This window comes from Alphaproteobacteria bacterium (assembly GCA_041396705.1).
GTDB lineage: Bacteria > Pseudomonadota > Alphaproteobacteria > CALKHQ01 > CALKHQ01 > CALKHQ01.
The window spans coordinates 279140-336178 of record JAWKYB010000004.1 but is presented as its reverse complement, the minus strand read 5'-3'; the positions used below and the strand labels follow the sequence as shown (position 1 = coordinate 336178).

57 protein-coding genes and 2 pseudogenes (2 of these 59 only partly in view) are annotated in these 57039 nt (G+C 70.8%); 33 read left to right on the top strand and 26 right to left on the bottom strand.

Annotated features, from left to right (window positions below; all coding sequences use genetic code 11):
* The 18 genes from R3F55_07685 to R3F55_07600 form a co-directional block, all read left to right on the top strand.
* A protein-coding gene (locus tag R3F55_07685; protein MEZ5667300.1) for a CaiB/BaiF CoA-transferase family protein crosses the window boundary here: on the top strand, nt 1-748 show its 3' portion. The gene continues 506 nt to the left of window position 1, outside the view; only the last 748 of its 1254 coding nucleotides appear in the window; its start codon lies off the left edge, out of view; its stop codon occupies nt 746-748.
* Between the two features lie 144 nt (nt 749-892).
* On the top strand, nt 893-1432 hold the full coding sequence (locus R3F55_07680) for a hypothetical protein (GenBank protein MEZ5667299.1): 540 nt from the start codon (nt 893-895) through the stop codon (nt 1430-1432).
* A gap of 237 nt (nt 1433-1669) precedes the next feature.
* Nucleotides 1670-2149, top strand: a complete 480-nt coding sequence (locus tag R3F55_07675) for a polymer-forming cytoskeletal protein (protein MEZ5667298.1) — start codon at nt 1670-1672, stop codon at nt 2147-2149.
* A gap of 142 nt (nt 2150-2291) precedes the next feature.
* Nucleotides 2292-3206, top strand: coding sequence for a polymer-forming cytoskeletal protein (locus R3F55_07670; GenBank protein MEZ5667297.1), 915 nt, complete (start codon nt 2292-2294; stop codon nt 3204-3206).
* A 199-nt stretch (nt 3207-3405) separates the two neighbouring features.
* Nucleotides 3406-5571, top strand: coding sequence for a hypothetical protein (locus R3F55_07665; protein ID MEZ5667296.1), 2166 nt, complete (start codon nt 3406-3408; stop codon nt 5569-5571).
* A gap of 222 nt (nt 5572-5793) precedes the next feature.
* A complete protein-coding gene (locus tag R3F55_07660) occupies nt 5794-6162 on the top strand; it encodes a response regulator (protein MEZ5667295.1) in 369 nt (122 codons plus the stop codon).
* Between the two features lie 156 nt (nt 6163-6318).
* Nucleotides 6319-9282, top strand: coding sequence for an ATP-binding protein (locus R3F55_07655; GenBank protein ID MEZ5667294.1), 2964 nt, complete (start codon nt 6319-6321; stop codon nt 9280-9282).
* 80 nt (nt 9283-9362) lie between these two features.
* Complete coding sequence (locus tag R3F55_07650; protein MEZ5667293.1) at nt 9363-10340, top strand: LysR family transcriptional regulator; 978 nt, start codon at nt 9363-9365, stop codon at nt 10338-10340.
* A gap of 78 nt (nt 10341-10418) precedes the next feature.
* Complete coding sequence (locus tag R3F55_07645) at nt 10419-10895, top strand: DUF3830 family protein (protein MEZ5667292.1); 477 nt, start codon at nt 10419-10421, stop codon at nt 10893-10895.
* 62 nt (nt 10896-10957) lie between these two features.
* Nucleotides 10958-11989 carry an ABC transporter substrate-binding protein gene (locus tag R3F55_07640; protein MEZ5667291.1) on the top strand — a complete coding sequence of 344 codons (1032 nt, stop codon included), beginning with the start codon at nt 10958-10960 and terminating at the stop codon, nt 11987-11989.
* A gap of 70 nt (nt 11990-12059) precedes the next feature.
* Nucleotides 12060-12887 carry an ABC transporter permease gene (locus tag R3F55_07635; protein MEZ5667290.1) on the top strand — a complete coding sequence of 276 codons (828 nt, stop codon included), beginning with the start codon at nt 12060-12062 and terminating at the stop codon, nt 12885-12887.
* On the top strand, nt 12880-13680 hold the full coding sequence (locus tag R3F55_07630) for an ABC transporter permease (GenBank protein MEZ5667289.1): 801 nt from the start codon (nt 12880-12882) through the stop codon (nt 13678-13680). The genes R3F55_07635 and R3F55_07630 overlap by 8 nt, the downstream gene beginning before the upstream one ends.
* Before the next feature lie 3 nt (nt 13681-13683).
* Nucleotides 13684-14751 (top strand): ABC transporter ATP-binding protein, encoded by a 1068-nt coding sequence (locus tag R3F55_07625; GenBank protein MEZ5667288.1) that lies wholly within the window; start codon nt 13684-13686, stop codon nt 14749-14751.
* A gap of 138 nt (nt 14752-14889) precedes the next feature.
* The gene (locus R3F55_07620) at nt 14890-15549 is read left to right on the top strand and encodes a TetR/AcrR family transcriptional regulator (protein MEZ5667287.1); all 660 of its coding nucleotides are present in this window, start codon (nt 14890-14892) and stop codon (nt 15547-15549) included.
* Nucleotides 15546-16157 (top strand): dihydrofolate reductase family protein, encoded by a 612-nt coding sequence (locus tag R3F55_07615; protein MEZ5667286.1) that lies wholly within the window; start codon nt 15546-15548, stop codon nt 16155-16157. The genes R3F55_07620 and R3F55_07615 overlap by 4 nt, the downstream gene beginning before the upstream one ends.
* Complete coding sequence (locus tag R3F55_07610; GenBank protein ID MEZ5667285.1) at nt 16154-16618, top strand: SRPBCC family protein; 465 nt, start codon at nt 16154-16156, stop codon at nt 16616-16618. Before R3F55_07615 ends, R3F55_07610 begins: the two co-directional genes overlap by 4 nt.
* Before the next feature lie 18 nt (nt 16619-16636).
* Complete coding sequence (locus tag R3F55_07605; GenBank protein ID MEZ5667284.1) at nt 16637-17077, top strand: VOC family protein; 441 nt, start codon at nt 16637-16639, stop codon at nt 17075-17077.
* Nucleotides 17074-17550: a VOC family protein gene (locus R3F55_07600; GenBank protein ID MEZ5667283.1), complete on the top strand. Its 477-nt coding sequence runs from the start codon at nt 17074-17076 to the stop codon at nt 17548-17550. The genes R3F55_07605 and R3F55_07600 overlap by 4 nt, the downstream gene beginning before the upstream one ends.
* Before the next feature lie 15 nt (nt 17551-17565).
* Here the strand turns inward: R3F55_07600 and typA are convergent, their stop codons facing one another.
* The 3 genes from typA to phnF all read right to left on the bottom strand — a co-directional run bounded on the left by typA (nt 17566) and on the right by phnF (nt 21985).
* On the bottom strand, nt 17566-19386 hold the full coding sequence (gene typA / locus R3F55_07595) for a translational GTPase TypA (protein ID MEZ5667282.1): 1821 nt from the start codon (nt 19384-19386) through the stop codon (nt 17566-17568).
* A gap of 174 nt (nt 19387-19560) precedes the next feature.
* Nucleotides 19561-21225: a DUF427 domain-containing protein gene (locus R3F55_07590; GenBank protein ID MEZ5667281.1), complete on the bottom strand. Its 1665-nt coding sequence runs from the start codon at nt 21223-21225 to the stop codon at nt 19561-19563.
* 37 nt (nt 21226-21262) lie between these two features.
* Nucleotides 21263-21985, bottom strand: coding sequence for a phosphonate metabolism transcriptional regulator PhnF (phnF, locus tag R3F55_07585; protein ID MEZ5667280.1), 723 nt, complete (start codon nt 21983-21985; stop codon nt 21263-21265).
* Between the two features lie 209 nt (nt 21986-22194).
* Here phnF and R3F55_07580 point away from each other — a divergent pair, with 209 nt between their 5' ends.
* The 3 genes from R3F55_07580 (at nt 22195) to R3F55_07570 (ending at nt 24971) form a co-directional block, all read left to right on the top strand.
* Nucleotides 22195-23331 carry an alpha-D-ribose 1-methylphosphonate 5-triphosphate diphosphatase gene (locus tag R3F55_07580; protein MEZ5667279.1) on the top strand — a complete coding sequence of 379 codons (1137 nt, stop codon included), beginning with the start codon at nt 22195-22197 and terminating at the stop codon, nt 23329-23331.
* Nucleotides 23328-24053 (top strand): DUF1045 domain-containing protein, encoded by a 726-nt coding sequence (locus R3F55_07575; GenBank protein ID MEZ5667278.1) that lies wholly within the window; start codon nt 23328-23330, stop codon nt 24051-24053. Before R3F55_07580 ends, R3F55_07575 begins: the two co-directional genes overlap by 4 nt.
* 81 nt (nt 24054-24134) lie before the next feature.
* Nucleotides 24135-24971 (top strand): PHB depolymerase family esterase, encoded by an 837-nt coding sequence (locus tag R3F55_07570; protein MEZ5667277.1) that lies wholly within the window; start codon nt 24135-24137, stop codon nt 24969-24971.
* A gap of 40 nt (nt 24972-25011) precedes the next feature.
* Here the strand turns inward: R3F55_07570 and R3F55_07565 are convergent, their stop codons facing one another.
* On the bottom strand, nt 25012-25332 hold the full coding sequence (locus tag R3F55_07565; GenBank protein ID MEZ5667276.1) for a hypothetical protein: 321 nt from the start codon (nt 25330-25332) through the stop codon (nt 25012-25014).
* Between the two features lie 369 nt (nt 25333-25701).
* On the opposite strand from R3F55_07565, the gene R3F55_07560 reads away from it, so the two are divergent.
* From R3F55_07560 to R3F55_07525, 8 genes and pseudogenes are all read left to right on the top strand, one after another.
* A complete protein-coding gene (locus R3F55_07560) occupies nt 25702-26664 on the top strand; it encodes a glycosyltransferase (GenBank protein MEZ5667275.1) in 963 nt (320 codons plus the stop codon).
* A 22-nt stretch (nt 26665-26686) separates the two neighbouring features.
* Nucleotides 26687-27568: a hypothetical protein gene (locus tag R3F55_07555; GenBank protein MEZ5667274.1), complete on the top strand. Its 882-nt coding sequence runs from the start codon at nt 26687-26689 to the stop codon at nt 27566-27568.
* Nucleotides 27565-28410, top strand: coding sequence for an ABC transporter permease (locus tag R3F55_07550; GenBank protein MEZ5667273.1), 846 nt, complete (start codon nt 27565-27567; stop codon nt 28408-28410). The genes R3F55_07555 and R3F55_07550 overlap by 4 nt, the downstream gene beginning before the upstream one ends.
* Nucleotides 28411-28412: 2 nt before the next feature.
* Nucleotides 28413-29249: an ABC transporter ATP-binding protein gene (locus tag R3F55_07545; protein ID MEZ5667272.1), complete on the top strand. Its 837-nt coding sequence runs from the start codon at nt 28413-28415 to the stop codon at nt 29247-29249.
* A gap of 80 nt (nt 29250-29329) precedes the next feature.
* A complete protein-coding gene (locus R3F55_07540; GenBank protein MEZ5667271.1) occupies nt 29330-30247 on the top strand; it encodes a hypothetical protein in 918 nt (305 codons plus the stop codon).
* Nucleotides 30248-30436: 189 nt separating this feature from the next.
* Entirely contained in the window at nt 30437-32779 is a 2343-nt protein-coding gene (locus tag R3F55_07535) for a S8 family serine peptidase (GenBank protein ID MEZ5667270.1), read from the top strand.
* Nucleotides 32776-33774, top strand: a pseudogene (locus R3F55_07530) (Calx-beta domain-containing protein). Before R3F55_07535 ends, R3F55_07530 begins: the two are co-directional and overlap by 4 nt.
* Before the next feature lie 479 nt (nt 33775-34253).
* Nucleotides 34254-34832: pseudogene (locus tag R3F55_07525) on the top strand (Calx-beta domain-containing protein).
* Here the strand turns inward: R3F55_07525 and R3F55_07520 are convergent.
* Nucleotides 34718-35074 (bottom strand): hypothetical protein, encoded by a 357-nt coding sequence (locus tag R3F55_07520; protein ID MEZ5667269.1) that lies wholly within the window; start codon nt 35072-35074, stop codon nt 34718-34720. The pseudogene R3F55_07525 and the gene R3F55_07520 overlap by 115 nt on opposite strands.
* 14 nt (nt 35075-35088) lie before the next feature.
* Here R3F55_07520 and R3F55_07515 point away from each other — a divergent pair, with 14 nt between their 5' ends.
* On the top strand, nt 35089-36369 hold the full coding sequence (locus R3F55_07515) for a Calx-beta domain-containing protein (GenBank protein MEZ5667268.1): 1281 nt from the start codon (nt 35089-35091) through the stop codon (nt 36367-36369).
* A 104-nt stretch (nt 36370-36473) separates the two neighbouring features.
* Here the strand turns inward: R3F55_07515 and mscL are convergent, their stop codons facing one another.
* The 7 genes from mscL to R3F55_07480 all read right to left on the bottom strand — a co-directional run bounded on the left by mscL (nt 36474) and on the right by R3F55_07480 (nt 41393).
* Nucleotides 36474-36896 (bottom strand): large conductance mechanosensitive channel protein MscL, encoded by a 423-nt coding sequence (gene mscL, locus R3F55_07510; GenBank protein ID MEZ5667267.1) that lies wholly within the window; start codon nt 36894-36896, stop codon nt 36474-36476.
* 213 nt (nt 36897-37109) lie between these two features.
* The gene (locus tag R3F55_07505) at nt 37110-37649 is read right to left on the bottom strand and encodes a MerR family transcriptional regulator (GenBank protein MEZ5667266.1); all 540 of its coding nucleotides are present in this window, start codon (nt 37647-37649) and stop codon (nt 37110-37112) included.
* 9 nt (nt 37650-37658) lie between these two features.
* On the bottom strand, nt 37659-37976 hold the full coding sequence (locus R3F55_07500) for an integration host factor subunit alpha (protein MEZ5667265.1): 318 nt from the start codon (nt 37974-37976) through the stop codon (nt 37659-37661).
* Nucleotides 37977-38059: 83 nt separating this feature from the next.
* Nucleotides 38060-39028: a beta-ketoacyl-ACP synthase III gene (locus tag R3F55_07495; protein MEZ5667264.1), complete on the bottom strand. Its 969-nt coding sequence runs from the start codon at nt 39026-39028 to the stop codon at nt 38060-38062.
* A 14-nt stretch (nt 39029-39042) separates the two neighbouring features.
* Nucleotides 39043-40095, bottom strand: coding sequence for a phosphate acyltransferase PlsX (gene plsX, locus R3F55_07490; protein ID MEZ5667263.1), 1053 nt, complete (start codon nt 40093-40095; stop codon nt 39043-39045).
* 255 nt (nt 40096-40350) lie between these two features.
* Nucleotides 40351-40896 (bottom strand): DUF177 domain-containing protein, encoded by a 546-nt coding sequence (locus tag R3F55_07485; GenBank protein ID MEZ5667262.1) that lies wholly within the window; start codon nt 40894-40896, stop codon nt 40351-40353.
* Entirely contained in the window at nt 40893-41393 is a 501-nt protein-coding gene (locus R3F55_07480; GenBank protein MEZ5667261.1) for a ubiquinol-cytochrome C chaperone family protein, read from the bottom strand. The genes R3F55_07485 and R3F55_07480 overlap by 4 nt, the downstream gene beginning before the upstream one ends.
* Nucleotides 41394-41688: 295 nt before the next feature.
* On the opposite strand from R3F55_07480, the gene bamE reads away from it, so the two are divergent.
* Entirely contained in the window at nt 41689-42126 is a 438-nt protein-coding gene (bamE, locus tag R3F55_07475; protein MEZ5667260.1) for an outer membrane protein assembly factor BamE, read from the top strand.
* A gap of 122 nt (nt 42127-42248) precedes the next feature.
* Here bamE and R3F55_07470 read toward each other — a convergent pair whose 3' ends face one another.
* The gene (locus R3F55_07470) at nt 42249-43253 is read right to left on the bottom strand and encodes a peptidoglycan-binding domain-containing protein (GenBank protein MEZ5667259.1); all 1005 of its coding nucleotides are present in this window, start codon (nt 43251-43253) and stop codon (nt 42249-42251) included.
* A 295-nt stretch (nt 43254-43548) separates the two neighbouring features.
* Between R3F55_07470 and R3F55_07465 the strand changes: the two genes are divergently transcribed.
* Complete coding sequence (locus R3F55_07465; protein MEZ5667258.1) at nt 43549-44973, top strand: D-alanyl-D-alanine carboxypeptidase; 1425 nt, start codon at nt 43549-43551, stop codon at nt 44971-44973.
* Between the two features lie 12 nt (nt 44974-44985).
* Here R3F55_07465 and R3F55_07460 read toward each other — a convergent pair whose 3' ends face one another.
* The 9 genes from R3F55_07460 to R3F55_07420 all read right to left on the bottom strand — a co-directional run bounded on the left by R3F55_07460 (nt 44986) and on the right by R3F55_07420 (nt 53271).
* Entirely contained in the window at nt 44986-46386 is a 1401-nt protein-coding gene (locus tag R3F55_07460; GenBank protein ID MEZ5667257.1) for a phosphomannomutase/phosphoglucomutase, read from the bottom strand.
* A gap of 6 nt (nt 46387-46392) precedes the next feature.
* Nucleotides 46393-47289 carry a UTP--glucose-1-phosphate uridylyltransferase GalU gene (galU, locus tag R3F55_07455; protein ID MEZ5667256.1) on the bottom strand — a complete coding sequence of 299 codons (897 nt, stop codon included), beginning with the start codon at nt 47287-47289 and terminating at the stop codon, nt 46393-46395.
* Nucleotides 47290-47314: 25 nt separating this feature from the next.
* The gene (locus R3F55_07450; protein MEZ5667255.1) at nt 47315-48028 is read right to left on the bottom strand and encodes an RES family NAD+ phosphorylase; all 714 of its coding nucleotides are present in this window, start codon (nt 48026-48028) and stop codon (nt 47315-47317) included.
* Entirely contained in the window at nt 48025-48462 is a 438-nt protein-coding gene (locus R3F55_07445; protein MEZ5667254.1) for an MbcA/ParS/Xre antitoxin family protein, read from the bottom strand. Before R3F55_07445 ends, R3F55_07450 begins: the two co-directional genes overlap by 4 nt.
* A 71-nt stretch (nt 48463-48533) precedes the next feature.
* Nucleotides 48534-48959 carry a hypothetical protein gene (locus tag R3F55_07440; protein MEZ5667253.1) on the bottom strand — a complete coding sequence of 142 codons (426 nt, stop codon included), beginning with the start codon at nt 48957-48959 and terminating at the stop codon, nt 48534-48536.
* Between the two features lie 282 nt (nt 48960-49241).
* Nucleotides 49242-49955, bottom strand: coding sequence for a VWA domain-containing protein (locus R3F55_07435; protein MEZ5667252.1), 714 nt, complete (start codon nt 49953-49955; stop codon nt 49242-49244).
* An 87-nt stretch (nt 49956-50042) separates the two neighbouring features.
* Complete coding sequence (locus R3F55_07430; protein ID MEZ5667251.1) at nt 50043-52121, bottom strand: molybdopterin oxidoreductase family protein; 2079 nt, start codon at nt 52119-52121, stop codon at nt 50043-50045.
* A gap of 102 nt (nt 52122-52223) precedes the next feature.
* A complete protein-coding gene (locus R3F55_07425; protein MEZ5667250.1) occupies nt 52224-52847 on the bottom strand; it encodes a TetR family transcriptional regulator in 624 nt (207 codons plus the stop codon).
* Nucleotide 52848: 1 nt separating this feature from the next.
* The gene (locus R3F55_07420) at nt 52849-53271 is read right to left on the bottom strand and encodes an ester cyclase (protein MEZ5667249.1); all 423 of its coding nucleotides are present in this window, start codon (nt 53269-53271) and stop codon (nt 52849-52851) included.
* A 158-nt stretch (nt 53272-53429) separates the two neighbouring features.
* On the opposite strand from R3F55_07420, the gene R3F55_07415 reads away from it, so the two are divergent.
* Nucleotides 53430-54131, top strand: coding sequence for a DUF3592 domain-containing protein (locus tag R3F55_07415; GenBank protein MEZ5667248.1), 702 nt, complete (start codon nt 53430-53432; stop codon nt 54129-54131).
* An 18-nt stretch (nt 54132-54149) separates the two neighbouring features.
* Here R3F55_07415 and R3F55_07410 read toward each other — a convergent pair whose 3' ends face one another.
* The 4 genes in view from R3F55_07410 to R3F55_07395 are tightly spaced (at most 32 nt apart) and all read right to left on the bottom strand, a layout consistent with a single transcriptional unit that may run on beyond the window.
* A complete protein-coding gene (locus tag R3F55_07410; GenBank protein ID MEZ5667247.1) occupies nt 54150-55763 on the bottom strand; it encodes a glutamate synthase-related protein in 1614 nt (537 codons plus the stop codon).
* Nucleotides 55764-55795: 32 nt separating this feature from the next.
* Nucleotides 55796-56086, bottom strand: coding sequence for a hypothetical protein (locus tag R3F55_07405; GenBank protein MEZ5667246.1), 291 nt, complete (start codon nt 56084-56086; stop codon nt 55796-55798).
* A gap of 3 nt (nt 56087-56089) precedes the next feature.
* Nucleotides 56090-56851, bottom strand: coding sequence for a hypothetical protein (locus R3F55_07400; GenBank protein MEZ5667245.1), 762 nt, complete (start codon nt 56849-56851; stop codon nt 56090-56092).
* On the bottom strand, nt 56848-57039 hold the final stretch of the coding sequence (locus tag R3F55_07395; protein ID MEZ5667244.1) for a ferric reductase-like transmembrane domain-containing protein. It continues 873 nt past the right edge of the window; 192 of the gene's 1065 nt are visible here — the last part of the coding sequence; its start codon lies beyond the right edge, outside the window; the stop codon is at nt 56848-56850. Before R3F55_07395 ends, R3F55_07400 begins: the two co-directional genes overlap by 4 nt.

Below are 57039 nucleotides of genomic sequence, written 5' to 3'. Positions count from 1 at the left end.
GACCGGACAGCCCGACGGCCCGCCGACCAAGGTCGGCGTCGGCATCGCCGACGTGATGACCGGCATGTACGCGACGATCGCGATCCTGGCGGCGCTGCGCCACCGCGACCGGACCGGCCAGGGCCAGCACATCGACGTCGCCCTGCTGGACTGCCAGATCGCCTGGCTGATCAACGAGGGCACCAACTATCTGGTCTCCGGCATCAACCCGCAGCGCCGCGGCAACGAGCACCCGAACATCGTGCCCTACTCGGTGTTCGAGGCCGCCGACGGCCACGTCATCCTCGCCGTCGGCAACGACGCCCAGTTCCAGCGCTGGTGCGGCTTCGCCGGCGCCGCCGACCTGGCCGCGGACCCGCGCTTCGCCACCAACGCCGACCGGGTGCGCAACCGCACCGCGCTCTATGCGGCGATGCCGGCCTACATGGCGGCGAAGACCCGCGACCAATGGATCGACGGCCTTGCCGCCGCCGGCGTGCCCTGCTCGCCGGTCAACACCATCGCCGACGTGTTCGCCGACCCGAACACGGCGGCGCGCGGCATGCGCATCGCCATGCCCCACCCGCAGGCCGGCGGCGACGGCACGGCGCCGCTGATCGGCAACCCGCTGAAGCTGTCGGCCACGCCGGTCGCCTATCGCCGGCCGCCGCCAACGCTGGGCCAGCACAGCGACGAGGTGCTGGGCGACTGGCTCGACGCCGACGCCGATGCGATCGACCGATTGCGGCGGGATGGCGCGCTGGGCTGAGCCGTGGCACAGTGGCACCGTCGCCGATCGGCCCTGCCGCGGCGGCACTAGCGGGAGGACCGGGCGATGTGGAGCGGTTGGGGACGGCCGGCGGCGGCGCTCGTTGCGCTTGCCTGCGGGCTTGCGGCGGCCGGCGGCGTGGCAATGGCGAAGAGCGGTGGCAAGGGTGTCGCGGTGCCGGCGCCCTATGAGGCGGTGCACGGCGCCTGGATCGTCAGCTGCACCCCGTGCGTGTCCTACGAGGAGGCGGCCTGCCACCTGGTGCCGGTCACCGATGCCGCCACCGGGCTGGACGGGCGCTATCTGATGCTGTTCCCGGACGACGAGAGCGACCCGCAGACGGGCCTGGCGATGAGCTTCGTGCCGTCCGGCGGCCTTGCCTTCGGCACCGTCGGTACCCTCAGCGTCGCGGTCGACGGCGACAAGATCGCGGCACTGACCGAGCCCGACGCCGTCTACACCGAGATGTACGGCGAGTTGTTCGTCCAGCCCGAGGCGGTGGAGCGGCTGCTGCCGGCGCTGACCGGCGGCACGACCCTGGATCTCGGCTTCACCGACGATGCCGGCACCGGCGAGGAGCGCTATTCGCTGGACGGTTTCGCCGCCGCGGTCGACGATCTGCGCGCGCACCTGCCGGCCGAACGCGCACCCGACGAGGCCTGGGCCAACGGCACCTGCCAGTAGCCGGCGGGCGCGGCGTCCGGCACCGCCGGACCGCCGCCGAGGGCTGCCGCGGAGCCGCGCGCGAATCGATCCTGCCGCCCTTGACGGGGGGGTGCGCGAAATGCTTTTGGGTTGTCCCAGAAGGCTGCGCAAGGCCAAGCAATGGAGGGACGTGATATGTCGATCTTTGGCAAGAGCGATCGTGGTGAGCCTGACGTCGAGCGTCCGAATCCCGCCAATGCCGCGGGTCCCGCCCAGGTGAGCCGGCCGACACCGGTGCCGTCGCCGAGCGCACCCGCGCCGGCGCGGGCGGGCGGTTCGGCCGACATGTCGGTGGTCAGCCGCGGGTTGACCATCGAGGGCAACCTCAGCGGCGACGACGACATCCGCGTCGACGGCCGGGTCAACGGCGACATCACGTCGCGCAGCGTCATCGTCAGCCAGGGCGCCACGGTCAACGGCAGCGTGCATGCCGAGAGCATCGAGGTGCTGGGCAACGTTACCGGCGAGATCAGCGGCAAGACCGTGCGCATCAGCGGCACCGGCCGCCTCGACGGCGACGTCAGCTACGATTCGCTGTCGATCGAGTCCGGCGCGGTGGTCAACGGCAAGCTGCGCCACGGCGCAGCCAAGGCCCCCGCCTCGGCCCGGTCCGGCAACGGCGCCGCCAAGCCGTCGGGCGGCAAGTCCGACGACAAGGCCGAGACCAAGGACGGCGCCAAGGCGGCCGAGGCCTGAGCGGTCCGGATCGACGCCCGCTGAGCGCCGCTCGGGCGACGGGACCGCGCGAAGCCGGCGGCCGGTTCGCCGCACCGGCGCGCCGGCGCGGGCCCGATCGGGCCGGCGGAACCGGCAGCCGCAGGGAACACCGAGGACAGGGATGCCGCTGAGACTGATTGGCGGACGCGACCGGAGCGAGGCGGAGGCGGCCGGCGGGCCCGCGGCGGAGACACCGGCGCGGCGGCCCGCAGCGCCGGCGCCGGCGCCGGAAATCGCGGTCCCGCGGCCGGCGGCGACGTCGCCGGCGGCGCGGCAGTCGGCGATCACGCCCGAATGCACCGTCATCGGCCCGCACCTCACCCTGCGCGGCAACCTGCGCGGCAGCGACGACATCGTGATCCGGGGCGTGCTGATCGGCGACATCCGCGGCCGGCGGGTCGAGGTCCGCAGCGGCGCCCGGGTCGAGGGCGACATCGTCGCCGCCGAGGCGATCGTCGGCGGCGCGGTGCGCGGCAACGTCGAGGCCGGCACGATCGAGGTCAAGCGCGGCGGCGGCGTCGAGGGGCGGCTGGAGAACGACGGGTCCTGCCGCATTCACGGCGAGGTCGAGGGCGACATCAACTCCCGCGATATCGTCGTCGGCGTCGGCGCCCAGGTCAGCTCGGTGGTCACCGCCGACCGGGCCAGCATCGCCGGCGCGCTGGACGGCGTGATCGAGGCCGGCGACGTCCGCATCGAGGAGACGGCGCGGGTCAACGGCGAGATCGAGTGCACCGGCCCGGTGGACATCGCCGGCCAGGTCGAAGGCCAGATCCACGGCAAGCGCGTGATCATCCGCGAGGGCGCAACGGTCGGCGATTCGGTGTTCGCCGAGGAGATCACGGTGGCCGGCACCGCCACCGGCGAGCTGATGGCGGTGTCGGTCGCCATCGCCGCCACCGCCTATGTCGACGGCCAGATCGTGCACCACCACATCGAGATCGAGCAGGGCGCGGTGGTCAAGGGTTCGCGCCCATGGCGGCCGAAGCAGTACCTGCAGAACCGCGACAAGGGCGAGCCGCCGCCGGAGGCGTGAGCGGGCGCCCCGCCGGCGCGCCGCGCCGCCCGGCCGCATCGTCCGGCGGGATCGCCCGGCGATCCGAGCCGGCGTGACACGCGTATCCCGTGTCGTGACTCCGGCGGATGCGCGATCCGGTTGCCATGCGCAGGCTTGGCTAACAGATTCTTATGAAGTTGGTCGGTCATATCCGCCCTGTCGCAATAGAGAGGGTCGCGTGACGGATCTGGACAGACGCAGGCTGCTGCGGCGCGGCATCGGCCTGGGCGCGACGGCACTGGCGGCCGGCTGCGCCCCACAGGCGCTGCAGCAGGCCGGCATGGCCGATGCCGGCCCGACGGTGGCGCCGCGCGTCGGCACCATCGATGCGCTGCGCGCCTTGGCGACCGCGGCCGCGCCGGCGGTGGACGTCGACGGCTACTGGGAACCGGGCGACGGCGGCGGCGGCCGCTTCGACTGGGTCGCCGGCGGCGCGTCGCCGGAGGACTGCGGCGTGGTCATCGCGCCGCAGCCGGTGGCCGACGCCGGACGCTGGCACCGCCAGGCGCACGACCGCCTCGAGCTGGCCTGGTTCGGCGCGCGCGGCGACGGCGTCAGCGACGACGGCCCGGCGCTGGAGCGCGCCATGCACTGCGCGCTGCGCACCGGCCTGCCGCTGGCGGTCGGACCCGGCACCTACCTGCTGGCCAGCGACGTCCGCGCCACCATCGGCGAAGGCCGCAGCCTGGAGATCGTCGGCGATGGCGCCGTGTTCCGCCGCACCGGACGCAACGGCACGGTGTACCTGGACGCCGAGGAGATCGGCTTCCTGCCGGTCACCGGGGCGATCCTGCCCGGCGGCGACGGCCTGACCGTCGCCGATGCCGCCCAGGTCCGGGTCGGCGACCTGGTTGCGGTGCAGACCGGCCTGCGCCTCGCCGCCCCGCGCAACAGCAGCTGGACTGCGACCGAATATGCCCGCGTCGCCGCGGTCGGCGGCAACCGGCTGATCCTGGATGCGCCGACCCGGCACCGGGTCAACCCGAACCGCCGGCTGGCCTATCGCATGGATGGCATCGCCGACCGGCTGCACTATCGCCTGTTCTGGGCGGCCGATCCCGACGGGATCGAGGTGCGGCGCAACGGCGCCCTGCTCGCCGCCGGACGGGACTACACGCTGTCCGGCGGCAACTCGGAAGGCTACGACATCGTCTTCGCCGCCACGCCGCCCGCCGGCACCGAGATCGTGCTCAGCACCCGCGAGCCGATCTACGCCGGCATCTTCCGCGGCGGCCGGCTGAAGGTCAGCGGCCTGCGCTTCGAGACCGACTTCCGCGAAAGCGGCGGCGTCACCTTCCTCGACAGCACCCACCTGGCCCCCGCCCACGCCCACTTCTCCGGCCTCGAGCTGATCGAGCACAACCCGCCGGTCGGTGCCGACGGCTACAATGTCGGCCAGTCGGGCGACCTGTTCCGCGTCGGCCTGATCGACGGCCTGGTCGAGAACACCCGCGTCTATGGCGGCCGCTATGCGCTGATGGTGCTGCGCGGGCGCAACGCGACCTACCGCAACATCGTCGGCGAGGACTGCTGGCATGCCATCGCCTCGTTCGGCGCCCAGGCAACCCGGATCGCCGATGTCGCTGCGATCCACTGCGTCGCCGCGATCGACAGCCACTATGCGTTCGAGCAGCATGTCGACGGCGTCGAAGGCGTGCGCTGCTACAACGGGCTGGATCACCGGGCGACCGGCGGTTCGCTGCGCAACGCCACCATGGTCGACAACACCGCCGCCGAGGCATGGGGCTTCAACTTCGGGCTGGTCCACGGCGACCCGGCGGAAGACCCGCTGCTGGCCGACCCGCAGGATTCGCCGCGCGCCATGTTCACCAGCAGCGTCAGCGGCCTGGCCAACGACCTGGAGATCGCCGACTGCCACCTCGCCGCGCCGAAGGATCCCGAAGGCTATGCCATCGCCGGCGGTTATGTGCGCCGGCTGTCGTTCCGCAACGCGATCTTCGACGGGCCGCTCGACCTCGGCGGCGATGCCCCGCCGCCGGTGCGCGAGCTGGCGCTGGACCGGTTCCAGTGCCGCGCGCTGCGCCTGGCCGGCGTCACCGACGGGATCGCCGCACGGCGGGTCACCGCCGGCCAGATCGACCTGACCGGCACGCCCGCCGGCCTGGTCGCGTTCGAGGATTGCGTGTTCGACGGCGCGCTCGCCGGCGGCGACGCCCTCATTCTCGACGCGCCCGGCCGGGGCGAAATCCCGTGCCGCTTCACCAAATGCGTGTTCCGCAACGCCGCGCGCCTGTTCGGCGCCGACGATCCGGCTGCCCTCGCCCACGGCTTCGCGTTCGAGGACTGCATCTTCGAAATCGACGACGCCAACGGCTTCGGCTGAACCCGGCCGACCGCGCTAACTACCGGATATTCGCGTAAATATTGCGCTTTTTAGGCACGCGTTAACGCAGTGCGATTAGGCTTGTCAGGTAGCGCTCCTCCCGCCCCCGGACGGATGCGCGCCATTCCGCCCCGCGGCGTCAGTCCGCGAGGCCGAATGCCTTTCGGCGACCGAAGAGCATCCGCGGCCCCGTGCAGTGCCGCGACTGAGGAGTGAGCACGGATGACGTCTTGTCTCGTTGTGGACGATTCCCAGGTGGTCCGGACCGTGGCGCGCCGCATCCTGCGCGACCTCGACATCACGGTGTCGGAGGCCGAGAACGGCGCCGAGGCGCTGGAACGCTGCGAAGTCGCCATGCCGGACGTCATCCTGCTCGACTGGAACATGCCGGTGATGAACGGCATCAGCTTCCTGCGCGAGCTGCGCGGCAAGTACGGCAACGACCAGCCGATCGTGGTGTTCTGCACCACCGAGAACGGGCTGCCGAATGTCATGGAGGCGCTGGAGGCCGGCGCCAACGAATACATCATGAAGCCGTTCGACGAGACCATCATCCGCTCCAAGCTGCAGCAGGTCGGTCTGCTGCAGTAGACATGGTCCGACGCTGCCTTCCGACTTTCCCTTTACTTTGAGCCGCGGGAGGCGCCCGTCCGCCGACGTCTTGGCAGGTGGACGCACGTTTACACTCCGTTCACCATTCTCCGGCGAGTGTGAACCAACGACTCGTACCGATCGGCCGGAACCCTGATGCGACGCCTTTCCCTGCACACGCGCCTGGCGCTGGCCACCCTGTTGCTGGCCGGTCTCGGCACGATTGCCGCCGTCGCCGGCGCCGGGTGGTGGTCGCACGAGCGCGCGCTGACGGCGGGCGAGGAGGCCCTGCGCCAATCCGTGCTGCTGTTGGACCGGTCGGTGAACCGATCGCTGGTCGCGCTGCACAACCTTGGCGACGAATTCATCGACGGCGTCGAGCAGTCCGGCTCCGGGCTCGCCCATACCGGTATTCGCCTGCAGCAGCGCATCGCGGTCGTCCGCCACGTCCGCCTGGCCGAGATCGTCGATGCCGACGGCACCGTGATCGCGGCCAGCGACCAGGCCCGCGTCGGCGAGCGGCGCACCGACATGCCGGCCTTCGCCGCGCCGCTGGACCACGATGAGACCCAACTGGCGCTGACCCGGCCGCAGCGCAGCGGACGCGCCGACGACCCGCTGAACGTCGGCGCCGGCCTGGTCGCGGTCAACGTCCTCGGCCCGCTGCGCACCGCCACCCTCTATGTCGACCCCGCCTATTTCGCCGAGGCCATCACCGGCGTCACCACCTGGAAGAACCAGGCGGCCGACCTGTTGCACCCGGACGGCACCCCGCTGACCCATGGCGTGGCAGCCTGGCAGCAGCCGCTGCGCGGCGTCGCCGCCGATCCGGGCGCCGACAACGCCGTTTCGCCCCACACCTCGGCCAGCCTGCGCACCGACGACTGGCTGGTCGCCCATCGCTGGATGCCCGATCTCGGCGTGATCGCGGCGACCGCCGTGCCGAAGGCCGCCGTGCTGGTCGGCTGGCGCACCGACCTGATGGTGGCGATCGCGATCGGCGGGGTGATCCTGCTGGTCATCGGCATCCTGACCGTGGTCACCCTGCGCAGCGAACGGAAGAGCGCGGAGACCGAGGCCGCGCTGAAGTCGATGACCGAGCGGCTGAACCTCGCCTTCGCCGGCAGCAACGACGGCGTCTGGGACTGGAACACGCTGGAGGACCGGGCCTACTACTCGGCGCGCTGGTGCGCGCTGCTCGGCTACGACGAGGCCGACATCGCGCCGCGGCCGCAGAGCTGGATGGACCTGCTGCACCCCGACGATCGCCCGCCGGTGTGCGAGGCGATCCAGCAGCATCTCGACGGCAGGCTCGCGGTCTATTCCGCGACGCATCGCATGCGCCGCAAGAACGGCGACTGGCTGTGGGTGGAATCCCGCGGCAAGGCGCTGCGCGACGACAACGGCCGTGCCAGCCGCATGGTCGGGACGATGACCGACATCGAGGAGAAAAAGCGCCAGGAACTGGCGCTGCTCGCCGCGCGCGACGAGGCCGAGGCCGCCAACCGGGCGAAGTCCGAGTTCCTGGCAGTGATGAGCCACGAGATCCGCACGCCGATGAGCGGCGTGCTCGGCATGGCCACCGTGCTGCTCAACACCGCGTTGACCACCAAGCAGCGCCGGTTCGTCGAGCTGATCAAGAGCAGCGGCGAGAACCTGCTGGCAATCCTCAACGACATCCTGGATTTTTCCAAGCTGGAAGCCGGACACCTCGAGCTCGAGGCGATCGACTTCTACCTGGACGAGGAGATCGATGCGGTCGTGCGGCTGATGGAGCCGCAGGCGCGGGCCAAGGGCATCGCGCTGCACCTGGACGACCGCACCGGCGGCCGTGCCGCGCTGAGCGGCGACCCGACGCGCATCCGCCAGATCCTGATCAACCTGATCGGCAACGCGATCAAGTTCACCGGGCACGGCAGCGTCACCCTGCGCTGCGGCCTGCGCGCCCTCGCCGGCGAGCAGTACGACGTCAAGTTCGAGGTGATCGACACCGGCATCGGCATGGACGAGGGCCAGCGCCGCAACCTGTTCCAGAAGTTCAGCCAGGGCGACCCGTCGATCGCGCGCCGCTACGGCGGCACCGGGCTGGGGCTGGCGATCTGCCATCAGTTGGTCACGCTGATGGACGGCAGCATCGCCGTCACCAGCCAGCCGAACGTCGGCTCGCAGTTCAGTGTCACGGTCAGCCTGCGCAAGGCCACGGCGGTGCCGCGCCGGTCGTACGACTCCTTGCCGGCGCGCCAGCGCCCGGATGTCGCCGACCTGCGCGTGCTGGCGGCGGAGGACAATGCGGTCAACCAGCTGCTGCTGAACGAGCTGCTGTCGCCGCACGTCGCCGCGCTGCGGATCGTCGACGACGGCGAGAGCGCCATCGCTGCGGCGAAGTCGGAACTGTTCGACGTGGTGCTGATGGACGTGCGCCTGCCCGGCATCGACGGGGTGAGCGCCAGCAAGGCGATCCGTGCCCTGGGTCCGGAATGGCGCGACCAGCCGATCGTCGCGCTGACCGCCAACGCGATGACCGAGCAGCGCAATGCCTATCTCGACGCCGGCATGACCGCCTGCCTGTCGAAGCCGATCGATGTGGAACAGCTGTTCGCAACCCTGTCCGAGGTCGCGCTGCGGCGGACCGGCCGCGCGGCCCAGCGGCGCGGCGCAGCGGCACCGCGGCTCGCCGCGATCGGAACCGGCGACGCGCCCGGCGGCGAAGCACAGACGCGTGCGGAGGAGACCGCGGTGACCCAGGCCCAGGCCCATCCGTTGCTTTCCGAGAGCGGCCTCGACCAGTTGCGTGCCATCATCGGCGCGCAGTCGGTGGCCGAGCTGCTGAATCAGCTCGCCGGGCAGTTCCGCGACACCATGGAACGGGTCGACGAGGCGGCCGACCAGCCGCAGGCGCTGGCGGCGATCGCCCACACGCTGGCCGGCGCGGCCGGCAACTGCCAGGCCATCCTGGTGTCAAAGAGCGCGCGGGCGCTCGAGCACGCGATCGTCAACAGGGCCGACTGGCAGGCCGAGATCGCTGCGCTGCGCGAGGCGGTGGCGCAGACGCTGCCGGCGATCGAGACCATGTCGCGGCGGCTGGTCAGCGCACCGCCGACGCTGGCGGCCGCGAGCTGATCGCGCCGACGACCGTCGCAATGGCCATCCCGACCGCGAGGCGCTAGCCTTCCCGGCATCGCCACAGCGCTGCCGGGGCCATGAACACGCGGTTTCTCGAGACCTTCCTGTGGCTGGCCCGGCTGAAGAGCTTCCGCGCCACCGCGGACAGGCTGCACACCACCCAGCCCGGCATCTCCCAGCGCATCGCGGCGCTGGAGCGCGATCTGGGCGTGCGGCTGTTCGTGCGCGACCGCCATCGGGTGGAACTCACACCCGAGGGGCGCGAGGCTCTGCGCCATGCCGAGACCATCGTCGCCGCCGCGGCCGCCCTGCGCGAAAGGCTGGCCGACCCCGCCACCTACCAGGGTACCTTCCGCCTCGGCGCGATCGACAGCGTCATCCAGACCTTCCTGCCCGCCCTGCTCGACCGGGTCCGCCGTGCGGCACCGCGGGTGACGGTGGAGGTCATCGCCGACACCACGCTGCATCTCACCCGCGCGCTGGAGGCCGGCGACGTCGCACTGGCCTTCGTCATCGAGCCGCCCGGCGGCCGCCAGTTCGAGGCGGTGCCGCTGTGCCGTTTCGCCATGGCCTGGGTCGCCTCGCCCCGGCTCGCCGACCCGGGACGCCGCTATTCGGTGGACGCGCTCGGCCGCCTGCCGATCATCACCTTCCCGCCCAACACGCCGCCCTATCGGCTGATCGAGAGCTATTTCGACGACCGCAGCCTCCTCGGCGTGCAGTCGAACTCGTCGAACTCGCTGGCGACGATGATCCGGCTGGCCATCGACGGCCTCGGCATCGCCGCCGTGCCGCCGGCGGCGATCCGCCACGAGCTCGACGAGCGGCTGCTGCTCAGCCTCGCCACCGAGAAGCCGTTGCCGGCGACCGACGTGTTGGCGGTCTATCCGGCGGCGATGCCGTCGGCGATGGTCGATCTGGTCATGACGCACGCGCATGAGGCGGCCGACGGATTCGCCCGACAGCTGCCGCACGGGATGATGGAATGCCCGGTCGATAACAGATCGCGATCACTTCCAACGCTGTCTGATAACGGTAACTTATCACGGGCATAAGCAAACCGGATTGGACAGGCGCTGCGGCGCGCGCGCATCGTGGTCCGAACCGCAATGTCGCGAGGGGAGACCGCGCCGATGGCCGGCCGCACGCTCTATGCCCGTTTCGTCGAGGACGGCACCCAGGGGCTGATCGCCCTGCACGAGGACGCCGCGCCGGTCACCGTCGACACGATCTGGACCGCGCTGGCGCGGCCGATCCGCACGACCGCCATGCACGCCATGTTCGCCGGCCCGGAGATCATGATGGGCCTGCCGCCGGAGGCGCAGACCTTCGATCCGCGCGGACTGCCGCCGGAGAACCAGACCTGCTTTCCGGAACCGGGCGACCTGCTGTGGTTCTATCAGGCCCCGAACCTGATGAAGGGCCTGAACGACGAGCTGTGGGAGCTCGGCCTGTTCTACGGCAAGGGCGGGCGGATCTTCGGCCCGCTCGGCTGGACCCCCTGCACCATCTTCGGCTGCATGACCGAGGGGCTGGATGCCTTTGCCGCCGCCTGCGGCAAGACGCGGACCGAGGGTGTGAAGGTCGTGGAGATCGGCCGGCACGGCTGAGGCCGGCGCCCCCCTGGCGGACCCCGAACTGTGAACGAACGGACGAGCGGAGGAGACTTGCGATGAGGAAGCTGAACAGCCTGACGATCGGCGCCGCGCTCTGCGCCCTGGCCGGCGCCGCCGCGGCGCAGGACACCCTGGTCATCAACTCCTTCGGCGGCGCCTATGAGGAGGCGCACCGCCGGTTGGTGATCGAGCCGTTCGAGCAGATGTACAACGTCAAGATCGAGGTGGTGACCGCCTATTCGGCCGACGCGCTGGCCCAGCTGCGCGCCCAGGCCGACTCGCCGCAGTTCGACGTGATCCACTTCTCCGGCGGCCAGGAGATCACGGCGGCGAAGGAGGGCCTGCTGGTGCCGATCGCCCCCGACCAGCTGACCAATTATGGCGACATGTATCCGTTCGCGGTGGCCGGCATCGAACAGGGCCAGGGCCCGGTCTACTCGATCGCTGCGCTCGGCCTGCTCTACAACACCGAGGAGCTCGCCGCGGCGCCGACCAGCTGGGAGGCATTGTTCGACCCGGCGCTCGCCGGCGGCGTCGCCATCGCCGACATCTCCAACACCTACGGCCTGCTCACGCTGCTGATGCTGAACCAGGTGCGCGGCGGCGACCTGGCCGATATCCAGCCCGGCCTGGATGCCGTCACCCAGCTGCTCGACAACGACACGGTCATCGTCACCGCCTCGCCGGAGATGCAGCAGGCCTTCGCCACCGGCGGCACCGTGCTGGCCGCCTATGCCCAGGACTACGCCCACACGCTGAAGGAGGCCGGGCTGCCGGTCGAATTCGTACAGCCGTCCGAGGGCGTGCCGGCGATCTTCATCACCGCCAACGTCGTCGCCGGTCGGCCGCACACCGACCTGGCGATCAAGTTCGTCGACTTCTCGCTGCGTGCCGAGGCGCAGGCCGGCTGGGCGGAGGAGCTGCGCTATTCGCCGACCAACGCCACGGTCGAGCTCGCGCCGGAGATCGCCGGCTCGGTGCTCTACGGCGAGGAAGCGATCCAGGGCCTGATCCGGTTCGACGCCGAGACGGTGAACGACAGCCGGCCGGCCTGGACCGACGCGTGGAACCGCACCATCGCGCGGTGAACCCGGGCAGCCGCGCGACCTGTCGCATCCCCGCCCCCGCCGGCGCAGGCCGGCGACGGGAGGACGCGGCATGACCCGCGCGGCCGAGCCGGCGCTGCTGGTGACGCCGGGCATGGCGCTGCTGTTCGGCGCCTTCCTGTTTCCGGTCGGCCAGATGCTGGTGCTGGCGTTCGTGCCGGCCGAACCGGGCCTGTCGGTCTGGTCGAACTTCCAGCGCTTCTTCGTCGACGGCTACTACCTGTCGGTGACGTGGCGCACCCTGCGGCTGGCGGTGATCATCACCGCGGTGACGGCCGCGCTCGGCTTCCCGCTGGCCTATGTGATGGCCCATGTCGGCCGCCGGTTGCGCTTCTGGCTGCTGGTGCTGACGGTGCTGCCGCTGATGACCTCGGTGGTGATCCGCACCTTCGGCTGGATCATCCTGCTGTCGCGCGGCGGCACGGTCGCCGACATCGCCGACGCGCTCGGCCTCGCCGGCCGCAGCTTCGCGCTATTGCATACGGAAACCGGAATAATCCTGGCGATGGTGCAGGTATTGCTACCATTCATGACAATAACGGTGCTGGGCGTGATGAACGGCATCCCGGCCGCGCTGGAGGAAGCCGCGCGGACCATGGGCGCCGGCTTCTGGACCACGCTGCGGCTGGTGGTGCTGCCGCTGAGCCTGCCCGGCCTCGTGTCCGGTGCGCTGTTGGTGTTCGCCCTGTCGATCAGCTCGTTCATCACCCCCAACCTGGTCGGCGGGGTGCGGCTGCCGGTGCTGGCCGGCGCGATCTACCAGCAGGCCACCGCGACGCTCGACTGGAACTTCGCCGCCGCCCAGTCCGCGCTGCTGCTGGCCGCGGTACTGGCGATGATCCTGCCGACGCTGGCGCTGGCAAGGCCGCGCCGTGGTTAGGCGCACCCCGCCCGGCGCGCGGCTCGTCGCTTGGCTGCTGACCGGCGCCATCCTGCTGTTCATGCTGGCGCCGCTGGCGGTGGTCGCCGGCGCCTCGGTCTCCGAGAGCCAGTTCATCGCCTTCCCGCCGAACGGGCTGTCGCTGCGCTGGTACGGCGCGGTGCTGACCGACGACGCCTATCTGGGCGCCGCCGGCACCAGCCTGGTGCTGGCCCTGCTTGCCACCGTCACCGCGACCGCGGTCGGCACGCCCGCCGCCATCGCCATCGCCCGGCGGCGGCTGCCCGGGGCGGCCGCCATCTCCGGCCTGCTGCTGTCGCCGCTGATCCTGCCGACGATCGTCTTCGCCATCGGGCTGCTGATCGTGTTCTCGCGCCATGCCGGCGGGCCGTCCTTCGTCTCGCTGTGGCTGGGGCACAGCGTGGTCACCCTGCCCTATGTGGTGCGCACCGTGGTCGCCGTGCTGGCGGACAGCGACCCGGCGCTGGAGGAGGCGGCGCGCACCATGGGCGCGCGCACCTGGCAGCGCTACTGGTTCGTGCTGCTGCCGCAGGCGCTGGGCGGCATCGCGGCGGGCGCCTTCTTCGCCTTCAACATCTCGTTCGACGAGGCGGTGGTGGCGCTGTTCCTGCGCACGCCGGGACTGGAGACGCTGCCGCTGAAGATCTACGGCCAGCTCGAGTTCTCGCCCGACCCGTCGGTCGCGGCGGTGTCCACCGTGATGATGCTGCTGACCGTCGCGCTGCTGGTCGCCATCGACCGGCTGCTCGGCATCGGCAAGGTGGCGGGCTGAGCCATGGCCTATCTCGACATCGCCGGCGTGACCAAGCGGTTCGGCGACTTCACCGCGCTGGCCGACGTCGACCTCGCCGTCGACAAGGGCAGCTTCGTGTCGCTGCTCGGCCCGTCGGGATGCGGCAAGACCACGCTGTTGCGCATCGTCGCCGGGCTGGAGCGCCCGCAGGCCGGCCGCGTGGTGCTGGACGGCGTCGACCTGACCGCGCTGGCGCCGGAGCGGCGCGGCCTGGCGATGATGTTCCAGTCCTATGCGCTGCTGCCGCACATGAGCGTGCTGGAGAACGTCCGCTTCCCGCTGCGCATGCAGCGCAGCGGCACCGCCGCGGACCAGCGCGAGCGGGCGCGCGAGGCGCTGGCCATGGTCAAGCTGGCCGACCATGCGGCCAAGCTGCCGCGCCAGCTTTCGGGCGGCCAGCAGCAGCGGGTGGCACTGGCCCGCGCCATCGTCGCCGAGCCCAAGCTGCTGCTGCTCGACGAGCCGCTGTCCAACCTCGACGCCCGCCTGCGCGAGGACATGCAGATCGAGCTGAAGGAGCTGCAGCACCGGCTGGGCGTCACCACGCTGCTGGTCACCCACGACCAGGAGGAGGCGCTGAGCCTGTCCGACCGCGTGGTCCTGATGCGCCACGGCGCCGTCGAGCAGGCCGGTACGGCGCGCGAACTCTATGCCGCGCCGGCCACCGCCTTCGCCGCCGATTTCATCGGCGCCGCCAACCTGGTGCCGGTCGAGGTCGGGCGCGACGGCGACCGCTGGACCGGGCGGCTGGCCGACGGCGCCGCGGTTGCGGTGCCGCCGCCGCCCGGCGACAGGCCCGGCCGCTGGCTGCTCGCCGTGCGCCAGGAGGACATCGTCGTCGGCGCCGCCGCGCCGGCCGATCCGGCCTGGACCGGCGTGCCCGCCGCCCTGGTCGCGCCGATCTTCCTCGGCGGCGCGGCCCGCCTGGTGTTCCGGGTCGGCGACCTGCAGGTCAAGGTGCTTGCCGGCCGCGAGGCCGCGGAGGGCACGCCCGTCACGCCCTGGCTGACCTGGCCGGTCGACGCCGCCCGGCTGGTGCCGGACGCATAGCGCCGGCGCCCCTATCCCGTCGCCGCAGCTTCGCCATGGCGAACCCGGCCGTCTCGTCGAATCCCCGTCGCTTCCAAGCTTTCCCCGGCGACGCCGATTCCGCTTGCAAACATACCAACCAGTCGGTATTAAATGCCTATGCCCAGACGCACCAAGCATCAGCCGGAGAGAGGCGACGCCCGCACGCGCCTGCTGGACGCGGCGCGCGACGTCATCCGGGCGCGCGGTTTCGCCGCCACCAGCGTCGACGACCTGTGCAGGGCCGCAGGGGTGACCAAGGGGGCGTTCTTCCATCACTTCGAGAACAAGGAGGCGCTGGGCGTCGCCGCCGCCGGCTACTGGTCGGAGACCACAGCCGGCTTCTTCGCCGAGGCGCCCTATCACCGCTACGCCGATCCGCTGGACCGCGTGCTCGGCTACGTCGCGTTCCGCAAGGACATCATCGCGGGCGACCTCGCCGAATTCACCTGCCTCGTCGGCACCATGACGCAGGAGGTCTACGGGTCGCACCCGGCGATCCGCGACGCCTGCGCCGCCAGCATCCTCAGCCACGCCGCGACGCTGGAGCCGGATATCGCGGCGGCGATGCGCGACCGCGGGATCGTGGCCGACTGGACCCCCGCCAGCCTCGCCGCCCACACCCAGGCGGTGCTGCAGGGCGCGTTCGTCCTGGCCAAGGCCACCGGCGACCGCGCCATCGCACGCGACAGCGTCGACCACCTGCGACGCTACATCGAGCTGCTGTTCGGCGTCGGCGCCGCACACCCGAAACAGCCGCAGAAAGACGACGCAGAATGAGAAAGCTGAGGATCATCGAACACATCTCGCTCGACGGCGTGATCCAGGCGCCCGGCGGGCCAGACGAGGACCGGGACGGCGATTTCGCCTATGGCGGCTGGGCGGCGCCGCATCACGATCCGGCCGTCGGCGCGGCGATCGGCACGGCGCATGGCGCGCGCTTCGACCTGCTTCTCGGCCGGCACACCTACGACATCTTCGCCGGCTACTGGCCGCACCAGGTCGGCCCGATGGCCGACAGCCTGAACAGTGCGACGAAGCATGTCGTGACCCACAGGCCGGACAGCCTCGCGTGGGGGCCCGTCGCGGACCTCGGCCCGGACATCGTGAATGGCATTGGCGACGTCAAGGCCACCGACGGGCCGGACCTGATCGTCTGGGGCAGCTCTTCGCTGACGCCGGCGCTGATCGAGACGGGGTTGGCCGACGAGGTGCTGCTGCTGGTCTTCCCGGTCCTGCTGGGCCGAGGCAAGCCCCTGTTCTCGCACGCGGCCGGCGCGCGCGAGCTCGCGCTCGTCGGCACGAAGGCCGCGCCGTCCGGCGTCCTGATCAACACCTACCGGCCTGCCGGGCCGCTGCGTGCCTGGACCATCGGGGAGTCGACATGACCGACACGACCAACGACCTCGTTCTCAGCCGCGTGCTGGCCGCGCCGCGCGACAAGCTGTGGCGCTGCTGGGTGGAGCCGGACCTGCTGGTGCAATGGTTCTGCCCGAAGCCCTGGTACGTCTCCGAGGCGCGGCTCGACCTACGTCCGGGCGGATCGTGCTTCACCGTGATGAACGGCCCGGACGGCGAGCGGGTCGAGAACGTCGGTGTCTATCTCGCCGTGGTGCCGCGGCAACGGCTGGTGTTCACCGACGCGTTCGGGGCGGATTGGCGGCCTGCCGGGCGGCCGTTCATGGTCGCCGACGTCCGCTTCGCCGACGCCGGCGACGGACAGACGCGCTACGACGCCCGCGCGATGCACTGGACCGCGGAAGCGAAGGCCGAACACGAGGCAATGGGCTTCCACGCCGGCTGGGGCAAGGCCGCCGACCAGCTCGAAGCCCTCGCGCAGACACTCTGAACCGGGAGCACGAAAACGATGCAGCCGACGATCTATCTTTTCTTCAAAGGCAACTGCCGCGAGGCGATGACCCACTATGCCAAGACGCTGGGCGGTACGGTCGCCGGCGTGGTGCGCAACGCCGACGTCGCCGACCAGGGCTGCCGGATGCCAGGCGGCGACGACATGGTCATGCACATGGCGGTCCGGCTGGACGACGCGACGATCATGGCGTCGGACAGCCCGGCAGAAATGTACCGCAAGCCCGAGGGCTTCTCGGTGTCGCTGCAGATGGCGTCGCTGGCCGAGTTCGACCGCGTCCACGCGGCCCTGGCCGAGCGGGCCGAGGCGGTGATGATGCCGCCGGGCGAGACCTTCTTCGCTGAGCGCTTCGCCATGTTCACCGACCGCTTCGGCACGCCGTGGATGCTGAATTTCGCCGGCGCGAAGCAGGCCGCTCAGCAGGGATCCGCCGCATGACCGCGCCGAAGGTCCGCACCTGCCTGTGGTACGACGCCGACGCGCTGCAGGCGGCGGAGTTCTACTGCACGCTGCTGCCCGACAGCCGCATCGAACAGGTCGGGCACTACCCCGAGGGCAGCGAGATCGGCGCGCCGGGCTCGGTGCTGATGGTCGAGTTCACGCTGGCCGGCACGCCCTACCAGGCGCTCAACGGCGGGCCGGTGTTCCGGCTGAGCGAGGCGGTATCGATCTCGGTCGGCACCGAGGACCAGGCCGAGACCGACCGGCTGTGGGCCGCGCTGGTTGCCGACGGCGGCGCCGAGAGCCAGTGCGGCTGGCTGCGCGACCGCTTCGGCCTGTCATGGCAGATCGTGCCGAAGCGTGCGGTGGCGCTGCTGACCGGGCCGAAGGCGGCCGCGGTGTGGCCGGCATTGATGCAGATGCATCGAATCGACATCGCCGCGCTGGAGGCCGCCGCCGGCGCCGCGTGATGCGGCGCCGGGCGGCTACGAGGCCATCCGCTTCGATTCCCGCTTGCGGTCGGTGGCGTCGAGCAGGCGCTTGCGCAGCCGGATGGTGTTCGGCGTGACCTCGACCAGCTCGTCGTCGGCGATGTAGCTGAGCGCCCGTTCCAGCGTCAGCGGGATCGGCGGGGTCAGCGACACCGCCTCGTCCTTGCCGGCGGCGCGGATGTTGGTCAGCTGCTTGCCCTTCAGCGGGTTGACGTCGAGGTCGTTGCCGCGGCTGTGCTCGCCGATGATCATGCCGGCATAGACGTCGTCGCCCGGCGAGACGAACATCGGCCCGCGGTCCTCCAGGTTCCACAGCGCATAGGCGACCGCGCGGCCGGCGCCGTTGGAGATCAGCACGCCGTTGCGCCGGCCCTCGATCGGTCCGCGATAGGCCTCGTGGCCGTGGTAGAGCCGGTTGACGATGCCGGTGCCGCGGGTGTCGGACATGAACTCGCCGTGATAGCCGATCAGCGCCCGCGACGGGACGTGGAACTCCAGCCGGGTCTTGCCGGCGCCGGTCGGCCGCATCGCGGTCATGGTGCCGCGCCGGCCGGTCAGCTTCTCGACCACCACGCCGGCATATTCGTCGTCGACGTCGATGACGACCTCCTCGATCGGCTCCAGCCGCTGGCCGGTCTCCGGGTCGGTGCGGTAGAGCACGCGCGGCCGGCTGATCGACAGCTCGTAGCCCTCGCGGCGCATGGTCTCGATCAGCACCGCCAGCTGCAGCTCGCCGCGGCCGGCGACCTCCAGCGCATCGCGGTCGGCGGTCTCGCGCACCTCCAGCGCCACGTTGCCCTCGGCCTCGCGCATCAGCCGGTCGCGGATCAGCCGCGAGGTGACCTTGTCGCCGTCGCGCGCGGCCAGCGGCGAATCGTTGACCGAGAAGGTCATCGCCAGCGTCGGCGGGTCGATCGGCTGGGCCGGCAGCGGGGTCGAGACGTCCTGGGCGCACAACGTGTCGGCCACCGTCGCCTTGGTCAGGCCGGCGATGGCGACGATGTCGCCGGCGACCGCCTCCTCGATCGGCACGCGGTCCAGCCCGCGGAACGACAGCAGCTTCGAGGCGCGCGCCTGCTCCAGCAGCTGCCCCTTGCGCGACAGCGCCTTGATCGGCGCGTTGATCGCCAGCCGGCCGCTTTCCACCCGTCCGGTCAGGATGCGGCCGAGATAGGGGTCGCTGTTCAGCGTGGTCACCAGCATGCGGAACGGGCCGTTCGGGTCGGCATTCGGCGCCGGCACGTGCGACACGATCAGTGCGAACAGCGCGGCCATGTCGCCGGGCCGCTGGTCGGCCGCGGCCGCCGCCCAGCCCTGCTTGGCCGAGGCGTAGACCATCGGGAAATCGAGCTGCTCCTCGCTGGCGTCGAGCGCGGCGAACAGGTCGAACACCTCGTTGTGCACCGCGCTTGCGCGCTGGTCCGGCCGGTCGACCTTGTTGATCACCACGATCGGGCGCAGGCCGAGCCGCAGCGCCTTGCCGAGCACGAACTTGGTCTGCGGCATCGGCCCTTCCGAGGCGTCGACCAGCAGCAGCACGCCGTCGACCATCGATAGGATGCGCTCGACCTCGCCGCCGAAATCGGCGTGGCCGGGAGTGTCGACGATGTTGATGCGGGTGCCGCGCCATTCCACCGAGGTGCACTTGGCCAGGATGGTGATGCCGCGCTCGCGCTCCAGGTCGTTGGAGTCCATCGCGCGATCCTGCACCTGCTGGTTGGCGCGGAACAGGCCGGACTGGCGCAGCAGGCAATCGACCAGCGTGGTCTTGCCGTGGTCGACGTGGGCGATGATCGCAATGTTGCGCAACTGCATGGATGACATCCGAATGTGACGCGCCCGTGCGCGAAGCCGCGGCCTGCCGCCATCGCTGGCGCGGCCGGCGCATTGTCTAGGGGTGAATGGTTGAGCTTTCGCTGATCGGCGCGTTGTTCCGGCGCATCAGATAGCGATTTCGCAGGTGCGAAACAAGGGCCGCGCGCGAACGGCCTATGTCGTTGCCGCGCTGATCGTCGCCGATTCGGCCGCGAACACCGCCTGCGGGGCGTTGATCCCCTTCAGCGTGTAGGCGCCGAGCGCACGGGCCGGGATGGCGGCAGCCTCGACGAAGGCCTGGCTCATCAGCAGCGGCTCGCCCAGAATCGCGGTCAGCCCCTCGATCCGCGTGACCAGGTTGACCGCTGGGCCGATCACGGTGAAGTCGAGCCGGTCGGGCGCGCCAATGTTGCCGTAGAGCACGTCGCCGATGTGCAGGCTGACGCCGAAATCGATCGGCGGCGCCCGTTCGATATGGCGGGCCTGGTTGAAGGCGTCGACCGCGGTGCGCGCGTCCAGCGCGGCGCGATAGGCGGCGCGGCAGATCGCGCCGACGTCGCCGTTGAAACCGATCGGAAAGATCGCCAGCACCGCGTCGCCGATGAACTTCAGCACCTCGCCGCCGTTGCGCCGCACCGCCTCGGTGATCATCGAGAAATAGTCGTTGAGCAGGCGGATCAGGTCGGCACGCGGCAGCCGCTCGGAATGCTGGGTGAACTGGCGCAGGTCGCAGAACCAGATCGCGGCGCGGATGTCCTCGCCGTCGCCGCGCTTGACCTGGCCGTAGAACACCCGTTCCGACGCCTGGCGCCCGATATAGGTGTCCAGCAGCGTATGCGCGGTGCGGTCGAGCCCGTGCAGGGCGTAAAGCCGGCCGAGGAGCGGCGCGGCCGTGCGCAGCCCCTCGACCAGCGCCGGATCGAAGCCGCTGGGCCGCATGGTCGCCAGCGCCACCGCGTCGACCCGGTTGCCGTGCGGCATCGGCAGCGCGAGATATTCGGTGGCGCCGAGGCCGCGCAGCCGCTGCAGCAGCGGATAGGAGGCGATCGCCGCGTCGTCGTCGATGCGGATGCGGATCTCCGGCCTGCCGTGCTCCATCAGCGGCCGCAGCGGGCTCTTCACCCAGTCCTCGGACGGCGCGGTGGTGTGCGGCGCATCGAACTCCTGCACCGCATCGCTGCCGGTCTCCCAGCTGAAACCCATCGCGCGGACCATCGGGTGGACCACATAGATGCCGACGAAGAAGCGAACCAGGTCGGGATCCTCGGCCCGCAGCAGGCGGACGAAGGAGTCCGACAGGTCGCGCGCGGTCGGCAGGCGCCAGGCGTCGCGCAGCAGCCATTGGAACACCGGGCCGCCGGCGCCGCCCGCGGTCGGCACCATCGCGTCGGCGATGGTGCGGGCGCCGTCGACCTCGACGATCGAATCGACCCGGTCGGCATAGAAAGCGACGTAGTCCTTCAGCCGCTCGAGCCCGGGAAACGGGTCCGGATAGTACCAGGCCGCGTTCTCGGTCACCCGGTCGCCGGCCGCCAGCGTCCAATAGCGGGCCTCGCCCTTGTAGGGGCAATAGCTGCGGTGCGCGCTCTCGCGCACCACGGTCGGGTCGACGTCGGCGCGCGGGATGTACCAGGTCGGCACATAGCCGGATTCGTGCAGCCGGATCGGGGCCCGCGTCTCCGCGATCAGCCGGCCGGCCCAGCGCACCTGCAGTCGCGCGCCGCTCGGCCGCAGCTCGACCCGATAGCCGTCCCGCTCCAGCACGCCCAGGCTGGCCTCGCCTTGCATGCCGTCCATCGCCATCTCCGGCACCCCGTCCACCGCTTCGATGTTGCGCATACGTTCTTGGCACCTTAGCCGATTTCGGCGCGTCCCACTAGGATTCGACGACAATCTGCACCCGGTCGGCCGGAAAACAAGCGAGGCCGAGCTCGATCGGCGTGCCGTCGGGCAGCGTGTTGACCGCCTCGCTGACCAGCACCGGGCGGGTCCGCGCGATTCGCAGGATGCCGGTCTCGCGGTTGGTCGGCCGGCGCGCGCCCAGGCGGGTCAGCTTGCGCACATAGTCCGCGACGCCCGCCTTGCGCAGCGCCGCGGTGACCGAGCCGGTGGCGCGCAGCGCCGGTTCCAGGTCGCCGACGCGGGCGATGACGAAGTGATGGGCGGTCAGGCACAGCGGCTGTCCGTCCGCCGTGTGCAGCACCTCCAGCACGCTCAGCGCCTCGCCCGGCGCGACGTCCAGGTCGCGCGCCATCGCCGCCTGGGCCTCAATCGTCTGCGCGCGCAGCAGCGTGCCGCCGGGCAGCCGCTGCTGCAGCCGGACGATCTCGGTGAAGCGGGTGCGGCGGCCGACCGGATAGAGCACCGGGTCGCGCGCGACGAAGGTGCCGCGCCCCTGTTCGACATGGACCTCGCCGCTGTCCTGCAGGAAGGCCAGCGCCTGGCGGACGGTATGGCGGTTGACCTCGAACCGGGCGGCCAGCTCCGTTTCGGTCGGCAGCCGCTCGCCCGGCCGCATGCCCTGGTCCCGGATCTGGCCCCGAATCGCCTCCGCGATCTGGCGCCAGATCGCCAGCCCGTTTTCCCGCCGGAACGCCAACGGCCCTCGCCTCCACGCTGCGCCTGGCCAGGACTGTGTTGCGCTCCGGCAGACGACCCCAGTAATACTGTAACATAGTCGATGGTAGCTATGCCGTCACCGGCGGCCGGAAGCCCCCGGTCGCGGCCGTCTGCGCGGCGGCACGGCCGGCCGGGCCGGCGCCCGGATGCCATCGCGGAAACGATCCCGGACACGATCGACGAGTGACCATGGAAGTCGTCTGGAACAACGCGCGCGTCGTCGCAGCGCAGGAGGTCTTCGCCGGCAGCGTCAGCGCGGTCGACGGGCGGATCGCAAGCCTGGATGGCGGCGCGACGGCGGCGCCCGCCGTCGACTGCGAGGGCGACTATCTGATTCCCGGGCTGATCGACCTGCACACCGACCATCTGGAGCGGCACTTCACCCCGCGGATCGGCGTCGACTGGAACGGCTTCGCCGCCGCGCTGGCGCACGACGCGCAGATCGCCTGCGCCGGCATTACCACCGTCTACGATTCGCTGGCGCTGATCGGCGGCCGCAAGGCCAACAACCGGCACGAGACGCTGACGCCGATGGTCGAGGGCGTGACCAAGGCGCATTTCGCCGGCGTGCTGCGCGCCGACCACCGCCTGCACCTGCGCTGCGAGGTGGTCGAGGAGACCATCGTCGAGATGTTCTCCGACTATCTCGACAACCCGCTGCTCGCCTTCATGTCGCTGATGGACCATTCGCCCGGCCAGCGCCAGTTCCCGACCCTGGAGTCCTATCGCGCCGCCCACACGCTGCTGCAGCACCTGGGCATCGACGAGGCCGACAAGGTGATCGCCGAGCGGATGGAGGCGGCGCGCAAATACGGGCCCGGCAACCGGCGCACGCTGGCCGCGATCGGCCGCGCGCGCGACCTGCCGATGGCCAGCCACGACGACCAGACCGTCGAGCATGTCGACGAGGCGGCCGAGCTGGGCATGCACGTCGCCGAGTTCCCGACCACGCTGGAGGCGGCCCGGGCCTCGCGCGACCACGGCATGCAGATCGTCATGGGCGCGCCCAACCTGGTCCGCGGCGGCTCGCACTCGGGCAACATCGCCGCCGGCACCCTGGCCGAGCACGACCTGCTCGACATCCTGTCGTCGGACTATGTGCCGATCAGCATGATCCAGGCCGCGTTCCGGCTGACCGCCGAGCCTTACGGCTTCGCGCTGCCGAAGGCGATCGCCACGGTCCGCGCCAACCCGGCCGCGGCCGGGCGCCGCGACGCCCGCGGCACGATCGCGCTGGGGCTGCGCGCCGACATGGTCCAGGTCCGTGTCGTCGAGGACATCCCCGTGGTCCGCGCGGTCTGGCGCGAAGGCCGGCAGGTGGCGTGAGCCCGGCCGACGCCGCACCGCGCCTTGCGGTGTATTTCGCCCCGCGGCCGGCCGGCGCCCTGCATCGCTTCGGCAGCGGCTGGCTGGGCCGCGACGCCGTTACCGGCGCGGCCCTGCCGCAGCCGCCGGTCGCCGGCATCGCGCCGGAGCGGCTGGCGGCGATCACCGCGTCGGCCCGCCTGTACGGCTTCCATGCCACGCTGAAGGCGCCGTTCCGGCTGGCCGCCGGCTGCGACGAGCAGGGCCTGATCGCGGCCGCGACCGCGCTGGCCGCGGACATCGCGCCGTTCGACGCCCCGCCGCTGATGCTCGCCACCATCGACGGCTGGAAGGCGCTGGTGCTGGCGGAGCCCTGCCCGGCGATGCAGGCGCTGTGCGACGCGATGGTCACCGGCCTCGACCCGTTGCGCGCGCCCTTGAGCGAGGCGGAGATGGCCCGCCGGCTCGCCGGCGGCGGCCTCGGCCCGCGCGAGCGCGCCCTGCTCGACCGCTGGGGCTATCCCTACGTCCTCGACGCCTTCCGCTTCCACATGACGCTGGCCGGCCGCACCGGCGACGACGAACGGGCGCTGCTCGACGCGGCGCTGGCGCCGCTGGTCGCCCCGTTCGCGCAAAGCGCGCTGCGCGTCGACGCGGTGACGGTGTTCCGCCAGCCGCAGGCCGGCGCGCCGTTCGGCGCGGTTGCGCGCATCCCGCTCGGCGCCGCCATCGCGGATTCGTGATCGCGTCGTGAGAATGCATTGCAGCCGCGGTGGCGTAGCGTCGGCGGCGCGATCGATGCATCGGCACGGAGGCTCGCGACCATGCGCTGGCTGCTCGGACTGACCGCGTTGCTGCTCTGCACGGCCCCCGCGCTTGCCGCGCCCTGCGACGAGGCGGCGCCATGCAGCGTCGGCGATGGCGAGTACTATCTGGCCTTGCCGCCGGGCTGGGACGGCGAGAGCCCGCTGCCGGCAATCGTCTTCTTCCACGGCCACCGCTCGTCCGGGCTCAGCGTCATCAACAGCGGCAGCATCAAGGCGTCGTTCGGCGACCACGGCTATCTCCTCATCGCGCCGAACGGCGCGCTGCGGCCGGACAGCGACGTGCGCGCCTGGCCGGCGCGGCCGCCCGAGGACGGCATGCGCGACGACGTCGCCTTCACACTCGACGTGGTGGAGGACGTGGCCGCCCGCGTGCCGCTCGACCGCAGCCGCATCCTGGTCGCCGGATTCTCGGCCGGCGGTTCGATGGCGTGGCTGGTCGCCTGCACCGAGGGCGACATGTTCGCCGGCTATGTCTCGGTCTCCGGCGCGCTCAGGCGGCCGGCGCCGACCGACACCTGCCCCGGCGGACCGGCGCGGATGCTGCACATCCATGGTTTCGCCGACACCCAGGTGCCGCTGGAAGGGCGCGGCATCCGCGACTGGCACCAGGGCGACGTCGGCGAATCGCTGTCGCTGCTGCGCCGCACCGACCAGTGCCGCAGCAACCCCGACGACATCGCCATGGGCGACTTCTACTGGTGCCGCGTCTGGAACGAATCCTGCGCCACCGGCCACGATATCGAGTTCTGCCTGCACGACGGCGGCCACATGATGCCGCGCGGCTGGGCGGAACTGGCGCGGGCCTGGTTCGAGAACGGCCCCGGCGGCAGCTGACGCCGCCGCCCGGGGCCGCGACCGGAACCGCAGGCCGGGGTCAGACGCCGCAGGTGTTGCCGGCGGTGGCGCTGGCCGATACCGGGAATGCGCCCGACCCTTCGAGGTCGGTGATGGTCACGCCGCCGGTCGGCAGGAAATCGAACTGGCTGCAGTTCGAATAGCCGCCGCCGGTCAGGCAGATCGCCTGGCCGTCGGCCGACCAGGTGCCGCTGCGCTGCAGGCTGCCGGAGATGGCGGTGGCGAAGCTGCCGTCGGTCCCATAGTAGGTGCAGAACGGCTCGCCGCTGACCGCGGTGCCGCTGAAGCTCTGGCCCGCCACCATCGCCGCCAGCGCGTCGCCCGCCGGTGCGCCGGGCACGGGCGTTGAGAGTGTGGCTACGGTCGAAGTGCCGGTTGCGGACGATGTCTGCGCCGGCCCCGAACCGACACAGGCGGACAGCGCCAGCGCGGCCAATGCGATTGCGCCAACTGCAGAATTGGACTTGCTCGAACTCACCGTCGAATCTCCCCCAAAAGCGTTGCGAGCTGCACAACCGTGCGGGCCGCACGATCCTGCACCGCCGGAACGATATGACAGCCTCGCGGCGGCGGCCAGCGGAGCGCGCCGCAGCGCGCGCGTTTCCGGTCCTCCGCGCCGCGACGCCCCAGCGCCGGCGGTACCGCTGTCGCCGCCTTCGTGCATAATGGCCGCAATCGCGCCACCGGCCAGGAGTCGTCCCACCGCCCCATGATCAGCGTTGTCATCCCGGTCCATAACCACGGCGCGTTCGTCGAGGGCGCCGTCGACGCCTTCCTGCGGCAGACGCGGCCGCCGCGCGAGATCGTGCTCGTCGACGACGCCTCGACCGACGATACCGCAGCGCGCATCGCCGGGCTTGCGGCGCGGCATCCGGCCGTGCGCGCGGTCAGGCTGGCGCGCAACGGCGGGCCCAACGTCGCGATCCAGTGCGGCCTGAAGGTGGCAACGGGCGCTTTCGTCACCGCCGCAGCGGCCGACGACCGTGTGACGCCGATATTCCTGGCGCGTTCGGTCGCCGCGCTCGAAGCCCATCCGGCCGCAGCACTGTGTTTCTCCGATCCGGGCGAGCTGATCGCCGAGACCGGCGCGCGGCGCGACCACCTGCTCGGCATCGCCGACGGCCCGGCCTATTTCGCGCCGGCGGCGCTGGCGCGGCTGATGCGGCGCAACCTGTTCACCATCTCGTCGAACACGGTGGTCTACCGCCGCGAGGCGCTCGATGCGGTCGGCGGCTTCCGGCCCGAGCTGGCCTGGCATGCCGACTGGTTCGCCAACCTGGTGCTCGGCTTCCGCCACGGCGCCTGCTACGTGCCCGCGGTACTGGCCTATTTCCGGGTCACCGCCGGCAGCTATTCCTGGACCGGCGCGCGCGACCGGGCCGGCCAGCGCCGGCTGCTGCTGGACGTGATCGACGTCCTGCGCACCGAGTTCCCCGACGTCTATCCGCAGATCCGCCGCAGCGCGCTGGTGCCGGAGATGCGGCTGCGCGACATGGGCTGGCTGCTCGGCTCCCCCGGTCACCGCCGCCACCTGACCGCACGGCTGGCCGGCCGCCTGCTCGCCCGCGAGGCATGGACGCATCTGCGCCCGATGACTCCACTGTCGCTGCGCCGCGGCATGCGGCGCCTGGCCGGCCGCGCCACCTCGCCGGCCCGGGGCACCGGCGCATGACGGCGCAGGGGAGCGGCGCGGCGTGAGCGATGTGGTGAAACGGGCGGTGCCGGGGCTGTTCCGCCGCCTGGCCCGGCGCGGACTGTTGCCGCCCGGCGCGCTGCGCCTGCGCATCAACGCGCTGGAGACCGAGCTCAACCGCGAGCGCCATCGCGCCGACCAGCTGCAACAGCGCTTCGACGCGGTGCGGGTCCACCCGATCCTGTTCACCAGCATGCCGAAGTCGGGCACCTATTTCGTCACCTCCATGCTGGGCAAGGGGCTTGCGATCCAGCCGCGCATCGTCGCCAACCAGTATTTCCCCTATGACAGCATCCGCTTCTTCGAGATCCAGGCGCTGGCCCGCGACGGCGGCATCTCGCAGGACCATTTCGACGCCAGCCCGCTGAACCTGACCCACATCGGCCGGTTCTTCGACCGGGTCACCGTCATGGTCCGCGACCCGCGCCAGGCGATGCTGTCGTGGATCCACTTCATCGACGGGTTCCGCGACAACCCGGAGACCTACCTGTTCATCTACCCGCCCCTGCCCGAGGCCTATTTCGACCGCCCGCTGGCCGACCGGGTCGACTGGGCGATCGAGCATTGGCTGCCGCTGCTGGTCGAATGGACCGAGGGCTGGCTGCGGGTGGCCGACCGGGGGGGGCCGCTCAAGGTCCACATCGGCCGCTACGAGGACATGGTCGCCGACCAGGATGCCTTCTTCGCCGCGATGCTGGACTTCCACGCCGTTCCGCGCGGCCGCTTCGTCAAGCCCCACATTCCGCTCGGCGACGCGGTGCATTTCCGGCGCGGCGAAACGGACGAATGGCGCCGGGTGATGAGCCCGGCGCAGCAGGCGGCGGCCGAGGCGCGGATTCCGGAATCCGTCGCCGCGCGGCTGGGCTGGGCGCGTTCGCCGTGAGCGCGCCGGCGCAGCCGGAACCGGCAGCCGAGACACCGGTCGTCTGGAGCCCGACCGGCCACCGCCGCGCCGCGCTGCGCGACCTGGCGGAGAGCCTGCGCCAATGGCGGACCTGGCAGCTGCTGGCCTGGCTGGAGATCAAGCAGCGCTATCGCCGCTCCACGCTCGGTCCGCTGTGGCTGGCCCTGACGCTGGCCATCCAGCTTGTGACCATGGGGGTGATCGTCAGCGCGATCTTCAACCACGCGGGCGAACGCTTCTTTCCCTATCTGGCGGCCGGCCTGATCCTGTGGAACCTGATCAGCGCGCTGGCCAACGACGGCGCGATGAGCCTGATCGCGGCGAACGAGCAGATCCTCAACAGCACCAGTCCTCTGCTGACCCATTTCCTGAAGGCGATGAGCAAGTGCACCATCGTCGTGCTGCACCAGCTGATCGTGCTTGTCGGCGTCTACGCGGTGTTCGCGGTGTTCCCGCTGCCGGCGGCGTTGCTGGCGCTGGTCACCCTGCCGCTCGCCATCGTGGCCGTGGCGTGGGCGCCGCTGATCCTGGCGGTGCTGTCGACGCGCTTCCGCGACATCCCGCTGATCGTCCAGGTCAGCATCGGCGTGCTGTTCTGGCTGACGCCGGTGATGTACTACCCCGAGCAGCTGGCGCAATGGCGGCTGATCGCCGACCTCAATCCGCTGACCTATGTGATCGCGGTGGTGCGCAAGCCGCTGCTGGGCGAGTGGCCGTCGGGCCTGGACTGGGGCGTCACGGCCGGTCTGGCCGCCTTCGGCTGGACGGCCGCGGCCGGCACCTTCGTGGCCTTGCGCCACCGCATCGCCTATTGGCTGTAGCGATGTTCGCGATCCGCTGCCGCAACCTGCGCATCGAGTTCCCGCTGTACGACGGCCAACAGCGCTCGCTGCGCCACGTGCTGGCCCTGCACCCGGTCTCGCGCAGCCTCGGCGCGCGACGCGAGGGAGAGGAGGCGATCGGCGGCGGGTTCGTGCGCTATCGCCGGGCGCGGGTGGCCGTGCGCGCGATCGACGACGTCAGCTTCGAGGTCCGCCCCGGCGAGCGCGTCGCGCTGCTGGGCCACAACGGGGCCGGCAAGTCGACGCTGCTGCGCGCGCTCGCCGGCATCCTGACGCCGATCGCGGGCGAGATCGCGGTGCGCGGCAGCATCGGCGTGCTGCTGAACCTCAACGAAGGCCTGACCCCGGACGCGACCGGCTATGAGGGCATCGCGCAGCGGGCGATCATCATGGGCGTGCCGCGCGAGCGCTTCGGCGCCCTGACCGAGGATATCGCGGCGTTCTCCGGCCTCGGCGACTACCTACACCTGCCGATCCGCACCTATTCCACCGGCATGAAGGTGCGGCTGCGCTTCGCGCTGACCACGGCGGTGCAGCGCGACATCGTGCTGATGGACGAGGTGGTGGGCGCCGGCGACGAGGACTTCCGCGAGCGGGCGCGCGAGCGGCTGCGGCATTTCATGGGCCGGGCGTCGGCGGTGGTCATCGCCAGCCACAGCGAGCGCACGGTGAAGACCTGGTGCGATCGCGGGATGCTGCTCGACAAGGGCCGCGTCGTCGAATACGGCGACATCGACACCGTCTGGCGGCAGCACATCGCGGCAGGCGCCCGGCAGCCGGGCAACCCGGCGCGACCCGCCTCCGCGACGGCTTCCTAGGCCGGCGCGCCGCACCCGTGGACGCCAACCGGCACCTTGACCAGGCAGGGAAAGCGGCGGCCGGTCTGGACGCATCCGCTGTGGACGGGATCGCGGCCGAGCGGTTGGCTTTCCCGCGCGGGATCGACCGCAACCGGCCGCTGCACGGGCTGATGTTCCTGTCGCACGGGCGGACGGCCTGCCATTGGCTGGTCGCCGCCCTGAACACGCATCCGGCGTTCAACTGCAGCCTGTCGCTGCTCGGCCTGCCGGTGTTCGGCGAGGCGCGCTGGCAGACTCCGACCCGCCGGGCGCGGATACTCGCCGCCTACATGCGCCGGCGCGAACCGATGGGTCCGGACGCCTATTTCGCGGCGTTGCGCTGGCTGCGGCCGGCGCGCTTTCAGGCCAATGTGCACAAGTTCAGCGTCTCCAGCCTGCTCGGCTACCAGGCCCGCGGCAAGGCGCGGCGGCGCTATGCCGTGGTCAACCTGGTGCGCCATCCATTCGCCCGGATCGAATCGCTGGCGGCGAAGAGCGCCAAGGATTTCGTGCGCCAGGGCCACCCGGACACGCCGCGCCAGCTGTCGAACTACCACGCGACGGTCGGCGGCGCGCCGTTCCAGGCGCGGTTCGGCGACCTGCTCGCCGGGCTGGACGTCTCGCTCGACGACCCGCACACCATGGGCTTTCTCGCCGCCCTGCACATGGTGACCGTCGAGGTCGGCGAGCTGGCGCAGCCGTTCCTGCACGTGCCGATGGAGCGGCTGACCGCGGACCGCGCCTACTTCCGCGCGCTGCTGCTGGCCATGACCGACGGCGCGGTGGCGGTCGACGACGGCTTTCTCGACCACGTCTTCGCGCAGGACGCGATCGACAGGATGACGACGGCGCCGGCCCAGGGCCCGGACGCCATCGCCGCCGGCTGGCCGGCATGGAAACGCAGGCTATGGCAGCGGCTGGACACGACGCTCGACGCCTCGACCGCCTATGCCTCAGTCGGTTATCGCCTGGCCTGAAACGAGGCCCGCGAGCGGTGCGGTTGCACCTGTCCGGGATATGCCTAAAAGTTGCCTTGTTTGCTTAACCATCCGTTATTCCTCACCGGGCAATGGCTAACGAAAGGCGTGGCAATTGGCGTCCGGGTGTGTGGCGAATTCACCGAAAGGCGATAGGTCCGCCCGTGCCGGGGGCGCAGTGGGGGCGCAGTGTCGTTCGCTAGACTGACAGACACCGCTTGGTCGATTCCGGACTTCGCAGCACACCGCGGACGGACGGGGTCCGGGCTGGATTCGCCATTCGCCGATGCGGACCGCGGCTTCGCCCCGACGCTACCGGGCCTGCCGTCGCACGCCGACAGCGCACATGGGCACGGCCTCGCCACCTGGGACTTCCTCGGCGAACCGGCGACGGACAGCGCGCCGCTGCCCTGGGTCGAGGCCTTGTCGGCGGATTCGCCGTGGCCGAGCGCGACCGGTACGCCGTTCGCCACCTCGTGGAGCCTGCCGGCCGAGGGTCATGTCCCCGACGGCGACGCATTCACCGGCTTCGCACCCTGGCCGTCGATCGAGTCCGGCGCGGCCGAAAGCATCGCAGCCCCGCTGACCATCGAGCAGACGGTCGCCGGTATCAACCTGACCACCACCGGCTCGGCGATCGAGATCTTCACCGTCGGCGAGGTGACGCCGGTGGATGCCGGCGTGCAGCCGGCCACCAACTTGTCCAGCGGCGTGATCAACCTGGACGATTTCCGGGCCGACACCCGATTCGTCGGCATCGACGGAAGCGGCTTCGCCAGCGTCATCCTCGACACCGGCATCGACCTCAAACACGCGTTCTTCGGACCCGACAGCGACGGCAACGGCATCGCCGACCGGATCGTCTACCAGTACGACTTCGGCAACGGCGACAGCAACGCGTCGGATGTCAACGGTCACGGCTCGAACGTGGCCAGCATCGTCGGGTCGCAGGACGGCACCTACACCGGCGTGGCGCCCGGCGTCGACATCATCGCGCTCAAGGTGTTCCAGGATTCCGGCGCGGGCTATTTCTCCTACATCGAGAACGCGCTGCGCTGGGTGGTGAACAACGCCGTCGCCTACAACATCGTCAGCGTGAACATGTCGCTGGGCGACAGCGGCAACTACCAGACGCCCGTCCAGCTGTACGGCATCGCCGACGAGATGGCCGCCCTGGCCAACCTCGGCGTCGTCGTGGTCTCGGCGTCCGGCAACAACTTCTACGGCTTCAACAGCGTCCAGGGCGTCTCCTACCCGGCCGCGGACCCGAACTCGCTGTCGATCGGCGCGGTCTACGACGGCAACACCGGCGGCTGGAGCTACGGCAGCGGCGCCGTCGCCTATTCCAGCGGCAGCGGCTACATCACGCCGTTCAGCCAGCGCGACGACACGCTGACCACCGTGTTCGCCCCAGGCGCACCGATCACCGGGGCCGGGCCGACCGGCGGTTTGGTGACGATGCACGGGACCAGCCAGGCGGCGCCGCACGTGACCGGCGTCGTGGCGCTGGCCCAGGATCTGGCGATGCAGGAGCTGGGCCGCAAGCTGACGGTCACCGAGTTCGAGAGCCTGATCAAGTCGACCGGCACCACCATCGTCGACGGCGACAACGAGAACGACAACGTCGTCAACACCGGTCTGTCGTTTCCGCTGGTCGACGTGAAGGCGCTGGGCGAGGCCATCGTCGCGATGGCGCCGCCGAAGGTGCCGACGCTGTCGATCGCGGCGCTGGACGCCGAGAAGGCCGAGGGCGACAGCGGCGCGACCGCGTTCACCTTCACCGTGACGCGCGGCGGCGACACGGCATCGGCCGTCACGGTCGACTACGCGGTTGCCGGCAGCGTCGCCGGCGTCGTCTCCGGCACCTCGGCGCACGAATCCGCCGATGCCGCCGGCTATCACCAGCACTACTTCTACGGCGCGACCGACACGATGAGCGTCGGCACCGGCGACACGCTGTTCGTCTACGTCAAGATCGACCCGAGCAGTCCGCCGACCGAGATCATGGTCCATTGGAACGACGGCAGCTGGGGCCACCGCGCCTATTGGGGCGCGAACGACCTCGCCATCGGCACCGACGGCACCGCGAGCCGGCAATACATGGGCCCGCTGCCGACCGCCGGCGAGTGGGTGCGGCTGGAGGTGCCGGCCAGCGCCGTCGCGCTGGAAGGCCGCAGCGTCAACGGCATGGGCTTCATCCTCAACGACGGCAGCGCGCAGTGGGACAGGGCCGGCGTCAGCCACAACGGCACCGACCAGGTCTGGTTCGACGATGCGGTGCCCGCCGGCGCGACCCAGGCCGCGGTCAACGACAGCTGGAGTTGGATCGAGGGCGGCACCGCCGCGGCGTCCGATTTCGTCGGCGGCGCCATGCCCTCCGGCACGGTCAGCTTCGCCGCCGGCGAGACGGCGAAGACCGTCACCGTGCTGGTCGCCGGCGACACCAACCACGAGAGCGACGAGGGCTTCAAGGTCACACTGTCGAACCCTCGGCCAGCGGCAAGATCACCACCGCGTCGGCCAGCGCCGTGATCGAGAACGACGACTCCGCCAGCGCCGCCAGCGTCCCGGCGCAGCTGTCCATCGCCGCACTGAGCGCCGACAAGGCCGAGGGCAACAGCGGCTCGACCGCCTTCACCTTCACCGTCACCCGCGCCACCAACACCAGCGGCGCCACCACGGTCGACTATGCCGTCGCCGGCTCCGGCAGCAGCGCGGCCGGCGCCGCGGACTTCGCCGGCGGGGTGTTGCCGAGCGGCACCGTCAGCTTCGCCGCCGGCGAGACGTCGAAGACCGTTACCGTGCAGGTCGCCGGCGACACGACGGTGGAGAGCGACGAGACCTTCGCCGTCACGCTGTCCAATGCGTCCGGCGGCGCCACCATCGCCACCGCAAGCGCCGCCGGCACCATCCGCAACGACGATGCGCTGCCGGCGCAGCTGTCCATCGCCGCACTGAGCGCCGACAAGGCCGAGGGCAACAGCGGCTCGACCGCCTTCACCTTCACCGTCACCCGCGCCACCAACACCAGCGGCGCCACCACGGTCGACTATGCCGTCGCCGGCTCCGGCAGCAGCGCGGCCGGCGCCGCGGACTTCGCCGGCGGGGTGTTGCCGAGCGGCACCGTCAGCTTCGCCGCCGGCGAGACGTCGAAGACCGTTACCGTGCAGGTCGCCGGCGACACCACGGTGGAGAGCGACGAGACCTTCGCGGTCACGCTGTCGAACGCCTCCGGCGGCGCCACCATCGCCACCGCAAGCGCCACCGGCACCATCCGCAACGACGACAGCCTGCCGGCGCAGCTTTCCATCGCCGCGCTCAGCGCGGACAAGGCCGAGGGCAACAGCGGCTCGACCGCCTTCACCTTCACCGTCACCCGCGCCGACAACACCAGCGGTGCCACCACGGTCGACTATGCCGTCGCCGGCTCCGGCAGCAGCGCGGCCGGCGCCGCGGACTTCGCCGGCGGCACCCTGCCCTCCGGCACGGTCAGCTTCGCCGCCGGCGAGACGGCGAAGACCGTCACCGTGCAGGTCGCCGGCGACACCACGGTGGAGAGCGACGAGACCTTCGCCGTCACGCTGTCCAATGCGTCCGGCGGCGCGACCATCGCCACCGCAAGCGCCACCGGCACCATCCGCAACGACGATTCCGGGTCCGGACCGGCGCAGATCTCGATCGCGGCACTCGATGCGGTGAAGTCGGAGTCGGGCGCCGGCACGGCCGACTTCACCTTCACGGTCAGCCGGTCGGGCGACAGCAGCGGCACCACGACCGTGGACTACGACGTGAGCGGCCGCGGCACCATCGCAGCCTGGTCGGGCACGGATGCGCACCAGTCGGCGGCCGTGGCGGGCTACCATCAGCATTATTTCTACGGTGCGACGCAGACGATGAGCGTCGGCACCGGCGACACGCTGTTCGTCTACGTCCGGATCGATCCGAGCAATCCGCCGACCGAGATCATGCTGCACTGGAACGACGGCAGCTGGGGCCATCGCGCCTATTGGGGAGCGAACGAACTCGCCATGAGGGCAACAGCGGCTCGACCGCCTTCACCTTCACCGTCACCCGCGCCACCAACACCAGCGGTGCCACCACGGTCGACTATGCCGTCGCCGGCTCCGGCAGCAGCGCGGCAGGCGCGGCCGACTTCGCCGGCGGGGTGCTGCCGAGCGGCACCGTCAGCTTCGCCGCCGGCGAGACGGCGAAGACCGTCACCGTGCAGGTCGCCGGCGACACCACGGTGGAGAGCGACGAGACCTTCGCCGTCACGCTGTCCAATGCGTCCGGCGGCGCCACCATCGCCACGGCATCGGCCACCGGCACCATCCGCAACGACGACGCCTTGCCAGCCCAGCTGTCGATTGCCGCGCTGAGCGCCGACAAGGCCGAGGGCAACAGCGGCTCGACCGCCTTCACCTTCACCGTCACGCGCGCCGACAACACCTCCGGTGCCACCACGGTCGACTATGCCGTTGCCGGCTCCGGCAGCAGCGCGGCAGGCGCGGCCGACTTCGCCGGCGGGGTGCTGCCGAGCGGCACCGTCAGCTTCGCCGCCGGCGAGACGTCGAAGACGATCACCGTGCAGGTCGCGGGCGACACCACGGTGGAGAGCGACGAGACCTTCGCCGTCACGCTGTCGAACGCCTCCGGCGGCGCCACCGTCGCCACCGCAAGCGCCACCGGCACCATCCGCAACGACGACGCGCTGCCGGCGCAGTTGTCCATCGCCGCGCTGAGCGCGGACAAGGCCGAGGGCAACAGCGGCTCGACCGCGTTCACCTTCACCGTCACCCGCGCCACCAACACCAGCGGTGCCACCACGGTCGACTATGCCGTTGCCGGCTCGGCAGCAGCGCGGCAGGCGCGGCCGACTTCGCCGGCGGCACCTGCCGTCGGGCACCGTCAGCTTCGCCGCCGGCGAGACGTCGAAGACGGTCACCGTGCAGGTCGCCGGCGACACCACGGTGGAGAGCGACGAGACCTTCGCCGTCACGCTGTCCAACGCCTCCGGCGGCGCCACCATCGCTACCGCAAGCGCCGCCGGCATCATCCGCAACGACGACGTCGCCGCCACGCCCTCGACTTTCGCCATCGCGGCCGCCGACGGCGGCCATGCCGAGGGCGATTCCGGCAGCAGCGCCTACACCTTCACCGTCACCCGCAGCACCGGCATCGCGAGCGCGGCGACGGTCGACTATGCCGTCGGCGGGAGCCAGGCCAATGTGTTCTCCGGCACGGTGGCGCACCAGTCGGCCAACGTGTCCGGCTATCACCAGCATTATTTCTATGCGGCAAGCGACACGATGAGCGTCGCCAAGGGCGACACGCTGTTCGTCTACGTCCGCCTCGATCCGGACAACCCGCCGACCGAGATCATGCTGCACTGGAACGACGGCAGCTGGGGGCACCGCGTCTATTGGGGCGCGAACGAACTCGCCATCGGCGTCGACGGCACCGAAGCGCGCAGATACATGGGGCCGCTGCCGACGGCGGGCGAATGGGCACGGCTGGAAGTACCGGCCGGCGCGATCGGGCTGGAAGGCCGCACCGTCAACGGCATGGGCTTCATCCTCAACAACGGCAGCGCCACCTGGGACAAGGCCGGCGTCGCGCACAACGGCAGCGACCAGGTGTGGTTCGACGACGCCGTGCCCGCCGGCGCGATCCAGAAGACGGCGAACGACAGCTGGAACTGGCAGGCCGGCGATGCGGCCGACGCGGCCGATTTCGTCGGCGGCGTGCTGCCGTCCGGCACCGTCAGCTTCGCCGCCGGCGAAAGCAGCAAGACCATCACCGTGCAAGTCGCCGGCGACGCCGCGACCGAGAACGACGAGGGTTTCACGGTCACCCTGTCGAACCCGTCCGGCGGCGGCTCCATCACCGCCGCGCGGGCGGTCGGTACGATCGAGGACGACGACGGCGCCGGCAGCAGCGGCGCCGGAACGGAGAGCGCGGACATTCTCGATGCGAGCGGCGGCGGAGCGGAGATCGACCTGCTGGCCGACACCGGTGCCGGCACCCCGGCGTTCGAGCCGGCGCAGAGCCCACCGATGCCGACGGACCTGCTGGCCGAGCCGTGGCCGGTGGTCGACGACGTGGCCGCCTTCGCGGCATGAACGCGGCGCGGCCCCGCCGCGGAGCCGCCGCACAGACTGCCAGACCGCAGATAGTGCCCCCGGAGCGCGGCGCCGCCCCGGGGGATTGCAGTGGGCGGTCGGCGCTACTTCGTCTTCAGCAGGTCGCGGATTTCCGTCAGCAGCACGATGTCTTCCGCGGGCTTTGCCGGCTCGGCAGGCTTCTCTTCTTCCTTCTTCTTCATGAAGCGATTCATCTGCTTGATCACGATGAAGATCGAAAAGGCGATGATCAGGAAGTTGATCACCGTGTTGATGAAGATGCCGATGTTCAGCGTCGGGATGCCGGCAGCGGCGGCAGCCTCGACCGACGGCATGTGCTCCTCGCCGCCGAGCTGGATGAAGATGTTGCTGAAGTCGACGCCGCCGAGCAGCACGCCGATGGGCGGCATGATGATGTCGTTCACCAGCGACGTGACGATCGCACCAAATGCGGCACCGATGATGATGCCGACCGCCATGTCGATGACATTGCCACGCATGGCAAATTCTTTGAATTCCTTCAGCATCTTCCCCTCCGTTGCTCCGGCCTTGGTGTATTGCCCAGCCTTCACTTGTAAATAAGCCCGAGTCCCGAAAGCATAGGCGGCGGCGATTCTGCCGCAGATTAAATGACTGTCACCCGAAATCTGTGCGGGTCGGCCGGCGGGTCCGTATCCGGACGGCCCCGGCGCGGCGGGTCTGCGCTCCCAGGACGGCGGAAACGGTCGCCGGCCGGTTGCTCAGCCCGAGCGCTTGCCGCGCAGCTGATCACGCAACATGCCGAGTTCTCTCCGCAGGCTGCGCAATTCGGCCTCGACGTCGTCGGGCAACGCGGCGGCCGCGCGCGCCGCAGGCGCGGCCGCGGCCGGCATCGCTTCGTCCGCCGCCGGTGCGCTGGCGCGACCTTCCGGACCCGCCGCCGCCCCGCTGTCGGCCTCGTCCTCCGCCAGCTCCGCCTGGTCGCCAGCGGCCCCGCCGCCCTCAAGCGCGCGCACACCGCCGCTGCGCAGCAGCTTCTGCACGCCCTTGATGGTGTAGCCTTCCTCGTAGAGCAGGCTGCGGATCCGGCCGAGCAGGGCCACGTCCTCGGGGCGGTAGTAACGGCGCCCGCCCGCCCGCTTCAGCGGCTTGACCTGGTTGAACTTGGTCTCCCAGAAGCGCAGGACGTGCTGCGGCACGTCGATCTCGCCGGCGACCTCGGAAATGGTGCGGAACGCGCTGGGCGACTTGATGGTCCGTCCGCTGCGCTCGGCGCCGGCGTAGCTGTCCTCGCGTGCCATCGAACCGGCCTAGCGTCCGCCGTCCGCGACGGCCGGACCGGCGTTCACCCGATCCTTCAAGACGTGGGAAGCTCGGAAAACCAATACCTTACGAGGCAATATTGGCACTTCTTCTCCGGTCTTCGGGTTCCGCCCGATGCGCTGTCCCTTGTGCCGAACCAGGAAGCTGCCGAATGAGGAAATCTTGACAACCTCTTCTCTTGCAAGCGCTTCCGTGATTTCGTTGAGGACCGCCTCGACCAGATCGGCGGACTCGTTGCGCGAGAGCCCGACCTCGCGATAGATCGACTCGCACAAGTCCGCCCGGGTAATCGTTCGCCCAGCCATGCCCATCCCTCCTGCAAAGCAAATTGTTAGCGGGAGAGGATAAGGCCGTCAATTCGTTAGATTTTTCTGATCCGGATGCCGGATCACCAGCGCAGCAGCGCCGCTCCCCACGTAAAGCCGCCGCCCATGGCCTCGAGCATGACGACGTCGCCGGGCTTGATCCGGCCGTCGCGCACCGCCACGTCGAGCGCCAGCGGAATCGAAGCGGCCGACGTGTTCGCGTGCTGGTCGATCGTCACGATCACCTGGTCGGCCGCAAGATCGAGCTTCCTGCGTACGGCGTCGATGATTCGCTGGTTGGCCTGATGCGGGACCAGCCAGTCGACGTCGGAAGGCACCATCCCGTTGGCGGTCAGCGCTTCGTCGACCGCTTCCGACAGGCGGTTGACCGCATGCTTGAACACCTCCTTGCCGACCATCCGTACGTGGCCGACCGAGCGTGTACGCGAAGGGCCGCCGTCCACGTACAAAAGGTCGCGATGGCGACCGTCCGAGTGCAGGTGAGTAGACAGCACGCCGCGCGGTCGCGCCGCACCATTGGCCGGCACCGCCTTCAGCACCAGCGCCCCGGCACCGTCGCCGAACAGCACCGCGGTGGCCCTGTCGTTCCAATCGAGCAGCCTCGAGAAGGTTTCCGACCCGATCACCAAAACGTTTCGAGCCTGCCCGCTGCGGATGAAGGCATTGGCCACCGACAACGCGTAGATGAAGCCGGAGCACACCGCCTGCACGTCGAAGGCGGCGCCGTGGTCGATGCCGAGAGCGGCCTGCACCTTGGTCGCGGTCGACGGAAAGGTGTCGTCGGGCGTGGTAGTGGCGACGATGATCAGGTCGATCTCGCGCGCCTCCATGCCGGCATGGGCGAGCGCCCGCCGGCTGGCGGCGATGGCCAGGTCGGAGGTGCATTCGTCGTCGGCGGCGATATAGCGCTGGCGGATGCCGGTGCGCTCACGGATCCATTCGTCGCTGGTCTCCAGCGTCCCGGCCAGGTCGGCGTTGGTGACGCAGCGCGCAGGCAGGGCGCTGCCGCAGCCGGCCACCACCGCCGTCATCGGCACGGCTTCGCTCACGACACCGCCGCCAGCAGGTGACCGCCTTCGCCGTCGGCATAGAGCTGTGCGAACTCCGCGCGGATCTTGTCGATGAACCCGTGCGTTGCCATCTCGATGCCGACCCCCATTGCCGTGGCGAAACCGAGCGGGTCGGAGCCGCCATGGCTCTTCACCACGATGCCGTTCAGGCCCAGCAGCACCGCGCCGTTGTAGCTGCGCGGATCGACCCGGCGACGCATCTTCTTCAGCGCATGGCGCGCGAACAGATAGCCGATGGCCGCGAAGAACGAGCTCTTGAACGCCTCGCGGATGAAGGCGCTGACCAGCCGCGCCGTTCCCTCGGCCGTCTTCAGCGCGATATTGCCGGTGAAGCCGTCGGTGACAATCACGTCGACGGTGCCCTCGGCGATGTCGTTGCCCTCGATGAAGCCGTGGAACGCGATGGGCAGCTTGGTCTCGCGCAGGAACTGGGCGGCCTGGCGCAGGGATTCGTGCCCCTTCAGTTCCTCCGCGCCGATATTGAGCAGACCGACGGTCGGATCGACCCGGCCGAGCACCGTGCGGGCGAACAGCTCGCCCATCACGGCGAACTGGACCAGGTTGTCGGCGTCGCACTCCACGTTGGCGCCGAGATCCAGCATCACGCTCTCGCCGCGCAGGGTCGGAAAGAACGAGGCCATCGCCGGACGGTTGATCTGCGGCATGGTGCGCAGGATGAACTTCGCCAGCGCCATCAGCGCGCCGGTATTGCCGGCCGAGACCGCAGCATCCGCCTCGCCCGCACGCACCGACGCGATCGCCTGCCACATGCTCGAATCGCGGCCGCTGCGCAGCGCGGTCGACGGCTTGGTGTCGTTGCCGACCGTGCCGAGCGCGTGGCGCACGGTGGCGCACTTGTCGAGGATCTTGGCGCGCTCCAGCAGTGGCGCGATCTGTTCCTTGTCGCCGAACAGGATGAAATTGACGTCGGGATAGCGCTTGCGGGCGATGCTGCAGCCGCGAATGACCATCCGTGCGCCCCGATCGCCGCCCATCGCATCGACGGCAATGGTGATCTGCTTGCTCAACCGGGGCTCCGTCCGCCAAATCCTGTCCGTCGGCTCGACTTGGGCCAGCCGAAATGCCGCGCCGCGTCTACCTGGAATAGTCTAAGAGACCGAGGTTAGGCGAGCAATCGCGACGAAAGCGCGACCGCCGCGGTGCATCCGCGACCACGCCGCGACACCAGGGCGGCCTCGCCAACGAGAACCGCAGCGGTTTAGACGAAAACGCAGGCTGTCTCAAGTCCGGCGGCCGCGACAAGGCAAGCGGCGGTGCGGGCGTCAGTCCGGTTCGCGGCGGCGCAGTTGCGCCAGCTTGGCGAACGGACCGTCTGCCGCCGCCCCCCCCTCGCCGGCCGCCTCCGCGTCGAGCGCCGCCCCCGGCGCGCGCGGATAGGGGTTCATCGCAAGCGACAGCTGCTGGGCCAGCCATTCGCCCAGCTCGATCTGGCCATCGACGATCGGCTCGGGCGTGTCGCTGTCGTCGTCGGGATCGACCAGCACCTCGGACTCCGCCGGCTCGAGCGGCTGGCCGGTGAAGCGGCCCTCGACGGCGCAATCCACCGTCTCCGCGACCGGTTCCAGCGTGACGACGCACAGCTGCACCACGCGGGCGGCCAGCGTGGCGAAGACCTCGATGTCGCCGTCCCGCCGCCGGCTCAGCCGCACATGGGCGTGCAGTGCGTCGACCGACGGAATGTCGAACCGTGTGGCCAGCGCGGCGCGCACGGCGGGCTCGGCCTCGACCTCCAGCTCGAGCGGTCGTTCGGCGACACGGTCGGCGGCGATCCGCAGCGGCCATTCGCTCTGCGGCGACGGCGCGGTCACGCCGGCCGCTCCCCGGCGGCGGCGCGATAGGCGTCGTCGGCCTCGTGCATGCGGGCCCTGCCTGCCGCGAGATCGACGTCGGTGGCGGCACCGAGCGCATCCATCTGCCGGCCGGCATAGGCGGCCAGGCGCCCGGCCGCGGCGTCGGCCGCCGGCTGGTCCGCGAACATCGTGCGGGCCAGCACCGCGCGCAGCGCTGCGGGCCCCTCGTCCGCCGCGGTCAGGTAGCTGTGCAGCTGGCCGTTCAGCGCATGGACCATGTACTTCACCCGTTTGGCGACGCCGATGTCGCCGGCCCCCATCTCGCGCAGGTTGTTGTCCATGTCGCGCACGAAGCAGTCCAGCAGAGCCTGCACCAGCCCGGCGCCGGCGGCGCCGGCGACGCGCGCCCGTCGGATCATGAAGAACAGGTGCAGCACCAGCATGTCGAAGCGCCCGTCGACATCGTCGGCAACCCGGTCCGGCCCGTAGTGCGCCGGCGCGCGCGCGACCGCCACGCAATGATCGTAGGCCCGCTTGGCGCGCCGGTCCTGCCTTGACCAAAGGGCCAGTATGTTGCGAACAATGGCCATCTCTGCCACGCGAAGCTGCCGAGTCCCGCCGAGCGGACACGACGTTCTGGCCGGTCGACGCTCGGTCCGCGCGGCACCATGCGGCGCGGCGCGGCCAGCGCTACATAGGTTGACATCCCGGGGCGCGCAACCGACATTCTGGCGCGCCGCGGCCCGGGTGGTCGGCTGTGCGGTCGGATGGGCCGCGACGCCGACGGGCCGGCAAGCGACAGGGGGCACCATGCAGTTCGGCAAAACGGCGATGGTCTTGACCGCGCTGGGCGCGTGCGCGCTCGCTTCGGCATGCGAAGGGGTCGTCGACCGGCGCGGCTATCGGGCCGAGCAGCGCGACGTGCAGCAGATCCAGATCGGCACCAGCACCGAGCAGGACGTGCTGACCATCATGGGCACGCCGACGGTGCGCAGCACGTTCGACGAGAACACCTGGTACTATATCGGGTCCGAGACCGAGACCTGGGCCTTCATGCGGCCCGAACTGGTCGACCGCAACATCATCGAGGTCCAGTTCGACCCGGCCGGCTATGTCGCGGCGATCGAGACTTACGGCGCGGAAATCGCACAGGACATCGATCCGGTCGACCGGGAAACGCCGACCCGCGGCAACCGCGTGACCTTCATCCAGCAGTTCCTCGGCAACCTCGGCCGCTTCAACAAATAGCGTCCGCCCGCGGCGGCGCATCGGCGCCCTGCCCCGCCGTCTGCAGTTCCGCCAACGCCACAAACGAAAGGCGCGCCCGAAGGCGCGCCTGACCGTGCCGATCCGCCCGAGCGGCGCGCGGCTCAGTTGATCTGGAACTTGCCGTCGGCACCGACGCGGATGTCGAAGGCCTGCAGCGGGCCGTCGCCGCTGCGCGCAGCCGCGCGCTGGGCCTCGGTCAACTGCGACAGCGGATTGAACATCACGTTGGTGAAATCGAGCTGGCCCAGCATGCCTGGGAATGTGATGCGGTCCCACCGGTCCGACGGATAGGTCCAGGCGTTGACCGTGAACGTGCCGCGGCGGCAGGCGCTGACCACCCAGAAATGGCCGTCCGACGGCAACACGGTGCCGGACGGCAGCGGCGACGAGGTGAAGCCGCTGGACATCAGCGTCTCGATCAGCGAGTTGCGCTCGAACGGCGCCAGCCCGTTGATCGACCGCTTGCCGCTGATGCGGCCCATCAGCCGTGCCGGATCGCCGGCGATCCGGGTCGGGCCGCGCACGATGATGTTGAGCACCGCCGAGCCGTCGCTTGTGTCGGTCAACTCGTAGAGGCGCACGTGCTCGGTGTACTCGGCGTTGTAGACGAAGCGGTATTCGTCCGGCGACGAAGCCGTGCAGTGGGCCCGGATGTCTTCACCGGACAGGAAGGCCGTCCACGTGCCGGAGCCGGTGGTCGACGCCGCGACGCTGGACGGCGCGCCGGCCGACGCCGGGCGAACCGAAGCGGCCGGCGCGGGCGCCGCCGCGGTCGTGCTGTTGGCTGCCTGCGCCGCATCGTCGCGCGCCGACTTCTCGAACTGAAGCGCGCCCTGGGTGTCCACCGTCAGCGTGCCGCTGACCGGGACGCCCTGCTGAGTCTGGAACTGCTCCAGCGCGGAACGCGTGCGCGGCCCCATCAGGCCGTCGGCCGGGCCCGGATCGAAGCCGAGCGTGGCCAGCATCGACTGGGCCTCGCGCAGGGGCTCGCGGCCCTCCACGAGCGCATCGCCGACCGGTCCGCCGATCAGGGTGTAGCGCTCCGGCGCAGGCGCTTCGATAACCGGCGCCGGCGCCTCGGACTCCGTTCGGCTGCCCCCGCCCACGCAAGCAGACAGCGCGATGGCCGCAATAAGCGGCAGTGATTTTTTCACCATGGTCCGCAATATACCCAACCGGGTCCACCATGCAATCCGCATCGACATTACATCATTGTGGCGCGATTGTGGCGGCACCCCGATGCGATTCGCGACTGCTCCGGCGCGCGAAAAATTATTGAATCTTAATCAATTGCGGTGCTAACTCGGAGTCATGTCTGAGGCACATCCGATCAGGGTCGGCGCAGGATCGACGCCGGTTCGGCCGCGGCAATCCGCCGGTTCGGCCCGGCACCGGCGCACGATGCGCCCGGGGCGGCCAATCGCCGCGCTGGCGGCACTGCTGCTGCCGCTCGCATTGACCCTGCCGGCCGCCGCCGCACCGCGCTATGCCGACCTGGTTCTGGACGCGCAGACCGGCAACATCCTGCACGCGACCAACAGCGATTCGATCGTGCACCCGGCCTCGCTGACCAAGATCATGACGCTGTACATGGTGTTCGACGCCATCGAGTCGGGTCGGCTGTCGATGGACCAGAGCATCCCGGTGTCGGCGCATGCCGCCTCGATGCCGCCGTCGAAGCTCGGGCTGGCCGCCGGCTCGACGATCCAGGTGCGCGACGCCGTGCTGGCCCTGATCACCAAGTCGGCGAACGATATCGCGGTCGCGCTGGCGGAAGCCGTCGCCGGCAGCGAATCGGAATTCGGCCGCCGTGCCACCGCGCTGGCCCAGCAGTCGCTCGACATGCCGAGCTCGGTGTTCGTCAACGCGTCCGGCCTGCCGGATTCGCGCCAGGTCACCACGGCGCGCGACATGGTCAACCTGGCGATCCGCATCCGCGCACATTTTCCGCAGTATTATGGCCTGTTCGCAACCCGGTCGTTCACCTACCAGGGCGTCACCCACCAGAACCACAACAAGCTGCTGAACGACTATCCCGGACTCGACGGACTGAAGACCGGCTACATCAACGCCTCCGGCTTCAATCTGGTGGCGAGCGCGGAGCGCAACGGCAACCGCGTCTACGGCGTCATCTTCGGCGGCACCAGCGGCGACGCGCGCAACGCCCGCATGGTCGAACTGCTGGACTTCGGATTCGCCCACCTGCAGCCGGAGCCGGCCCGGCCGCCCTTCCCGCCCTCGGCCCGCTCCGGCGCAGGCGACATCGGCGGCCTGATCGCCCAGATCGACACGGCCTTTCCCGAACCCGCCGCCGGCCCGGCGGACGACGCCCTGATCCCGGTCGTCCCGTCGCCCGAGGGCGAGCCGATCGTGCGCTACGCCCAGTTGCTGACCTATGCCGGCCTCGACACGCCGCAGCCCAATCCGCGCCGCGGCGACGGGGCGCAATCGCGCGCCGACGTGCCGGCCACCAGCGTGCCGCTGCCGATCATCCTGGCCGCTCTGGATCCGGCGAAGACCGACACGGACAGCGCCGGCTCGAGCTGCGGCGCCGGCTGGGCGATCCAGGTCGGGGCCTATGCGGTTGCCGACATGGCGCGCAGCGCGGCCGACAGCGCACGCCAGCGCGGACCGCAGGCGCTGCGCGGAACCACGGTTGCGGTGATCGATTCGCCCTCCGGCAACGGCGTGCTGTTCCGCGCCCTGCTGGTCGGCCTCAACGACGGCACCGCGGCGGAGGATGCCTGCATCGCGCTCGCGGTGCAGGGCATCGACTGCCTGGCGCTGGCGCCCAACCCGGACCGCCCGCCGGCCACCTGCTCCTGACCGCGCCCGCGCTCAGGCGAAGGGCGACGCGATCCCGCTGCTGCCCAGCTGCCGGCTGATCGCCGCCTTCAGCCGCGAAAGCCCCGCCTCGCTGCCGGATTCAGCCCGCGCCACCAGCACCGGCTGGGTGTTCGACGCGCGCAGCAGCCACCAGCCGTCGGCTGTGTTCACGCGCACGCCGTCGATGGTGTCGACCTCGCCGGCGTCCGGGGCTGCCAGCAGGCGCTGCTTGACCTCGTCGATCACCGCGAACTTGCGCTGTTCCGGGCAGTCGATCCGCACCTCCGGGGTGTTGACCAGTTCCGGCATGCGGTCGCGGATGTCGGCCAGACTCTCGTCGCGCGCCGCCACCAGCCCGATCAGCCGGACCGCGGCATAGAGCCCGTCGTCGAACCCGTAGTAGCGGTCGGCGAAGAACAGATGGCCGCTCATCTCGCCGGCCAGCGGCGCCTGCGTCTCCGCCATCTTGGCCTTCAGCAGGGAATGGCCGGTCATCCACATCAGCGGCTTGCCGCCCAGTTCGGCGATGCGGTCGAACAGCATCTGGCTGGCCTTGACGTCGGCGATCACGGTCGCGCCCGGCCGGGTCGCCAGCACCTCCTCGGCATAGATCGACAGCAGCTGGTCGCCCCAGATGATCCGGCCGCGGCCGTCGACCGCGCCGAGCCGGTCGCCGTCGCCGTCGAAGGCGACGCCGAGGTCGCAGCCGTTGTCGCGCACCGCGGCCTGCAGCTGGACCAGGTTCTCGGCCACGGTCGGGTCCGGATGGTGATTGGGGAAGGTGCCGTCGATCGCCTCGTTCAGCAGGATGTGGGTGCCGGGCAGCCGCGCCGCCAGCCGCTGCATGATCGCGCCGGCCGAGCCGTTGCCGGCATCCCAGGCCACGGTCAGGCCGCGGCCGTCGCCGTAGCCGGCGACCAGCGCGTCGACATAGGCGTCGCTGACGTCGCGCCGTTCGTCCGACCCGGCGCCCGCCGTCCAGTCGCCATCGCCGGCGATGCGGCCCAGCTCCTGGATGTCGGCGCCGAAGAACGAGGCCTTGCCGATCATCATCTTGAAGCCGTTCATGTCCGGCGGGTTGTGCGACCCGGTAACCATGATGCCGCCCGCCAGGTCCAGCGATCGGACCGCGAAATACAGCATCGGCGTCGGGCCGAGCCCGACCCGGACCGCCCGTCCGCCGGCGTCGGCGATGCCGCGGACCACCGCGGCCTCGAATCCGGGCGAACTCTGGCGGCCGTCGTAGCCGACAGCGATGGCGGGCGATGCGTTGCCGCCGCGCCGGGCCACGATGGTGGCGAAGCCGCGGCCGATCGCATAGGCGTCGGCCTCGGCCAGGTCGCGGCCGACGGTGCCGCGGATGTCGTATTCGCGCAGGACGGTGGGATCGAATCGGTGGCTCTGGGGGGGCATGCTGCGTCAGTCCTTGTCGTTGCCGTCGAGCAGGGCCAGCAGACGTGCGCGCACGTCGGCCCCGATCTCCGGATGGTTGAGGCCATAGGCGGCGTTCGCCTCCACATAGCCCGTCTTGTCCCCACAATCGAACTGTCGGCCTGCATAGATCAGGCCATGGAAAGGCTGCCGGCCGATCAGGTGCGCCATGGCATCGGTCAGCTGGATCTCGCCGCCGGCGCCGGGGCCCTGCTCCGCCAGCATGGCGAACACCTCGGGCTGCAGGATATAGCGGCCGACCAGTGACAGATTGGAGGGCGCCTCGCCCGGCTTCGGTTTCTCGACCATGCCCGTCACCTCGACCGTGCGGCCGTCGACGGCACCGGTCGCGACCAGGCCGTAGCGGTGGGTGACCTCCCAGGGCACCTCCTCCAGCGCCACCACGTTGCCGCCCAGCCGGTCGTAGACCGCGATCATCTGGGCGAGGCAGCCGGGCTGCGCCTTGATGATCACGTCGGGCAGCAGCACCGCCACCGCGCCGTCGCCGACCGCGTGGCGCGCGCACCACACCGCGTGGCCCAGCCCCTGCGGGCTCTGCTGCCGGGTATAGATGATGCGGCCCGGCTCCGGCACGAAGTCCGCCGCGGCGGCCAGCGCGGCATCCTTGCCGCGGCTGCGCAACGCCGTCTCCAGCTCGAACATGTGGTCGAAATGGTCCTCGATCGCGCTCTTGCCGCGGCCGGTGACCAGCACGATACGCTCGATGCCCGCCGCCAGCGCCTCCTCGACGACGAATTGCAGCACCGGCTTGTCGACCACCGGCATCAGCTCCTTCGGGATCGCCTTGGTCGCCGGCAGCACCCGCGTACCCAGGCCGGCGACCGGAAGGATCGCGGCGGTGATCGGTCGGTTCTGCGTGCTCATCTGGTCCTTCCGTCGGGGTCGCGGCCTACAGGGCGGTCGCCTTGGTAACGCTGACTCGGCCCTCGCGATCCCAGGCATAGTCAAACTGGCCGCCCTGCACCACCGGCCTCGGCACGTCGGACGGCCAGAACAGGCACACATTCCGGCCGCGGGCGCGACGCACGCTGTCATAGGTCAGCCCGGCGCAGCGCGGCGACGGCGCCGGGCTCTGCGGCCAGCGCAGCGCCGCGGCGAAGGCCTGCGACACCGGATAGTGCGCGGGATCGGGATCGTAAAGATCCGGCCGCTCGGCGGCCATGCCGCGGATGTCGGCCAGTTCGAGGTCGAGGTCGGCCATCAGCTCGCGCACCTGGACGCGATTGGGGAAGCCCGCTTCCGACATGCGCAGCCGCCGCTCGTTGTGGAATACGGTCTCGGCGATCGCCGTCTCCAGCTCCAGCGCCGCATACCAAGCGCCGAGGCGGCGGTCGTGGAAACGGCCGCCGCGCTCGTCGGTGTGCAGGAAGGCGGCCATCACCAGGCTGGCGGTCGGCCCGGCCAGCAGCTCGTCGGGATAGAGCAGCGCCAGCCGGTCCGCCGCCTCGCCCAGCCGCGGGTTGGTCGCCATCTCCAGCTGGAAGGCGACGCGCAGGTCTTCCGGATCGTCGGTCAGGTCGTCGAACACGCCGACGGTCGGATGCCGGCTCGCGATCAGGCGGTGGCTGCGCCCGGCCACCACCGCCCGCGGCAGGTCTGTCATTGCAGCCCGCGCCAGGCGTCGAGATAGCGACGCACGGCATAGAGATCGCCGATTCCGCCGGCCAGCATGCGCTCCAGCGGCGAACGGCCGCCGAACTCGAGGTCGCGGTTGGCCGCCCGCAGCCAGCGCTCGCCGGCGGCCTCGTCGGCGAACAGCAGCCGCAGCGCCTTGTGGATGCCGAGCAGCAGCGAGATCCGCTCCATCTGGTCGCGCGACAGCGTCCCGGCCCGGCCCTTGACCCAGTTGTAGTAGGTCGGCCGCGGCAGTTCGCCGAGCAGCGCGCAGCGATCGGCGACACCGAGCCGCCAGCGCTCGGCCAGCCGCAGGAACAGGCGGATCGCGGCCGGCGTCATCGCCTCGCGGGTGTCGCGCTGCCGCAGCGCGCCGGCCGGCAGGGCCTCGGCGGCCAGTGCGGACGATGCAAGGGCGGGCATCGGCCCCTCCTGTTGTTCAGATCAATAGATAATGTATCATTTTAGACAGGCGATTGCAAGACAGGCTCCGGTCAGCCGAGCAGCAATTCGCGCGCCTCGTTGATCTTGGCTGCCAGCCAGCTCGACCCGCCGGCATCGGGGTGGTTGCGCCGGATGGCGGCGCGATAGGCCGCCTCGATCTCGTCGCGGCTCGCCTCGGCGCCGACGCCGAGCACCTCGCGGGCCTCCTCCAGCGTCATTCGCGCAGTCCCGCTGGCGGCGCGATCGGCCCGCCCGTCGGCACCGCCCGCTCGCCATCCGGGGCCATGCACGCGGTCGAGATAGGCCTCCAGCACCTGCTTCGACTGGGCGTCGCCGGTAACCTCGTCCAGCAGCTGCCGCAGGTCCGCCGGCGACAGGTCCGACAGCGCCGTGCCCTGGAACCGGCCCGCGATCACGGTGCCGTCGAGCGCGCCGCTGGCATGGTCGAGCGTCATGTCGAGATAGCGCGTCCGCACGCCGATCGGGCACGGCCCCCGGACTGCGCGCCGCCTCCGCCGGCGCGGCGGCCTGCGCCAGCAGCCAGATCACTGGCACGAGGATGGCGAGGATCGCGGCCCCCACCGGCGCGCGCCCGGTGAACAGGAAGAACGCGGCCGCCACCAGCCCCACCCCGCCGAAGGCAACAGGGCGGCCTTCCTGACCTCCTCCGCGGTGGCCGCCATGTACCAGCGGCCAACCAGGAACAGCCCGATCACCAGTCCGACGCCGAGAATCAGATAGGGCATCGCCGTCAGCCGTCAGCCGCGCGCGCCGAGCTGGCTGGTCAGCAGGCGCACCGCCTCCGGCGCGCGCCGGCCGTAGTCCTCGAGCGCCGGTCGGCCGCCGGCGGCGTAGACCGCCACCGCGCGCAGCAGCTCCGACAGGCGCGCGGCGCTGGATTCGTCGAACGGGCAATAGGCGCCGCCGGTGAGCTTGGCGATCTGCTGAAAGGCCGGGCGCGCGGCGGCATTGCCGATCTCGTGGAACACGAAGACGGGCAGACCGACCAGCCCCAGCTTGCCGGCAACGTGGCAGACGTCGTCGACGTCGTCCTCGATGCAGTCGCCGACGAAGATCATCGCGTCGACCTTGCGCTTGCGGGCCTCCCGGCCGGCGTGGCGCAGCAGGCGGCCGATCTGGGTGCGGCCGCCCAGGCAGGTGACCCGGGTCATCTCGCGCAGCAGCGCCGCGCTGTCCGACGTCCAGTTCGTCGCCGTGAGTTCGCCGAACCCGCGGTAGTAGGCCAACTGCATCGCCAGGCCGCCCAGCGCCGCCGTCTCGCGGAACATCTCCGCCTGGATCTGACAGGCGCGATCCCAGGTCCGCTCGCGGCTGGCGGTGGCGTCGAGCCCGAAGATCAGGCGCCCCTGCCTGCCGTCCGCGCCGCGCGGCAGGCGTTCGATATCGCGCAGGAATGCGTCGATCTCGGCATGGCTGGATGTCGTGGTCGGCAGGTTGTCGGATTTTCCCATCGGCCGCCCGTGCGTGGCATCTCCCGGCAATCGTATCATGCCTGTTAGATGGTAGGTGCGCGCCCGCAGGACCACCTCTGTCGGCGGTCAGGCCGCGCGAATCCAGACCGCGGTGTCGTGGAACACCGCGCCGCCGCCCGGCAGGCCCGGATCCGCGCTGGTCAGCGCGTTGATTCCGATGCCCTCGACAAAGGCGGCGTTGGGCCAGATGCTCTCCACCACCACCACGCCGCGCTGCAGCCCGTCGAACGCCATCGCGTGCAACGCCACGGTGCCGCGGTCGTTGCCGAGCCTGACCAGGTCGCCGTCGGCCAGGCCCAGCGCCGCCAGGTCGTCGGGGTGGATACGGGCGCACGGGCGCCCTTCCCGCTTCCGGCTGGACGGCGTCTCGGTGAAGCTGGTGTTCAGATATTGCCGGGCCGGCGCCGCGACCATGCGGAACGGGCGCTCTGCGCCCGCGGCGTCGTAGACCGTATTGTGATCGGGCAGCGCCGACGGCCGGCCGCCTTCCGCGCCCATCGCGGACCAGTCGGCGCGGAAATGCCACCTGCCGTCGGCGTGGCCGAAACCGTCGAGGAAGTGCGCCGTCTCGAACGGCAGCGCCATGTCGATCCACTTGCGGGCGGCGAAGTCTGCCGCATCCGGCAGGCCGCTGGCGCGCAGGGTGGCGTCCAGCACCTCCCAGTCGCTCATCGCGAAGCCGGGATGCTCGGCGCCGAGCCGGCGGGCCAGGGCGCAGATCACGTCGTGGTTGGAGCGGCACTGACCCAGCGGCTCCAACACCTTGCGCGCGAACTGCAAGTGGGTGTGGCCGCCCGAGGTGTAGATGTCGTTGTGCTCCAGGAAGGTAGTCGCCGGCAGCACCACGTCGGCCATCGCGGCGGTCTCGGTCATGAACTGCTCGTGGACGCAAACGAACAGGTCCTCGCGCAGGAAGCCTTCGCGCACCTTCGCGCTTTCCGGGCAGACCACGACGGGATTGGTGTTCTGGATGAACAGCGCGGTGACCGGCGGGCCGTCGCCGAGGTCGCGGCGGTCGCCGGTCAGGATCGGCCCGATCCGCGACTGGTCGAGCGCGCGCACCGCCGGGTCGAACCGGTCCAGCCCCTGGATCAGCGTCTTGTCGAACTTGTAGAAGTGCGGATAGCCGTTGGCGTACAGCGCGCCGCCGCCCTTGTGGCGCCACTTGCCGGTCACCGCCGCCAGGCAGGCCGCCGCGTGCATGTTGGCCGCCCCATTGCGGGCGCGGCTGAAGCCGTAGCCGAGCCGCAGGAATGCGCGCTCGGTGCCGCCGTAGAGCGCGGCGAAGGCCTCGATCTCGTCGACCGACAGCCCGGTGATCGGCGCCGCCCAGTCCGGATCGCGGGCCTGCACGTGGGCGGCCAACGCGTCGGGGTCGTCGGTATAGCGGCGCATGTAGTCCCAGTCGGCATGGCCGTCGCGGAAACATGCATGCATCACGGCGCAGGCTAGCGCCGCGTCGGTGCCGGGCCGCAGCATCAGGTGCATGTCGGCCGCCTCGGCGGTGCCGGTTCGGTAGGGATCGACCACCACGAGCCTGGCGCCGCGCTTCTTCCGGGCCTGGGCGACATGGGTCATCACGTTGACCTGGGTGGCCACCGGGTTGCCGCCCCAGATCACGATCAGGTCGCTGTCGGCCATCTCGCGGGAATCGACGCCGCGCTTGATGCCGGCGCCGGCCAGCCAGCCGGCGTCGGCCAACGCCACGCAGATCGTGCTGTACTGCCGCGAATAGCCCATCACATGGCGCAGGCGGTCGATGCCGTCGCGATGCAGGTGCCCCATGGTGCCGGCGTAGAAATACGGCCATACCGCCTCCGGCCCATGCACCGCGGCCGCGCGCTGCAGCGCGTCGGCAACCCGGTCCAGCGCCTCGTCCCAGCCGATCGGCACGAAGCCCGCGCGGCCCTCGCCCTTGGCCCCGGTGCGCAGCAGCGGTTCGGTCAGCCGCTCCGGATGGTTCTGGCGCTCGGCATAGCGCGCCACCTTGGCGCAGACGACGCCGGCGGTGTAGCTGTTCGCCGCCGCGCCGCGGACCTTGCCGATGGTGTGCGCGTCCAGCCGCTCCACCTCCAGCGCGCAGGTGCTGGGGCAGTCGTGCGGGCAGACCGACGGGACGAAGGCGGATTCGGGATCGCGCGGCATGCTGGGCCCTTGGGTTGCGGCGTGCCGGGGCGTTGCCGAGGCCGCCACGGGCCCGCAGCATCGCCGATGCGGCCGCCGGACTTCAAGCGGAGGCTGATCGCGTCAGCGTGAGCGGCAGCCGGGTTCGTCGCGCGCGGCCGCCACCAGCGCCCGGATCGCCCAGCGCTTGACCTGGCGCGCCTTGTCGTCGTCGAGCTGCAGCACGTCGCGGCACACGATCATCGCCTCGGTGCCGATCACCAGCGCCAGCGCGGCCGTCAGCATCTCCAGCTCTTCGGCCCGCAGCGCGTCGCCGGCCGGTGCGAGCGCCGCCTCGATCAGCGGCGTGCGCCGGTCCTGGCGCACCGGCATCGCGGCGTCGCCCTCCTTGGCGCGCCGCTCCAGCGCATTGGCCAGCATCAGCCGCAGCGGCACCTCGTTGGCCGCGATCATCGCGTCGAAGGCGTCGTCCACCCGCTCCAGGCGGCCGACCGGATCCCGCGCAGGGCCGTCGGCAAACACCGCCTGCGCCTCCGGCGAGGCCACGTCGAACGCCGCCTCGACCAGCAGAGCCTCGACGCTGGGGAAATAGCGGTAGGCGGTGGCGCGGGAAACCTGGGCCTCCGCCGCCACCGCCTCCAGGCTCGGCGTTTCGCCGCGTGCCAGCAGCAGCGCAGCCGCCTGCAGCAGATCCTTCCGGGTGCGCCGGCGCTGGCGCCAGCGCCCGGTGCGGGCCGCCTCCGCCATCTCAGTCCTGAGCGAGCTGCTGCAGCACGGCCGCCATGTCGATCCAGACGTTCTCGCGGCTGATGTCGCCGGACGGCGCGAACTCGATCACATGCAGCAGGCGGAACTGCAGCGGGCGTCCGCGGCCCTCCAGCCCGAATGGCCGGCCCGGCGCGCTGCCCTGCCATACCGATTCGTCGACCAGGAAATCCGTGCCATAGAGCCGCTTGACGCAGGTCACCTTGCCGTCGGCGAGGTCGGCGAACAGCGTGTCGTAGAACGGCCGTGCGCCCTCGCGGCCGCGGGTCGGACCGCCGGGCCACCCGACGATGTCGTGCTCCACATCCGGCGACAGCGTCGCCAGCACGCCGTCCACATCGTCCCGCGCCTCGAAGCCGAAATGCGCGTCGATCCTGTTGTCCATCTCTTCCTGCGACAGGGCCACGATCGGGTTCCTTCCATGACCAGGGCTGCGATGGTGTCTACATAATGAGACTATCGTCTCATTACAAGAAGAATGTATCGGAGAATTCGGTTGAGGGTGGACGCACGCCCCTGCCGCCGGCACTGTGCCGGCCCGCCACCTCGTCGACGGAATCCCGGATGCTCGGACTGTTCATGCGCTACCGCGGCTGGATCGCGGCCATACCCCTCGCCCTCGGCATCGGCATCGTCTTCGTCAGCCTGACCATCGCCGACGACGCGGCGCGGCTCGACGACGAAGGCGTCGCCGCCGAGGCCACGATCATCGGCAAGCGCGAGGTCGAGCGCCGGACCGGCACCAACAGCTCGAACCGGCGCACCGACTACGAGCTGCGCTACCACTTCCCGGTCGGCGGCGGCGCGTTGCACTACGGCACGCGCGACGTCTCGCGCGATTTCTTCGATGGCGTCGCGGTCGGCGACACCGTGCCCGTGCGCTATCTGGCCGACGACCCGGACCTGAACGAGATCGAGCCTGGCGCGGTCAACGAGAATGCCCTCTACGCCGGGATCTTCGGCGCGGTGCTGTTGCTGGGCGGCGCCCTCTTCGCCTGGCTGGTCGCCCGCAAGGCCTCGCGCGCCGCCGCGGCGATCGCCCGCGGCGTCCAGACGGATGCGACCGTGTTTGCCGTGGTCACCGCCAGCGGGGCCAATCACCTGCGGTTCCGCTATGCCGACGCCGCCGGCACGGAACACGAGGCGATGACGATGCTGAGCAAGCGCGCACGCCTGGCCGACATCGCGGAAGGCCAGACGATCCGCGTGCGCTACGACCCGCAACACCCGAAACGCGTGTTCTGGGAGCGCGATCTCGGCCTGTAGACCCGGCCGCGCCGATTCCTAGGGCGCGCCGACGCCGCCGTAGGCGATGCCGGCGAGGTCGGCCATCTCGCGTTTCCAGGTGGTCAGGTCGTCGGCCGCGAACTGGCTGAGATGACGGTGCCCGCAGGCCCGGGCCAGGATCTTCATCAGCTCGGTCGCCGCCTCCAGGAAGCGCGCCAGCCGGGCCGCCGACGTCTCGACGTCCTGCCGGGCGACCAGGTGCGGCTTCTGGGTGGCGATGCCGACCGGGCAGTTGTTGGTGTGGCAGGCGCGCATGCCCAGGCAGCCGATCGCCTGCAGCGCGGCATTCGATACCGCGACGGCGTCGGCGCCGAGCGCCAGCGCCTTGGCGAAGTCGGCCGGCGTCCGGAGCCCGCCGGTTATGACCAGGGTCACGTCGCTGCGGTCGAGCCGGTCGAGATGGCGGCGCGCACGGGCCAGCGCCGGGATAGTCGGCACCGAGATGTTGTCGCGGAACAGGGTCGGCGCCGCACCGGTGCCGCCGCCGCGCCCGTCGAGGATGATGTAGTCGACCCCGACTGCCAGCGCCGCGTCGATGTCCTTCTCGATGTGTTGCGCCGACAGCTTGAAGCCGATCGGGATGCCGCCGGTGGCGTCGCGCACCTCGTCGGCAAAGGCCCTGAACTGCGCCGGCTCGGTCCAGTCCGGGAAGCGGGCCGGCGAGACCGCCGATTCCCCGACCGGCAGGTTGCGTACCGCGGCGATCTTGCCGACCACCTTCGCGCCCGGCAGGTGGCCGCCGGTGCCGGTCTTGGCGGCCTGGCCGCCCTTGAAGTGGAAGGCCTGGCAGCGCTTGACCTTGTCCATCGAGAAGCCGAAGCGGGCCGAGGCGAGCTCGTAGAAATAGCGCCGGTTCGCCGCCTGCTCTTCCGGCAGCATGCCGCCCTCGCCGGAGCAGATGCCGGTGCCGGCCAGGTCGGCGCCCTTGGCCAGCGCCACCTTGGCCGGTTCCGACAACGCGCCGAAGCTCATGTCCGACACGAAGATCGGGATATCCAGCCGCAGCGGCCGTTGCGCATTCGGCCCGATGGTGACGTCGGAACCGACCGGCTCGTCGTCAAGCAGCGGCGCACGGTGCAGCTGGGCGGTGACGAACTGGATGTCGTCCCAGCTCGGCAGCTGCTGGCGGGCGACGCCCATCGCATCGACCACCCCATGGTGCCCGGTCTTCTTCAGGCCGCTGCGGGCATAGCCCTGGATCAGCTTGACGTGCGGCTCCTCCGGCGCGCCATGCACGTCGGCATAGAGGCCGAGATAGCCGGCGCGGTCGAACGGCTGCGGGTGCGCCTCGGCCCAGGTAGCGATCTCGTCCTCGTCGACCCACACCTGCCCGTCCTCGATCCAGTTGGCGAAGCGGGCCAGCACCTCGTGGTTGTTGTATTCGCTGACGCCGGTGTCGAGCCGGTAGTCCCAGTCGTGCAGGCCGCAGATCAGGTTCTCGCCGCGCACGGAGCCGTCGGCCAGCAGCGCGCCGCGATGCAGGCAGCGCCCGTACAGCACCGAAACCTTGTCGTCATAGCGGGTGACGACCAGGTCGACATCGGCGACCAGGGCATAGGTCGGCTCGCGATCCTTGAGCTCCGCCCATAGCGCGACGGCGATCCTGTTCATCCCCTCTCCCTTTCGTTGTTCCGGCATCGGCGTCAATGCGCCGGCACGAGGCGGGCGCGGGCCCAGCCGACCAGCTTCTCCGCCGCCCACAGCAGCAGCACGACAAGCACCGCCGCGATCAGCCACTCGATGTCGCCCAGCCAGCGCAGCGCCGCCCGCGTGGCGCCGCCTTCCGGCGCGGTGCCGAACCAGCCGATCACCGCGTCGATATCGTCGGCGAGGCCGATCGGCAGATAGTCCATCACCGCCGACCAGCCGAACCAGATCAGCGCACCGACGACCGCCATCGCCGCCGCATCGATCGCCGCGCCCAGCCCGCGCATGGCTCAGAGGCCCTCGATGCCGTCGGCGGCGACGTGCATCACCAGCATGTCGTCGAGCGCGAACATCGCGCCCGACAGCGCCACCGGCAGCGACGTCCAGTCGAGGAACGCATCCAGCGCCGGGGCGCCGTCCGCGCCGACCAGCAGCACCATCGTCAGCGTCCCGTCCGGGCTGTGCACGGCCAGGGTCGGCGGGATGCCGCCCAGCAGGCAGCGATTGCCGCACATCATGTGCGGCTTGCCCTCGCCGGGGCGCATCGAGCCGAGATGGCATTTCGGGTCGACGATCTCGCCGACCAGGCGCTGATTGCCCAGCGGGCGCGCCGCGCCCGGCCGATAGCCCGCGGTCCGGTCGACCTCGACGATCGCGTCCTGGCTGGCGCGGATCTCGAACAGCAGCTGGCCGCCGCGCTCGTAGAGGCTGCCGGTGATCGCGACGGTCTCGCCGTCGAGCCCGGCAAGCCTGCCCTGCGCCCCGTTCTTGCCGGCGGTGACCATCAGCACCGCCCAGGGCCTGTCGTGGTCGGCATCGGGCGGCAGGCGCAGCATCGGATAGGGGTCGAGCTGGACCACGCCGGTCAGGGTGATCCGGCCGGGCAGCCGGCCGCCGTCGCCCGGATCGGCGTTGCCGATCGCCAGTGCCAGTGCGGCACCGCCAACGCCGCCCAGCAGCAGCGGCAGCAGCAGCCACAGGAACAGCGCCAGCCGGCCCGGCATGCACAGATAGCCGACGAAGAACGCGGTGCGGGCGGTATCGCCGCTCATCCGCCCGCGCCTTCCAGGGTGGGCAGCGGCACCAGCGTGCCCGGCGGCAGGGCGCGCGGATCGATCTCGATCACGCCGTTGCGGATGCGCAGGCGATAGGTCGACAGCTTCTCGGTGAAGGGCGCCGGCGCGCAGCCGTCCTCCAGCCTGTACTGGAAGCCGTGCCACGGGCAGGTCACGCAGCCGTC

Coding starts and splice junctions, on each gene's coding strand:
- R3F55_07680 (MEZ5667299.1), top strand. CDS start 893: ATGGCGAAGAGCGGTGGCAAGGGTGTCGCGGTGCCGGCGCCCTATGAG.
- R3F55_07670 (MEZ5667297.1), top strand. CDS start 2,292: ATGCCGCTGAGACTGATTGGCGGACGCGACCGGAGCGAGGCGGAGGCG.
- R3F55_07660 (MEZ5667295.1), top strand. CDS start 5,794: ATGACGTCTTGTCTCGTTGTGGACGATTCCCAGGTGGTCCGGACCGTG.
- R3F55_07655 (MEZ5667294.1), top strand. CDS start 6,319: ATGCGACGCCTTTCCCTGCACACGCGCCTGGCGCTGGCCACCCTGTTG.
- R3F55_07650 (MEZ5667293.1), top strand. CDS start 9,363: ATGAACACGCGGTTTCTCGAGACCTTCCTGTGGCTGGCCCGGCTGAAG.
- R3F55_07645 (MEZ5667292.1), top strand. CDS start 10,419: ATGGCCGGCCGCACGCTCTATGCCCGTTTCGTCGAGGACGGCACCCAG.
- R3F55_07640 (MEZ5667291.1), top strand. CDS start 10,958: ATGAGGAAGCTGAACAGCCTGACGATCGGCGCCGCGCTCTGCGCCCTG.
- R3F55_07635 (MEZ5667290.1), top strand. CDS start 12,060: ATGACCCGCGCGGCCGAGCCGGCGCTGCTGGTGACGCCGGGCATGGCG.
- R3F55_07625 (MEZ5667288.1), top strand. CDS start 13,684: ATGGCCTATCTCGACATCGCCGGCGTGACCAAGCGGTTCGGCGACTTC.
- R3F55_07620 (MEZ5667287.1), top strand. CDS start 14,890: ATGCCCAGACGCACCAAGCATCAGCCGGAGAGAGGCGACGCCCGCACG.
- R3F55_07615 (MEZ5667286.1), top strand. CDS start 15,546: ATGAGAAAGCTGAGGATCATCGAACACATCTCGCTCGACGGCGTGATC.
- R3F55_07610 (MEZ5667285.1), top strand. CDS start 16,154: ATGACCGACACGACCAACGACCTCGTTCTCAGCCGCGTGCTGGCCGCG.
- R3F55_07605 (MEZ5667284.1), top strand. CDS start 16,637: ATGCAGCCGACGATCTATCTTTTCTTCAAAGGCAACTGCCGCGAGGCG.
- R3F55_07600 (MEZ5667283.1), top strand. CDS start 17,074: ATGACCGCGCCGAAGGTCCGCACCTGCCTGTGGTACGACGCCGACGCG.
- typA (MEZ5667282.1), bottom strand. CDS start 19,386: ATGCAGTTGCGCAACATTGCGATCATCGCCCACGTCGACCACGGCAAG.
- R3F55_07590 (MEZ5667281.1), bottom strand. CDS start 21,225: ATGCGCAACATCGAAGCGGTGGACGGGGTGCCGGAGATGGCGATGGAC.
- R3F55_07580 (MEZ5667279.1), top strand. CDS start 22,195: ATGGAAGTCGTCTGGAACAACGCGCGCGTCGTCGCAGCGCAGGAGGTC.
- R3F55_07570 (MEZ5667277.1), top strand. CDS start 24,135: ATGCGCTGGCTGCTCGGACTGACCGCGTTGCTGCTCTGCACGGCCCCC.
- R3F55_07560 (MEZ5667275.1), top strand. CDS start 25,702: ATGATCAGCGTTGTCATCCCGGTCCATAACCACGGCGCGTTCGTCGAG.
- R3F55_07545 (MEZ5667272.1), top strand. CDS start 28,413: ATGTTCGCGATCCGCTGCCGCAACCTGCGCATCGAGTTCCCGCTGTAC.
- mscL (MEZ5667267.1), bottom strand. CDS start 36,896: ATGCTGAAGGAATTCAAAGAATTTGCCATGCGTGGCAATGTCATCGAC.
- R3F55_07505 (MEZ5667266.1), bottom strand. CDS start 37,649: ATGGCACGCGAGGACAGCTACGCCGGCGCCGAGCGCAGCGGACGGACC.
- R3F55_07500 (MEZ5667265.1), bottom strand. CDS start 37,976: ATGGCTGGGCGAACGATTACCCGGGCGGACTTGTGCGAGTCGATCTAT.
- R3F55_07495 (MEZ5667264.1), bottom strand. CDS start 39,028: ATGACGGCGGTGGTGGCCGGCTGCGGCAGCGCCCTGCCTGCGCGCTGC.
- bamE (MEZ5667260.1), top strand. CDS start 41,689: ATGCAGTTCGGCAAAACGGCGATGGTCTTGACCGCGCTGGGCGCGTGC.
- R3F55_07465 (MEZ5667258.1), top strand. CDS start 43,549: ATGCGCCCGGGGCGGCCAATCGCCGCGCTGGCGGCACTGCTGCTGCCG.
- R3F55_07460 (MEZ5667257.1), bottom strand. CDS start 46,386: ATGCCCCCCCAGAGCCACCGATTCGATCCCACCGTCCTGCGCGAATAC.
- galU (MEZ5667256.1), bottom strand. CDS start 47,289: ATGAGCACGCAGAACCGACCGATCACCGCCGCGATCCTTCCGGTCGCC.
- R3F55_07450 (MEZ5667255.1), bottom strand. CDS start 48,028: ATGACAGACCTGCCGCGGGCGGTGGTGGCCGGGCGCAGCCACCGCCTG.
- R3F55_07445 (MEZ5667254.1), bottom strand. CDS start 48,462: ATGCCCGCCCTTGCATCGTCCGCACTGGCCGCCGAGGCCCTGCCGGCC.
- R3F55_07435 (MEZ5667252.1), bottom strand. CDS start 49,955: ATGGGAAAATCCGACAACCTGCCGACCACGACATCCAGCCATGCCGAG.
- R3F55_07430 (MEZ5667251.1), bottom strand. CDS start 52,121: ATGCCGCGCGATCCCGAATCCGCCTTCGTCCCGTCGGTCTGCCCGCAC.
- R3F55_07425 (MEZ5667250.1), bottom strand. CDS start 52,847: ATGGCGGAGGCGGCCCGCACCGGGCGCTGGCGCCAGCGCCGGCGCACC.
- R3F55_07415 (MEZ5667248.1), top strand. CDS start 53,430: ATGCTCGGACTGTTCATGCGCTACCGCGGCTGGATCGCGGCCATACCC.
- R3F55_07410 (MEZ5667247.1), bottom strand. CDS start 55,763: ATGAACAGGATCGCCGTCGCGCTATGGGCGGAGCTCAAGGATCGCGAG.
- R3F55_07405 (MEZ5667246.1), bottom strand. CDS start 56,086: ATGCGCGGGCTGGGCGCGGCGATCGATGCGGCGGCGATGGCGGTCGTC.
- R3F55_07400 (MEZ5667245.1), bottom strand. CDS start 56,851: ATGAGCGGCGATACCGCCCGCACCGCGTTCTTCGTCGGCTATCTGTGC.